The organism is Metabacillus idriensis (genome assembly GCF_050483325.1).
Classification (GTDB): Bacteria; Bacillota; Bacilli; order Bacillales; family Bacillaceae; genus Bacillus_P; species Bacillus_P idriensis_A.
Map to the genome: position 1 here is coordinate 112,463 of NZ_JBCMYF010000006.1, position 57,671 is coordinate 170,133.

At 39.9% G+C, this 57,671-nt stretch carries 52 protein-coding genes and 1 pseudogene (2 of these 53 running past the window's edge); 37 read left to right on the forward strand and 16 right to left on the reverse strand.

Features of this window, described 5'->3' with window-relative positions; all coding sequences use genetic code 11:
- On the reverse strand, window positions 1-1,147 hold the 5' portion of the coding sequence (locus ABEQ24_RS03785) for an NAD(P)/FAD-dependent oxidoreductase (RefSeq protein ID WP_430005527.1). The gene continues 131 nt to the left of window position 1, outside the view; only the first 1,147 of its 1,278 coding nucleotides appear in the window; it begins with the start codon at window positions 1,145-1,147; its stop codon lies beyond the left edge, outside the window.
- 172 nt (window positions 1,148-1,319) lie between these two features.
- Between ABEQ24_RS03785 and ABEQ24_RS03790 the strand changes: the two genes are divergently transcribed.
- Together ABEQ24_RS03790 and ABEQ24_RS03795 are read left to right on the forward strand one after the other, a co-directional pair.
- A complete protein-coding gene (locus ABEQ24_RS03790) occupies window positions 1,320-2,942 on the forward strand; it encodes a putative polysaccharide biosynthesis protein (RefSeq protein WP_430005528.1) in 1,623 nt (540 codons plus the stop codon).
- Window positions 2,943-3,380: 438 nt separating this feature from the next.
- Complete coding sequence (locus ABEQ24_RS03795) at window positions 3,381-4,106, forward strand: pseudouridine synthase (protein WP_430005529.1); 726 nt, start codon at window positions 3,381-3,383, stop codon at window positions 4,104-4,106.
- A 95-nt stretch (window positions 4,107-4,201) separates the two neighbouring features.
- On the opposite strand, the gene ABEQ24_RS03800 is transcribed toward ABEQ24_RS03795, so the two are convergent.
- Window positions 4,202-4,426, reverse strand: coding sequence for a DeoR family transcriptional regulator (locus ABEQ24_RS03800; RefSeq protein ID WP_430005530.1), 225 nt, complete (start codon window positions 4,424-4,426; stop codon window positions 4,202-4,204).
- A gap of 308 nt (window positions 4,427-4,734) precedes the next feature.
- Window positions 4,735-6,036 (reverse strand): NCS2 family permease, encoded by a 1,302-nt coding sequence (locus ABEQ24_RS03805; RefSeq protein WP_430005531.1) that lies wholly within the window; start codon window positions 6,034-6,036, stop codon window positions 4,735-4,737.
- Window positions 6,037-6,224: 188 nt separating this feature from the next.
- Here ABEQ24_RS03805 and pepV point away from each other — a divergent pair, with 188 nt between their 5' ends.
- Both pepV and ABEQ24_RS03815 read left to right on the forward strand, forming a co-directional pair.
- Window positions 6,225-7,619, forward strand: a complete 1,395-nt coding sequence (gene pepV, locus ABEQ24_RS03810; RefSeq protein WP_430005532.1) for a dipeptidase PepV — start codon at window positions 6,225-6,227, stop codon at window positions 7,617-7,619.
- Between the two features lie 201 nt (window positions 7,620-7,820).
- Window positions 7,821-8,999 carry an MFS transporter gene (locus ABEQ24_RS03815; protein ID WP_430005533.1) on the forward strand — a complete coding sequence of 393 codons (1,179 nt, stop codon included), beginning with the start codon at window positions 7,821-7,823 and terminating at the stop codon, window positions 8,997-8,999.
- 228 nt (window positions 9,000-9,227) lie between these two features.
- On the opposite strand, the gene cysK is transcribed toward ABEQ24_RS03815, so the two are convergent.
- Window positions 9,228-10,160 carry a cysteine synthase A gene (gene cysK, locus ABEQ24_RS03820; protein ID WP_430005534.1) on the reverse strand — a complete coding sequence of 311 codons (933 nt, stop codon included), beginning with the start codon at window positions 10,158-10,160 and terminating at the stop codon, window positions 9,228-9,230.
- A 162-nt stretch (window positions 10,161-10,322) separates the two neighbouring features.
- On the opposite strand from cysK, the gene thpR reads away from it, so the two are divergent.
- The 7 genes from thpR to ABEQ24_RS03855 all read left to right on the forward strand — a co-directional run bounded on the left by thpR (window position 10,323) and on the right by ABEQ24_RS03855 (window position 17,203).
- On the forward strand, window positions 10,323-10,874 hold the full coding sequence (gene thpR / locus ABEQ24_RS03825) for an RNA 2',3'-cyclic phosphodiesterase (protein WP_430005535.1): 552 nt from the start codon (window positions 10,323-10,325) through the stop codon (window positions 10,872-10,874).
- A 53-nt stretch (window positions 10,875-10,927) separates the two neighbouring features.
- Window positions 10,928-11,305, forward strand: a complete 378-nt coding sequence (locus ABEQ24_RS03830; protein WP_430005536.1) for a CidA/LrgA family holin-like protein — start codon at window positions 10,928-10,930, stop codon at window positions 11,303-11,305.
- Window positions 11,305-11,994 (forward strand): LrgB family protein, encoded by a 690-nt coding sequence (locus tag ABEQ24_RS03835; RefSeq protein WP_430005537.1) that lies wholly within the window; start codon window positions 11,305-11,307, stop codon window positions 11,992-11,994. Before ABEQ24_RS03830 ends, ABEQ24_RS03835 begins: the two co-directional genes overlap by 1 nt.
- A 14-nt stretch (window positions 11,995-12,008) precedes the next feature.
- Window positions 12,009-12,950: an NERD domain-containing protein gene (locus ABEQ24_RS03840; RefSeq protein ID WP_430005538.1), complete on the forward strand. Its 942-nt coding sequence runs from the start codon at window positions 12,009-12,011 to the stop codon at window positions 12,948-12,950.
- A 125-nt stretch (window positions 12,951-13,075) separates the two neighbouring features.
- Entirely contained in the window at window positions 13,076-13,996 is a 921-nt protein-coding gene (locus ABEQ24_RS03845; RefSeq protein ID WP_430005539.1) for a diacylglycerol/lipid kinase family protein, read from the forward strand.
- A 71-nt stretch (window positions 13,997-14,067) separates the two neighbouring features.
- On the forward strand, window positions 14,068-16,206 hold the full coding sequence (gene pulA, locus ABEQ24_RS03850) for a type I pullulanase (RefSeq protein ID WP_430005540.1): 2,139 nt from the start codon (window positions 14,068-14,070) through the stop codon (window positions 16,204-16,206).
- 202 nt (window positions 16,207-16,408) lie between these two features.
- Window positions 16,409-17,203 carry a phosphotransferase gene (locus ABEQ24_RS03855; RefSeq protein WP_430005541.1) on the forward strand — a complete coding sequence of 265 codons (795 nt, stop codon included), beginning with the start codon at window positions 16,409-16,411 and terminating at the stop codon, window positions 17,201-17,203.
- Here the strand turns inward: ABEQ24_RS03855 and ABEQ24_RS03860 are convergent.
- The gene (locus ABEQ24_RS03860; RefSeq protein WP_430005542.1) at window positions 17,200-17,478 is read right to left on the reverse strand and encodes a YtzH-like family protein; all 279 of its coding nucleotides are present in this window, start codon (window positions 17,476-17,478) and stop codon (window positions 17,200-17,202) included. The genes ABEQ24_RS03855 and ABEQ24_RS03860 overlap by 4 nt on opposite strands.
- Before the next feature lie 331 nt (window positions 17,479-17,809).
- On the opposite strand from ABEQ24_RS03860, the gene trmB reads away from it, so the two are divergent.
- Both trmB and ABEQ24_RS03870 read left to right on the forward strand, forming a co-directional pair.
- Window positions 17,810-18,454 carry a tRNA (guanosine(46)-N7)-methyltransferase TrmB gene (gene trmB, locus ABEQ24_RS03865; protein ID WP_430005543.1) on the forward strand — a complete coding sequence of 215 codons (645 nt, stop codon included), beginning with the start codon at window positions 17,810-17,812 and terminating at the stop codon, window positions 18,452-18,454.
- Window positions 18,455-18,507: 53 nt separating this feature from the next.
- The gene (locus ABEQ24_RS03870; protein ID WP_430005544.1) at window positions 18,508-19,356 is read left to right on the forward strand and encodes a YtnP family quorum-quenching lactonase; all 849 of its coding nucleotides are present in this window, start codon (window positions 18,508-18,510) and stop codon (window positions 19,354-19,356) included.
- Between the two features lie 66 nt (window positions 19,357-19,422).
- Here the strand turns inward: ABEQ24_RS03870 and ABEQ24_RS03875 are convergent, their stop codons facing one another.
- On the reverse strand, window positions 19,423-19,734 hold the full coding sequence (locus ABEQ24_RS03875; protein WP_430005545.1) for a PepSY domain-containing protein: 312 nt from the start codon (window positions 19,732-19,734) through the stop codon (window positions 19,423-19,425).
- 264 nt (window positions 19,735-19,998) lie between these two features.
- Between ABEQ24_RS03875 and ABEQ24_RS03880 the strand changes: the two genes are divergently transcribed.
- On the forward strand, window positions 19,999-21,072 hold the full coding sequence (locus ABEQ24_RS03880; RefSeq protein ID WP_430005546.1) for a M42 family metallopeptidase: 1,074 nt from the start codon (window positions 19,999-20,001) through the stop codon (window positions 21,070-21,072).
- Window positions 21,073-21,164: 92 nt separating this feature from the next.
- Window positions 21,165-21,692 (forward strand): DUF84 family protein, encoded by a 528-nt coding sequence (locus ABEQ24_RS03885; RefSeq protein WP_430005547.1) that lies wholly within the window; start codon window positions 21,165-21,167, stop codon window positions 21,690-21,692.
- 5 nt (window positions 21,693-21,697) lie between these two features.
- Here ABEQ24_RS03885 and ABEQ24_RS03890 read toward each other — a convergent pair whose 3' ends face one another.
- Window positions 21,698-22,138 (reverse strand): YtoQ family protein, encoded by a 441-nt coding sequence (locus ABEQ24_RS03890; RefSeq protein ID WP_430005548.1) that lies wholly within the window; start codon window positions 22,136-22,138, stop codon window positions 21,698-21,700.
- 138 nt (window positions 22,139-22,276) lie between these two features.
- Here ABEQ24_RS03890 and ABEQ24_RS03895 point away from each other — a divergent pair, with 138 nt between their 5' ends.
- The 6 genes from ABEQ24_RS03895 to murC all read left to right on the forward strand — a co-directional run bounded on the left by ABEQ24_RS03895 (window position 22,277) and on the right by murC (window position 29,330).
- Entirely contained in the window at window positions 22,277-22,777 is a 501-nt protein-coding gene (locus ABEQ24_RS03895; RefSeq protein WP_430005549.1) for a hypothetical protein, read from the forward strand.
- A 138-nt stretch (window positions 22,778-22,915) separates the two neighbouring features.
- Window positions 22,916-23,233: a thioredoxin family protein gene (locus ABEQ24_RS03900; RefSeq protein ID WP_430005550.1), complete on the forward strand. Its 318-nt coding sequence runs from the start codon at window positions 22,916-22,918 to the stop codon at window positions 23,231-23,233.
- A 29-nt stretch (window positions 23,234-23,262) separates the two neighbouring features.
- Window positions 23,263-24,084: a DUF1444 domain-containing protein gene (locus tag ABEQ24_RS03905; RefSeq protein WP_430005551.1), complete on the forward strand. Its 822-nt coding sequence runs from the start codon at window positions 23,263-23,265 to the stop codon at window positions 24,082-24,084.
- Entirely contained in the window at window positions 24,084-24,695 is a 612-nt protein-coding gene (ytpR, locus tag ABEQ24_RS03910; RefSeq protein ID WP_430005552.1) for a YtpR family tRNA-binding protein, read from the forward strand. The genes ABEQ24_RS03905 and ytpR overlap by 1 nt, the downstream gene beginning before the upstream one ends.
- A 152-nt stretch (window positions 24,696-24,847) precedes the next feature.
- Window positions 24,848-27,532, forward strand: a complete 2,685-nt coding sequence (locus ABEQ24_RS03915; RefSeq protein WP_430005553.1) for a DNA translocase FtsK — start codon at window positions 24,848-24,850, stop codon at window positions 27,530-27,532.
- A gap of 499 nt (window positions 27,533-28,031) precedes the next feature.
- Window positions 28,032-29,330: a UDP-N-acetylmuramate--L-alanine ligase gene (gene murC, locus ABEQ24_RS03920; protein ID WP_430005554.1), complete on the forward strand. Its 1,299-nt coding sequence runs from the start codon at window positions 28,032-28,034 to the stop codon at window positions 29,328-29,330.
- Between the two features lie 45 nt (window positions 29,331-29,375).
- Here the strand turns inward: murC and ABEQ24_RS03925 are convergent, their stop codons facing one another.
- Entirely contained in the window at window positions 29,376-30,491 is a 1,116-nt protein-coding gene (locus ABEQ24_RS03925) for an aminopeptidase (protein ID WP_430005555.1), read from the reverse strand.
- Window positions 30,492-30,704: 213 nt separating this feature from the next.
- Here ABEQ24_RS03925 and ABEQ24_RS03930 point away from each other — a divergent pair, with 213 nt between their 5' ends.
- The 4 genes from ABEQ24_RS03930 to ABEQ24_RS03945 all read left to right on the forward strand — a co-directional run bounded on the left by ABEQ24_RS03930 (window position 30,705) and on the right by ABEQ24_RS03945 (window position 32,831).
- Window positions 30,705-31,151: a DUF948 domain-containing protein gene (locus ABEQ24_RS03930; protein WP_430005556.1), complete on the forward strand. Its 447-nt coding sequence runs from the start codon at window positions 30,705-30,707 to the stop codon at window positions 31,149-31,151.
- 51 nt (window positions 31,152-31,202) lie between these two features.
- Window positions 31,203-31,721, forward strand: coding sequence for a YtxH domain-containing protein (locus ABEQ24_RS03935; protein ID WP_430005557.1), 519 nt, complete (start codon window positions 31,203-31,205; stop codon window positions 31,719-31,721).
- A gap of 105 nt (window positions 31,722-31,826) precedes the next feature.
- Complete coding sequence (gene ytxJ, locus ABEQ24_RS03940; RefSeq protein ID WP_430005558.1) at window positions 31,827-32,153, forward strand: bacillithiol system redox-active protein YtxJ; 327 nt, start codon at window positions 31,827-31,829, stop codon at window positions 32,151-32,153.
- Window positions 32,154-32,222: 69 nt separating this feature from the next.
- Entirely contained in the window at window positions 32,223-32,831 is a 609-nt protein-coding gene (locus ABEQ24_RS03945; protein WP_430005559.1) for an SAM-dependent methyltransferase, read from the forward strand.
- Between the two features lie 589 nt (window positions 32,832-33,420).
- Here ABEQ24_RS03945 and pilM read toward each other — a convergent pair.
- On the reverse strand, window positions 33,421-35,541 hold the full coding sequence (gene pilM, locus ABEQ24_RS03950; RefSeq protein WP_430005560.1) for a pilus assembly protein PilM: 2,121 nt from the start codon (window positions 35,539-35,541) through the stop codon (window positions 33,421-33,423).
- Window positions 35,542-35,849: 308 nt separating this feature from the next.
- Here pilM and ABEQ24_RS03955 point away from each other — a divergent pair, with 308 nt between their 5' ends.
- The 10 genes from ABEQ24_RS03955 to ABEQ24_RS04000 all read left to right on the forward strand — a co-directional run bounded on the left by ABEQ24_RS03955 (window position 35,850) and on the right by ABEQ24_RS04000 (window position 46,855).
- Window positions 35,850-36,926, forward strand: coding sequence for a bifunctional 3-deoxy-7-phosphoheptulonate synthase/chorismate mutase (locus ABEQ24_RS03955; protein WP_430005561.1), 1,077 nt, complete (start codon window positions 35,850-35,852; stop codon window positions 36,924-36,926).
- Between the two features lie 280 nt (window positions 36,927-37,206).
- Complete coding sequence (locus ABEQ24_RS03960) at window positions 37,207-37,809, forward strand: sugar transferase (protein WP_430005562.1); 603 nt, start codon at window positions 37,207-37,209, stop codon at window positions 37,807-37,809.
- Between the two features lie 119 nt (window positions 37,810-37,928).
- The gene (locus ABEQ24_RS03965) at window positions 37,929-38,555 is read left to right on the forward strand and encodes a YveK family protein (RefSeq protein WP_430005563.1); all 627 of its coding nucleotides are present in this window, start codon (window positions 37,929-37,931) and stop codon (window positions 38,553-38,555) included.
- 83 nt (window positions 38,556-38,638) lie between these two features.
- A complete protein-coding gene (locus ABEQ24_RS03970) occupies window positions 38,639-40,099 on the forward strand; it encodes an oligosaccharide flippase family protein (RefSeq protein ID WP_430005564.1) in 1,461 nt (486 codons plus the stop codon).
- Between the two features lie 156 nt (window positions 40,100-40,255).
- The gene (locus tag ABEQ24_RS03975; RefSeq protein ID WP_430005565.1) at window positions 40,256-41,551 is read left to right on the forward strand and encodes a hypothetical protein; all 1,296 of its coding nucleotides are present in this window, start codon (window positions 40,256-40,258) and stop codon (window positions 41,549-41,551) included.
- Window positions 41,544-42,680 (forward strand): glycosyltransferase family 4 protein, encoded by a 1,137-nt coding sequence (locus tag ABEQ24_RS03980; RefSeq protein ID WP_430005647.1) that lies wholly within the window; start codon window positions 41,544-41,546, stop codon window positions 42,678-42,680. Before ABEQ24_RS03975 ends, ABEQ24_RS03980 begins: the two co-directional genes overlap by 8 nt.
- Before the next feature lie 54 nt (window positions 42,681-42,734).
- Complete coding sequence (locus ABEQ24_RS03985; protein WP_430005566.1) at window positions 42,735-43,391, forward strand: acetyltransferase; 657 nt, start codon at window positions 42,735-42,737, stop codon at window positions 43,389-43,391.
- Window positions 43,392-43,570: 179 nt separating this feature from the next.
- Entirely contained in the window at window positions 43,571-44,488 is a 918-nt protein-coding gene (locus tag ABEQ24_RS03990; RefSeq protein ID WP_430005567.1) for a glycosyltransferase, read from the forward strand.
- Window positions 44,489-44,596: 108 nt separating this feature from the next.
- Window positions 44,597-45,745 carry a DegT/DnrJ/EryC1/StrS family aminotransferase gene (locus ABEQ24_RS03995; RefSeq protein WP_430005568.1) on the forward strand — a complete coding sequence of 383 codons (1,149 nt, stop codon included), beginning with the start codon at window positions 44,597-44,599 and terminating at the stop codon, window positions 45,743-45,745.
- A 93-nt stretch (window positions 45,746-45,838) separates the two neighbouring features.
- Window positions 45,839-46,855 carry a hypothetical protein gene (locus ABEQ24_RS04000; protein WP_430005569.1) on the forward strand — a complete coding sequence of 339 codons (1,017 nt, stop codon included), beginning with the start codon at window positions 45,839-45,841 and terminating at the stop codon, window positions 46,853-46,855.
- A 116-nt stretch (window positions 46,856-46,971) separates the two neighbouring features.
- Here the strand turns inward: ABEQ24_RS04000 and ABEQ24_RS04005 are convergent, their stop codons facing one another.
- The 3 genes and pseudogenes from ABEQ24_RS04005 to ABEQ24_RS04015 all read right to left on the reverse strand — a co-directional run.
- Entirely contained in the window at window positions 46,972-48,816 is a 1,845-nt protein-coding gene (locus ABEQ24_RS04005) for a polysaccharide biosynthesis protein (protein ID WP_430005570.1), read from the reverse strand.
- A gap of 102 nt (window positions 48,817-48,918) precedes the next feature.
- Complete coding sequence (locus ABEQ24_RS04010; protein WP_430005648.1) at window positions 48,919-50,196, reverse strand: nucleotide sugar dehydrogenase; 1,278 nt, start codon at window positions 50,194-50,196, stop codon at window positions 48,919-48,921.
- A gap of 12 nt (window positions 50,197-50,208) precedes the next feature.
- Window positions 50,209-51,195, reverse strand: a pseudogene (locus tag ABEQ24_RS04015) (NAD-dependent epimerase); the annotation flags it as partial.
- A 510-nt stretch (window positions 51,196-51,705) separates the two neighbouring features.
- Between ABEQ24_RS04015 and ccpA the strand changes: the two are divergent.
- Entirely contained in the window at window positions 51,706-52,710 is a 1,005-nt protein-coding gene (ccpA, locus tag ABEQ24_RS04020; protein WP_430005571.1) for a catabolite control protein A, read from the forward strand.
- Window positions 52,711-52,809: 99 nt separating this feature from the next.
- On the opposite strand, the gene ABEQ24_RS04025 is transcribed toward ccpA, so the two are convergent.
- From ABEQ24_RS04025 to ABEQ24_RS04035, 3 genes are read right to left on the reverse strand one after another with little or no spacing between them, the layout of a single operon-like run.
- Entirely contained in the window at window positions 52,810-53,988 is a 1,179-nt protein-coding gene (locus ABEQ24_RS04025; RefSeq protein ID WP_430005649.1) for an acetoin utilization protein AcuC, read from the reverse strand.
- A complete protein-coding gene (locus tag ABEQ24_RS04030) occupies window positions 53,982-54,626 on the reverse strand; it encodes an acetoin utilization AcuB family protein (RefSeq protein ID WP_430005572.1) in 645 nt (214 codons plus the stop codon). Before ABEQ24_RS04030 ends, ABEQ24_RS04025 begins: the two co-directional genes overlap by 7 nt.
- A 40-nt stretch (window positions 54,627-54,666) precedes the next feature.
- Window positions 54,667-55,299: a GNAT family N-acetyltransferase gene (locus ABEQ24_RS04035; protein WP_430005573.1), complete on the reverse strand. Its 633-nt coding sequence runs from the start codon at window positions 55,297-55,299 to the stop codon at window positions 54,667-54,669.
- A 163-nt stretch (window positions 55,300-55,462) separates the two neighbouring features.
- Here ABEQ24_RS04035 and acsA point away from each other — a divergent pair, with 163 nt between their 5' ends.
- Window positions 55,463-57,181: an acetate--CoA ligase gene (gene acsA / locus ABEQ24_RS04040; protein WP_430005574.1), complete on the forward strand. Its 1,719-nt coding sequence runs from the start codon at window positions 55,463-55,465 to the stop codon at window positions 57,179-57,181.
- A gap of 94 nt (window positions 57,182-57,275) precedes the next feature.
- Here acsA and ABEQ24_RS04045 read toward each other — a convergent pair whose 3' ends face one another.
- Window positions 57,276-57,671, reverse strand: the final stretch of a protein-coding gene (locus ABEQ24_RS04045; protein WP_430005650.1) for a transglycosylase domain-containing protein. Its footprint extends 2,493 nt past the window's final position; only the last 396 of its 2,889 coding nucleotides appear in the window; its start codon lies beyond the right edge, outside the window; the stop codon is at window positions 57,276-57,278.

Genomic DNA, 57,671 nt, shown 5'->3' on the forward strand with positions numbered 1-57,671 from the left:
GGCCATTCATCAATTTTGAAGCCATTTGTTTTGGGTGTATTTCTTTTACAGATACACCTCCGCCAGTCACGAAAGCTTTATCAATGGACAAGGTTCCATGTACGTTAAACTCGAACTGCTTGCAGTCTTGGGTAAAGCCGCGCAATTTCTCCATAGATAAGTTCGCAAACGTCACTTGCTGATCAATTCCGTTCCGCTCCAATAAAAAATGAAGATAACGTTCAGACAGAAAACCTTTTAATCCATTTTTAACGGCCTTTTTAGGTTCTGCTTTTAACAGCTTGACTGTTTGCTGGAACAATTCCTCTGCATGTACATCTGGAAAAGAATCAATGCTCATTGGAATGGAAGTTGTATTAAACTTTTTCATTGCTTTTACCACATACTGACTGCAGCGCAGGACAGCAGGGCCTGAGATGCCAAAGTGGGTGAAGATCATGTCCATTTGGTGGGTCTTGATAACTTTGCCTTTAGGGTTCTGAACACTTAATGCAACATTTCTGAGCGACAGACCCTGCAATGTTTTTTCCTGAATGAATGGTTCATTAGAAGTAATCGGCACTTCTGTAGGAAAAAGCTCTGTAATGGTATGACCGGCTTTTTCAGCCCATGCATAGCCATCCCCGGTGCTTCCTGTGTGGGGTACACTTTTGCCGCCAACTGCAATGACCACAGCGTTTGTGCTGATGTATTCTCCATTCTTTAAAAGAACTCCCGCAGTTTTTCCTTCTTTGTAATCCACTGTTTCAACAGGTTCATTTGTCCGGATCGTCACATGAAGTTTTTTCAGCTGATTAAGCAGCGCATCTACAACAGATTGGGCCTTATCTGTTACAGGAAACATCCTGCCGTGATCTTCTTCTTTAAGCTGTATGCCAAGCTTTTCAAAAAAACGAATGATATCTTCATTGCTGAATTCTGAAAAAGCACTATATAAAAAACGTCCATTTCCAGGGATATGCTTGACAATTTCATCGATTGGCAGCCGGTTCGTTACATTGCAGCGTCCGCCGCCTGAAATTGCGAGCTTTCTTCCAAGCTTATTTCCTTTATCCAGAAGGAGTACATCAGCACCTTGTTCTCCGGCAGCAATTGCCGCCATCAAACCAGAAGGTCCGCCTCCGATAATGACAACATCATATTTCATTTGCTCACAACCTTTTTCTTTCTATAAACCTTATTTCCTATCTTATTATAGCTGAATCAGGAAGAAATCAAAATACGGCCGGATGAGCCGTGCACAAACATTATTGTTATGGGAGTTTATTGTGTTAAAATAGAAAAGTTGAATCTTCAGAGAGAAATTGGTGATTTCATAAATGTCGAATAAATTATTAAGAGGGACGTTAGTTTTAACGCTCGGCACATATATTTCGAGAATATTAGGGATGATTTACATTATCCCGTTTTACGCGCTTGTCGGAAAAGACGGCGGTGCATTATATCAAATAGGATATGCACAGTATGCCGTATTCCTTGGAATTGCGACAATGGGTTTTCCCCAGGCGGTATCAAAATTTGTCTCCAAATATAATTCCATCGGAGATTACGCGACCAGCAGGAAAATGTTCAGAGTCGGCATTTCCGTTATGTTTGGAACGGGAGTTTTAGCTTTTGCCATTCTTTACTTTATGGCTCCTTTTTTAGCTGAAAGCTCGCTTGGTCAGAGAGAACTTGGAAATACCACGATAGATGATGCCGTTCTGGTTATTCGAATGGTCAGTCTTGCACTGATTGTTGTTCCAATCATGAGCTTAATCAGGGGATTCTTCCAAGGTCATCAGTCTATGGGACCGACTGCTGTATCTCAAGTCATTGAACAAATTGTAAGGATTGCTTTTTTGCTCGCATCAACCTACCTTGTGTTAAAAGTATTTAACGGAACACTTGTCACTGCTGTCGGGTATTCTACCTTTGCTGCATTTGTGGGAGCAATAGGCGGACTGCTGATTTTGTTTATTTATTGGCAAAAACGAAAACATACACTTGAGGCATTGAGGGAAAATGCTGTACCGTCTGCTGACATGCCGGCCGGCCGGATGTTTAAGGAGCTTTTCTCCTATGCAGGCCCATTTGTTTTTGTAGGACTTGCTATCCCTTTATATACGTACATCGATACAAATACCTTTAATAAGGCAATGGTTGCAGGCGGATTTGAAGAAATTTCAACGGACATTTTTTCAATTGTCACTTTATACTTGCCTAAACTTGTAATGATTCCTGTTTCACTTGCAACAGCTTTTGGGCTTACACTTGTTCCAACCATTACCAAGTCATTCACGAATAATAACATGACGCTTGTAAACCGGCAGATTGACCAGGCATTTCAGATTATCATTTTTCTGACACTGCCAGCGATTGTCGGCCTGATGATCCTTGCTGAGCCTGCATATATGGTGTTTTATGAAAATGACCCGGATGGGCCTGGTCTTCTCAGATGGTTTGCTCCCGTAGCCCTTCTTTTTTCATTTTTCACTGTTACTGCGGCTGTACTTCAAGGAATTAATAAGCAGAAGCTTGCAGTCATTTCACTTGCATTCGGTTTGATCATTAAGATTGCTGTAAATGCACCGATGATTGAAGCTTTTCAGGGCCTCGGTTCGATATTGGCGACTGCATTCGGATTTGGTGCATCTATCATATACAGCTTTGCCATGATTCACCGTCACGCTGGATATTCCTTTAAACTTCTATTTAAACGGACCGTTTTTATAGCGATACTCACAGCCTTTATGGCGCTTGTAGTTTCTGTATCTCAATCTATTTTGTCCATTTTTATAGATTATGCTGATGGCAAGCTGCAATCGGTTATGATTCTGCTGATTTCAATAGGTCTGGGAGCGGCAGCCTATTTGTATGCTGCCCACCGTTCACACTTGCTTGAAAAACTTCTTGGAAATCGTTTTTCATTTTTAAATCGAAAGAAGAAGGCTGCTGAATAAACAGCCTTCTTTTTTAAAGGCTCTTTTCTTAAGGATTGTTGCTTTGGCTAGAAGGTATAATCATAAGTGGTGCAGCGGAAGGAGCTTGACTTGCGGTTGATTCCACTTTTCAGTGCAAAAACTAAAATGGTGGAAACATAGCATGCGGTTGATTCCACTTTTCTGCGCAAAAACTAAAATGGTGGAAACATAGCATGCGGTTGATTCCACTTTTCTGCGCAAAAACTAAAATCGTGGAAACATAGCGTGCATTTGATTCTACTTTACTTCACAATAAACAAATTTATAAAGGGTAATCAATAATAACAATCTATACGAAATCAGTCTTTTTAAAAGATAACAAAGTATTAAATTTTGCGCTTCGATGGCGAGCGGAAACGCAGGCTTCTCGGCCAGAGCTAAACGGGCGCTTGCGCTTTTCTTAGTAGGAGGATCTTAATGAGAATAGATAAACTTTTATCAAATATCGGCTACGGCAGCCGAAAAGAAGTCAAACAGCTGTTAAAAACAGGTGCAGTAAAAGCTGATGGAGTCAGTATTAAAGATGCTAAGACGCATGTCGATCCTGCAGCGCAATTGATTACTGTACATGGAGAGACAGTAGAGTATAAGGAGCATGTTTATTTGATGCTGAATAAGCCGGGCGGCTATCTCTCGGCTACAGAGGATTCTGTTCAGGAAACCGTTATTGACCTGCTGGAAATGGAAGACGCGGTTTACAAGCCGTTTCCGGTAGGGCGCCTTGATAAAGATACGGAGGGGCTTCTGCTGCTTACGAATGATGGCCAGCTGTCACATCAGCTGCTGTCTCCCAAAAAACATGTACCCAAAACGTATTATGCAAAAATTCTCGGCAATGTGACTGAAGAGGATGCAGCAGCGTTTAAACAAGGTGTAGAGCTTGATGATGGATATGTAACAAAACCTGCATCCCTTGTCATTCTTTCAGCAGATGAGAAGTCGGAAATAAACATAACCATCACAGAGGGCAAATTTCATCAGGTAAAACGAATGTTTGAAGCTGTCGGAAAAAAAGTAACCTACTTAAAAAGAATCAGCATGGGACCGCTTTTGCTTGATGAAAATTTGGCATTAGGCGAGTACCGCGAGCTTACAGATGAAGAAGTGGAAGCCCTGCAAAATGCTAAAGCAGTTGAATTATAAACATAACCAGTTAAACAATCAGAAAAAAACCAGCCTTCTTGGCTGGTTTTTTATGTATACAAAACGTTTCGGTTTTCCATTGTTCAGTCTCTTCATTAAGAAGACATTTTTCTAACCTTCTTCTGTGTAATTGTCCATTTGCCTCGGCTTGGGCTCCGAACCAGGTCATTATACGCTAACACATTTAAATCTCTTTGAATGGTTCGTGGTGTAATACCAAATTCGTCGACAAGCTGCTGAGTTGTCACAGTACCTCTATCATGGATAAACATGTAGACAGATTTGATACGAGTTAGCATACGGTTTGTTGAAGGTTTCAAAAAACCACTCCTTATCATTTGATCGTACGGCATAGCCTACTACAACCTACGATGTCCCCTACTGCAGATGTTACTGTACTTATTTACATTATGAACGCTACAACAATATTTTACACGATTTCGACAGCTTCATACTAGTGAAATGCTCGAATTAACAAAATTTTTACATAGTTTTAATCTAATGACATAAAGTTAAAACGTATATATCATATTTTACTATATGTAGTTAATTCTGAATAGTATGACATTTTTATGTTTGGATAGAAAAAGCACCCATATTTTAGTATGGATGCTTTTTCTCAATATTATTAATGTCCCCCAAGGAAAACAAGCTGTATAAAGAATAAAACAGCAAAAATATAGACAAACAGATGAACTTCTTTCCATTTTCCCTTTGCTATTTTCATAAGGGGGTATGAAATGAATCCAAGTGCAATACCTGTTGCAATGCTTGATGTAAGCGGCATGCTGATGATAACGAGAAACGCCGGGAATGCTTCATCAATTTCATTCCAGTTAATCTTTGCAATATTGCCCATCATTAAGCTTCCAACAATAATTAAGGCTGGAGCGGTGATTGCGGCAATTCCGGATACGGCGCCGACAAGAGGGCTGAAGAACGCTGTTAATCCGAAGAGCACAGCAACTGTTAATGTAGTAAGCCCTGTTCGGCCGCCGGCTGCTACTCCTGCAGAGGATTCAATATAGGCTGTCGTAGGACTTGTTCCAAACATGGCTCCTACAGTAGTTGCTGCAGAATCGGCTAAAAGAGCTTTGCGAGCATTCGGCAGTTCATTGCCCTTCATTAACCCGGCCTGCTGTGCAACACCAATCATCGTGCCCGTTGTATCAAAGATTGTAACAAGCAGAAAAGAAAATACCACGGCATAAAGTCCATGCTGAATCACTTGTCCTATTGCTTCCGCAGGATTCAGGATAATAAATCCTTCCGGCAGGCTCGGCATAGAAACAAATCCTTCTTTAAAAGAAAGTTCACCAGTAAAGAAAGCGATAATGCCAGTAATGATCATCCCGAAAAAGAGGGCGCCATGTACATTCAAACTCATTAATACGAGTGTAACAGCAAGACCGGCAAGTGCCAGCATGACAGGCGGAGAAGTTAAATCTCCAAGCGTTACAAGGTTTTCCGGATGATCTGTTACAATTCCGGTTAAACGCAAACCGATAAAGGCGATAAAAAGACCGATTCCGGCGGTAATTCCATATTTTAAGTTAGCTGGAATAGCCTCAATCAATTTTTTCCGGAACGGAGTTAAAGATAAAATTAGAAATAGAATACCGGCTACAAATACGGAAGCAAATGCAATCTGGTAACTGACCTGGTGGCCACCGACAACGGAATAAGCAAAATATGCATTCAGTCCCATGCCTGGGGCGATGGCAATCGGATAATTCGCTGCAAGTGCCATCCATAACGTACCGACGACAGCAGCGATAATCGTTGCTGTAAACACCTGGTCAAAAGGGACACCAGCGTCTGCAAGGATAATAGGATTAACGACGACAATGTAAACCATAGTTAAAAACGTTGTAAGACCTGCCAACGTTTCTGTGCGCACTGTCGTTTGATTTTCTTTTAATTTAAACATGAGAGCCTCCAATTAACGAACGTTTTTACAAAACATTTATAATAATATTCGTTTTTAAGGTGAATTGCAAGAGTTATTCTTTTTATGCTTCTTTTAGTTTCTCCTATTGAAGCTTTCTTATGTCCGTATCCTTTGGTATCTTACTAGGTAAGGACCTATTGAAATAAATATGAAAAGGGGTTTTGAATATGGATTGGATGCAGGAAGTTTTAAGCAGAAAAGAAGATTTTATTAAAGACACACAAGAATTTTTGCGCATTAAAAGTTTGCTTGATAAAAAAACAGTCAAAGAAGGAGCTCCATTTGGAAAAGGAATTAATGAAGCTTTGACTCATATGCTTGAAAAAGGAGAAAAAGACGGATTTATTTCCAAGAATCTTGATGGCTATGCTGGGCACCTGGAAATGGGCCAAGGGGATGAGATCGTCGGCATTCTGTGTCACGTCGATGTTGTGCCAGAAGGTGACGGATGGAGCAGCGACCCTTTTGGTGCGGAGATAAGAGACGGGAAAATCTTTGCCCGCGGAGCTATTGATGATAAGGGACCGACGATGGCCGCTTATTATGCGATGAAGATTGTAAAAGACCTTGGACTGCCAATGAACAAAAGAGTCCGCATGATTCTTGGAACAGATGAAGAAAGTGACTGGGGATGTGTAGATCACTATTTTAAACATGAGGAAATGCCTGCACTAGGCTTTGCACCTGATGCAGATTTTCCGATTATTAATGCCGAAAAGGGAATTATCGATGCAAAGCTTACATACTACTTTGATAAAACACTAAGCGGCAAAGCCGGAACAAAACTTCTTTCTTTTCAATCAGGAAGGCGCTTTAATATGGTTCCGGATCATGCAGAAGCTCTGATTCAGTCTGAAGATGCAGAGGGGCTTAAAGAAAAATATAACAAGTACTTAAATCAATATGAAATTACAGGCAGCGCTTCTGAAGAAAATGGAGTGCTTACCCTTAAAGCTGAGGGTGTTTCAGCGCATGGGAGCTTGCCGCACACCGGCAAGAATGCGGGACTTCTGCTTTCCCTCTTCCTTGCAGATGAAGAATTGGATCATAACGGAAAAGGATTTATCAGACAAATTGTTGCCTTCTTCAGCAATGACACAAGCGGTGAGAAGCTTGGCATTCAATGTGAGGATGAAGTGAGCGGTCCGCTGACTGTTAATCTTGGCATCATTTCGTACGACAGTGAAAAATCAGGTGAGCTGGGTGTGAATATCCGCTATCCTGTAACAGGTGATCTTGAAAGGATTTCTGAAGGACTAAAATCAATCACCGAGTTTCAGCTGGCATCTTTTAGTGATTCAAAGCCTCATTATGTTGATGCTGAACATGAATTGATTCAAACTCTGAAAAAGGTATATGAGGATCAGACAGGTGACCGTGCTGAACTGATTGCAATTGGAGGCGGAACATATGCCCGTTCTCTGAAGGCTGGTGTGGCATTTGGACCGATGTTCCCGGGCAGACCTGATGTTGCTCATCAAAAAGATGAATATGTCATCATTGATGATTTGCTTAAAGCTACTGCCATATATGCACAAGCTATTTATGAATTGGCAAAATAATGTTAACGAATTCATCCTGTTGTGGTAGGATGGTTGAAGAAGCTTTTTGGCCGCTCTCTGTTACCAGAGGGCGGTTTTTCGGGGAGTTCTCTTTTAGGAACTCCTGCTTTATCAATAATTTGTTAGATAAGGTTATGTGTTCTAAATCCTGTTTTATAGTTGGACCTGAAGAAGGAACATGAAAGAAAGAAGGCTGCTGTTTTGGACTATTCATTGCAAAGAGAGCATCGTACAACGAGAGTTCATTTTTATTCATTTTATTTTTTAGTGTTTTTTGCTTTCGGTTCGCTGTTTCCGCTGCTTCCGGTTTATCTTAAAGACAGTGCAGGGCTTTCTGGAAGCCAGATTGGCATGATCATGAGCATCAGTCCTGTTGTCATGATTTTAATCCAGCCTTTATGGGGAATTTTAAGTGATATAACGCAAAAACCAACTGTTTTATTAACAATTTCACTTGCGATTGCAGGGATATTTGGACTTGTTTTTTCAATGATTGATACATATTTTTGGATGATTGCCATCGCTTTGCTCCTTGCGATTGTACAAAGTGCGCTGATTCCTTTATCAGACAGCATTTCAATGAATTACGTTCAAAAAACGAAAACGGAGTACGGTTCGATCCGGCTTTGGGGAGCGGTTGGATTTGCGGTTGCTGTTATGGCTGTCGGACAGCTTGCCGAGCTTTTTTCATTAAGCATGATCTTCTATGCGTTTGCCCTTATTTTATTTATTGCGGTGTTTTTCGCCTATCAGCTTCCTAATGAAAATAAAACAATGCAAATCAGCATCAGGGAAGGAATAAAAGAGCTTGCGAATGTGCCAAGGTATTTCATGTTTTTATTCGTTGCTTTTCTGGTGCTCGGACCAATCTTAGCGAACAATATATATTTTGGAATTTTTGTGGCGGAGCTTGGAGGGGGACTGACTGGAATTGGCATAGCCTTTCTTCTTGCTGCAGGCAGTGAAGCACCTTTTATGAAGTTCGCAAGCAGCTGGATCAATAGACTTGGGATGATGAACATTCTCATGATGGCAACTTTTATTTCTTGCATCAGATGGTTTTTGTACTTTTTTGAGCCACCGCTTGGAGTCGTTTATGTGACGACAATCGCTCAAGGATTTTCTGTCGGCTTGTTTATTCCGGCAGCCCTTCAGTATGTGAGAGATCTTGCGCCGATTTCTGTTGGGGCGACAGCCATTTCCCTTTATTCATCTGTTGGAAATGGTCTCGGAAACTGGTTTTGCACTTTTTTCGGAGGATTGATCTTAGAAGGTTTTTCGATTCTTTATGTGTATTTGTTTTTTGGAATCCTCTCATCCATCGCATTCCTTGTTTTAGCTATCATGAATATAAGAATGAGAAAAGCTGCTCCGGTTTAAGTGCCGGGCAGCTCTTTCTATTGCTTAGGAAATGATAAAAGTGAATTGGGCAGGATTGTGATTTCTTATCTGTCTGTCGGACTTAAACGGGCGATTCCGCTTTTCGGATTGTCTAGCTCCATCGCCCAGGTCCTCGGCCAGAACAAAATCCCCCAAAAAGTCAAACCCGGACTTTTCGGGTGATTTCTTATCTGTCTGTCGGACCTAACCGGGCGATTCCGCTTTTCGTTATTCCTGAAGAAATAAATCACTTGATAAGTAGCGCTCACCGGTGTCGCAGGCGATGCATATGACGACATCATCAGGAGTGAGGCGTTTTGCTACTTCGAGCGCAGCAAAACAGGCAGCGCCTGATGAAGGGCCGACCAATATGCCCTCTTCTGCGGCAAGGCGGCGAGTAATGTTGTATGCCTCGTCATCTTTAATTTTGAAAATTTCATCATAAACGCTTTGATTCAGAATTTCAGGGATGAATCCCGGACTGGTTCCTACAAGCTTATGCTTGCCGGGTTTCCCGCCCGACAGGACAGGAGATCCTGCTGGTTCAACAACGTGAACTGTAAGGTCAGGATAATGCTCTTTCAGCCTTTCGCCAGTTCCTGTAATGGTTCCGCCTGTACCGGCAGTCGCCACAAATGCGGACAGTTTTTTGCCAAGCTTGTCCATTGCACCAATGATTTCAGGCGCTGTGGATTTGCGGTGTGCATCTGAATTAGCTTCATTATCAAACTGCATTGGAACAAAGCTGTCCGGGATTTCTTTTGCCAGTTCGTTCGCTTTATTGATGGCACCCGGCATTTTCTCATCGCCTGGCGTCAATACGACTTTAGCGCCGTAGGCTTTTAATAGATTAATTCGTTCCTGTGTCATTGTATCGGGCATAACGAGAATGGCTTTATAGCCTCTCGCTGCGGCGTTCATTGCAAGCCCGATGCCGGTATTGCCTGAAGTCGGCTCAATAATCGTGGAGTTCTTATTTAAAAGACCTTGTTTTTCAGCCTCAATGATCATATTTAATGCGGCTCTGTCTTTTACACTTCCGCTCGGATTGAAAAACTCAAGCTTCAAATAGACGTCCGCTCCGTTTTCAGGGTTCAGCCGATTTAATTTTAATAAGGGAGTGCTGCCAATTAAATCTGCTATATTTTCAACTACACGCATTTCTCTCAGCTCCTTTATTTGATATGATAGCATATATTTTTTCAGCAGCCATCCAAAGCGCTTGATTATATTCTTGCCTGTATTTTTGATAAAATGAAAACTTAAGTAACTTTTGCGCTCTTGGCTAATTTCTGAAACCAATTAAGAACAGGAGTCTGAAAAATGACAATGACACATTTTTTTATAGGGATTTCACTTGAGGAAGCAATTGCGGAATCTATTTATAATCAAACGTCCCTTTTGAGGGAAGAAAAACAGTTTAAATCTTGGGTCCACCCCCTGGATTATCACCTTACACTGGCTTTTTTAGGGCATCCATCATCTGAAAATCAATTAAATCAGGTGAAGCAGGAGCTTGTGAATAACCTTGCAGGCTATCATTCCTTCAATCTGCAGATAACTGAATTTCAGACATTCGGGAGACCGCAGTCTCCAAGGATTTTATGGCTGGGAATAGAGGAATCAAAAAAACTTGCAGAGCTTCGCAGGGAGGTTTATCAGGTATGTCAGACTGCTGGTTTTAAACTGGACGAGCGTCCGTTTGCTCCTCATATTACAGTTGCAAGGAAATGGATCTCAGAAAAAGATTTCTTAAAACAGCTCATTCCTTCACCTGAAAAGCTGAGCTTTAAAGTGAGGGCTGTTGACCTTTTCGAGACAAAGCTTGCTGAAGTGCCTAAATATCATTCTATACACAACGTGACGCTGCGCTGAAATAAGGTTTGCCTGTCATCCTGTGTATCAACAAACGTAAAGCAGGGATAACGATGAAATGGATGAAAATAGTAATTCAAATTGCTTGTTTGTATTTTTTTTACCTGGCTGGAGTCTTTATACAGCAGAGTTTGCAGCTGTCTATGCCCGGGAGCATCATCGGCATGTTTCTTCTGTTTTTCTGCCTTTCTTTAAAGATCATCAGGCTGCCGCTTTTAAAAGCAGGAAGTTCTATGCTGTTAAGTCATTTATCACTGCTTTTTATACCGGCTACAGTCGGATTAATCGATCATTTTGATTTGTTCAGCGGGAAAGGAATCATCAGTGCGCTTGTCGCACTGTTCAGTACAGCGCTGGTTATGATTTCGTCCGCTGCCATCGGTCAGAGGCTTATGAATTCGGACGTGTCAGAAAAAAGAGGAGAAGTCTAATGTTTTTAGCAGTATTGTTCATAACTTTAACGATTGTTGTTTATGCAGCCATGAGGGAGCTCTATAAGAAGTATCCGCATCCTTTTCTTGTACCTATAGCTACGTGCACTTTTTTTATCATTCTTCTTTTGTTGGGTAGCGGAACGGATTACGCAGAATACATGAAAGGCGGCAAATGGATTGACGGGCTGCTTGGTCCTGCGGTTGTGGCTTTGGCTTATCCTTTATATGAAAGCCGGAGGATTCTGAAAAAATATGCTCTTGCGATTCTTGGAAGTGTTTTTGCAGGAAGCATCATTGGCATAGGCAGCGGAACGCTTCTTGCAGGAATTTTTCATGTGGATGAAGAGCTGATTTTATCTCTTGCGCCAAAATCAGTGACAAATCCGGTTGCAATGGATATTGCAGACATAATCGGAGGCATACCGGCGATTGCTGTCGTATATGTAGTCATCGCAGGGGTCTCAGGTGCCATGTTTGGGCCCTCTTTGCTGCAGCTTTTTGGCATTCATCATTCAGTAGCAAAAGGAATTGGACTTGGTGCGGCCTCACATGGAACCGGGACGGCCAGAGCACTGGAGCTTGGTGAGCTTGAAGGTGCCATCAGCTCGATTTCAATGACTTTATGCGCCATTTTTACAGCGATTATTTGCCCGCTGCTCGCACCATTTATATTAAATTTGCTTTGAGGAGTTGAAAAAAGTTGGCTCAATTAATCAAGATCCATTCCTGCATATCTCGTTATGAAATGGATATATACCGCTACCAAAGCCAATTTCTGCGCTTAAAAAAACAGCAATGGCAAATGATCAAGCTGGCATATGAAAATAACGAGTTTCAGCGCTTTATAAGCCGGCAAACGGAGACAATAGATGAGGCAGAAGGAATAGAGGAAAAAGAGAATTTCTTAAGTAAAGTGAGAAATAAATTCGGGAAGAAAGAAGAAACCGTGTCTTACGATTTGACCATCCCGGCTTCAGATCAGCCATCAGATACAATAGAATTGATTTTCAACTCTGTTCCCCGTTCAATGGAAGAGCTGAAAGTCAAATTTATGAATCACATCTTTATGTTCCAAATGAAATGGGCAACGTCTACTATCCGTGAAAAATCTTATGCAGATACATCATTCTACGAAGATGATAGGCTGCATGAACTTCTTCAGAAATTGCCTGATCAGCATCTTATCATGTATTATCCTGTCTTCAAAATGAAAAATACATCCATTTCGCTTGACCCACTATTAATTAGCCCGAGAGAAATCGTTTGTATACATTATCTGGAAGGGGAACAGCACGATGTTTTTGAAGGTTCATCTGAACGCTTCTGGATAGTGAATCCGGGAGATGATGAAAAAAAACAGCTATCTCCATTAATCAGTCTGAATCGGACTGGAACAATCGTAAAGCAATTACTCAAAGAAAGAAATATCAAACTTGATATAAAAAAGGTGCTGGTGTGCAAAAACGGATTCATTGAGTTCCCCCAGGCGCCATTCGACATAACAATTGCAGACAAGCGGAATTTCAGCCAATGGTTTCAAACTTACAGAGATTCTTCAACTCCGATTAAGCATGATCAGCTGAAAGCTGCTGAAATTCTTTTGTCACAATGCTTGATTGATTCTTTCCGCAGAAACGATTAATGCGCCTTTAGGCGTATTTTTTTGCGTTTCATACATACAGTCTCCTTAAAAAAAGCTATAATTTTACTTGACTGGGAATATCTCCAGAGATATTCAAGGAATTAAAGAAGATAATGGAGCTAAGAATGAAAAACAGCATATACTTTATCATTAACCCTCTTGCAGGGAATGGCAGATCATTACGTGTTTGGAAAAAGGTAAAAGCTGAACTTGAACGCAATCATGCAGACTATCGTTCTTTTTTAACTGAATATTCAGGTCATGCTGAAATACTGGCCAGGCAAATCGCGACGATACAGGATTATCACCTGAAGACAGTTATTGGAATAGGCGGGGACGGGACAATCCATGAAATTGTAAATGGGCTGAGTGACTTCCATTCTGTGCAAATCGGATTTATTCCAGCCGGATCCGGCAATGACTTTAAGAGAGGATACAACCTTTCGTCAAAAGACCACGCCTCGATTTTTCGCAGGCTTCAAAGGCAAGTAAACAGCTTTGATCTCGGCCAATATCATACGGGGCAGATGAACCGTTTCTTTGTAAACAGCATGGGCGCAGGATTTGATGCTTATGTTGCAAAGCTTTCAAATGAAATGGAATTAAAGAAATGGCTGAATAAATTCCGGGCAGGTTCTTTTATTTATATAGCTGCCCTGCTGAAAGGGCTTTTTAATTACAAGCCGGGCACCGTAGCTTTGACTGTTGATGACACGGAATATGTATTTGAAAATGTCTGGCTTGCAGCAGTCAGCAATCACCCTTTTTATGGGGGAGGAATGAAAATTTCACCAGCTGCAAAACCAGATGACGGTGTACTAGATCTCATCGTTGTGCATAATTTATCAAGATTAAAGCTGCTGTTGCTCTTTGGTCTCGTTTTTGCAGGACAGCACACACGTTTAAAAGAAGTTCATATGTTTACGGCAAGGAAAATAAAAATTGCCGGAGCTGCTCCGCTTATGATACATGCTGACGGAGAATACATAGGCGAAACACCGGTTACAGTCACATTGAGCCCTAAAAGCATAAAGTATTATACGTAACTCTAATATCAAGTTGTGTCACTATGGGTATACTGATGTGATGAAACAACTTTTGCAGGCAGGTGACTAAAATGTTATCGGTACAACGTTTATATCATGCATACCTTGATGAAATGAATTTAATTACAATCCTTATCCCAAAAGAGATGCAGGACACTGACAATAAGACATTTTTTCTTCTTGACGGCGAAACCAGGCTGAAGCTTCAATGCGAGCGAAAGCAGGATATAGAAAACAGAGTGAAATATCAATGCAGACTGGATTCTTCTATAAAACCTTTTGGAAAATTGTATGAAGTATGTGATGAACAGGGTACGAAAACAGATCTGCAAATAGGAGCAGTTATTCGGACAAAAGCTTTTGATGAACATTTTTATTATAACGGCGATGACCTGGGCGTGCGTTTCAGCAAAGATTCTGTCACATTGAAACTTTGGGCTCCTACAGCGACGGATGTTCAGGTGAAATTGCTGTTTCCAAGCGAACAGCGTGAGGAAACACTCCTGCTGAAGCGCGAGGACAGCGGGGTTTGGTCGATCACATTGAATGGTAATTTTGACAGCGTTTTCTACACTTATCTTGTGTGTGTGAATTTAATCTGGAATGAAGCAGTAGATCCCTATGCAAAAGCGGTATCTATGAATGGCGTTTACGGAGTCATTGCAGATTTTGACCGGACAGCGGTTGAGAAATATGCTCCTGCTCCCCTTGCGCAATTAACAGACGCAATTATTTATGAAGCGCATATACGTGATTTTACCATCCATCCAAACAGCGGAAACAGCCAAAAAGGAAAATATGCAGCATTCACAGAAGCTGATACAAAAACTCGAATGGGCATGTCTTCAGGCATTTCTTATTTGAAGGAACTTGGGATAACCCATTTGGAACTGCTCCCTTTCAATGATTTCGAAGGCGTTAATGAGCAGAATGTTTTGGAGCATTACAATTGGGGCTATAACCCCATCCATTTTAATGCGCCTGAAGGCAGCTACTCATCTGATCCGGAAGATCCTTACTCAAGAATAAGGGAGTTAAAGGCGGCCATTCAATCTATTCATGCACAAGGTATTAGAGTCATTATGGATGTGGTTTACAACCATGTTTACATCAGGGAAAACTCATCATTTGAGAAGATTGTTCCGGGATATTATTTTCGGCATGACCATAATGGACTTCCTTCAAATGGAACGGGAGTAGGCAATGATTTTGCATCAGAAATGAAAATGGCCGGAAAATTCATTGTGGATTCAATCATTTTTTGGCTGAAGGAATACGATATAGATGGTTTTCGCTTTGATTTAATGGGGATTTTGGATATTCATACTATGAACATGGTGAATGAAGTTTGTAAGCGGTTAAAGCCTGATATTCTTATTTTAGGTGAAGGATGGGATTTGCTTACCCCGCTTGCATTTGAAAAAAAAGCAATTATTGCTAATGCCGCAAAAATGCCGGGTATCGCATTTTTTAATGATCAGTTCAGAGACAACATTAAAGGAAGCACTTTTGAAGTACAGGACAGGGGATTCATTCTAGGTGATTCCGGAAATCCGGAAATGCTGGCAAAAATCATGAGCGGTTCAATTGCCCATTTTAAGAGTCCCGCACAATCAATCAATTATGTAGAATCACATGATAACCATACACTATGGGATAAAATGAATTTGTGTCTTCCGAATGATCCGATTGAAGATAGACGGCTGAGGCAGAAGCTTGCTTGCAGCATGGTCATTCTTGCACAGGGAATTCCATTTCTTCATAGCGGCCAAGAGTTCTACCGCACAAAGCAGGGTGTGGAGAACAGCTATAACTCGCCTGATGAGATCAATCAGCTGGACTGGGATGAAAGAGAACATCACTCAGAAGATATCAAATACATTCAGCACCTTATTTCTCTGCGGAAATCTCATGGTGCGTTCAGACTTAACACCACAGAGGAAATAAGCGGGCATTATCAGATTTTTATGAATGAGGGCGGCATTTACGCATACTGCTTAAACGATGTAGGTTCATATGGTCCATGGAGCAGAATAGCGGTTATTCATTGCTCCCATAAAAACGGAAAGAGGATTACGCTGCCGGGAGAAGGTCAATGGGTGCTTGCTTCAGGTCCATATATCAAAGAAATTGAAGGCAACCAAGCCAAGCTTATAAGTGAATCATTTGAGGTGAAAGAGATAGGGACTTTTGTCTTATTCCAAAAGTAGGTTTTCGGTTTTTCTTGACTAAAATTGCTAAGAAACGATAAAATTTAAAAGGATAGCTATCGGTACCTGATTTTTAATCTTTGAATAGCTGTCTTTTTTAATTGACTTAATGAAAAAATAAAGGGTGAAGCAAACAGGCTGAGACTGCCTTTTGCTTTCCCTATTCCAAACTTATAAATGAAATGTTGGGTTGAAATTGAAGGTGAACTGGTTGGAACAACTACTAGGAAGCGAGTGGGAGCTATCTCCTGCTGGCGGAGCAACAGGCGATGCATATTATGCACAGCGAGAAGGGCAAAAATTGTTCTTAAAACGAAATAGTTCTCCATTCTTGGCCGTTCTGTCTGCTGAAGGAATTGTTCCTAAGCTGGTATGGACAAAGAGGCTCGAAAATGGCGATGTGATAACAGCACAGCACTGGCTAAGCGGCCGTGAACTGAAGCCAAACGATATGAATGGCGAAAATGTTGCGGAACTGCTGCATAAAATCCATCATTCTAAAGAGCTGCTGGATATGCTGAAACGTCTGGGAAAGCAACCGCTTACTCCTTCAATTATTTTAGAGGATTTAAAGCAAACGGTTGAGTTTGAAAACTTTTATCTCCCAGAAGTGATCCAGGCGCTTCATTATCTGGAGTCCAATCTGCCTTATGTGGACTGCGAAGATAAAGTGGTCTGCCATTGTGATGTGAATCATAATAATTGGCTGCTGTCCAAGGATGAACAGCTATATTTGATTGACTGGGACGGAGCTTTGATTGCTGACCCTGCGATCGATATCGGGATGCTTTTATACTGGTATATAGACGAAAAAGACTGGGAAAGCTGGCTGTCCACGTATGGCCTGAAAATGACCGATCAGCTGCGTGCAAGAATGTACTGGTATGTGCTTGCGCAAACGATTACCTACACCCTTTGGTATCGGGCGAAACACAACGAAAAGGAAACGAATGAGTGGCATAACTACCTTCGGCAAATGATCTCGAAGTTAAATTAAGAAAATGTATCAATATCATCAATCCATTGTGTAAGAACATTTTGCTGAGATGTTATATAGGAATTCAGCTCTGGAGAATTTTTTCCGTCCTGACTGTATGAATAAATATTTTGCAGGACGTTTTTTAAATCCTGATGAATGTTTGAGTTTACCATCAGAGATTTGATGACGCGCTCCAGCTGTTCACATTCTGCAACTGTTCCGCAGCAGTCGCTTTGATGTTCAGTCAATATATCCTTTAATAATTCAACTTGATGCTGATATTCTAGCGGCACGGCAAACACTCCTTTACAGATTCTTGTCTTAATTTGTGCAGGAAGCAGCCATTTCATTCTGAATAAAAAATGACCAGTTCCCGCCGGGCCTGGTCATTTTTTCGCGAAGTGAAATCCGCTTAAATCAGCCGTTAGGAAAAGAGAGCCACAGCGATTTATACTTATATAAACTTCATTTTCTTCGGCAGAACTTTGATTTGTGCCGATAAACCCTTGATCTGCTATTATAGACCTGCATTAAAATACACATTTTTACATGGAATTCCTCTTGCACACCCTTCTATTTCATGATATCTTTTATGGCGACATTAAATCGATAGAGGTGTGCTTCATGCGATTGCGTAATAAGCCCTGGGCCAATGATTTCATTGCCGGGCATTCAAATATTGTGATACAAAATCCTAAAGAGTTTAAAGGAAAATGGAATGAAGTCTTTGGGAATACTAACCCGATTCATATTGAGGTCGGGACAGGGAAAGGGCAATTTGTGGTTGGAATGGCAGGCGCTAATCCTAACATAAATTACATTGGCATAGAATTATCTGAAAGTGTCATTGTCGGGGCTCTTCAAAGAGCGGTGGATGCAGAACGGACAAATATTCTTCTGCTCAATGAGAATGCAGAAGATCTGACTGACATTTTTGCCAAAGGCGAAATTGACAGAGTTTATTTGAATTTCTCTGATCCATGGCCGAAAACGAGACATGAAAAACGCAGATTAACCTTTAAAACATTTCTTAAAAGGTATGAAGATATCTTGGTTGATGAAGGTGAAATTCACTTTAAAACAGATAATCAGGGGCTGTTTGAGTATTCGCTTCAAAGTTTCTCATCTTATGGACTGCTTTTAACTTACGTAAGTCTGGACTTGCATAAAAGCGCCTATGAAGGCAACATCATGACTGAATATGAAGAGAAATTTTCACAAAAAGGGCAAAGAATCTATCGCTCTGAAGTGAAATTTTTAAAAAAGTAACCCATGTCCACGGACGCGGGTTTTTTTGTTATGATTGAATGGGAGGGGATAATATGGAAACTTTAAAAATAGGTCAAACAACGTTGACATGGCTTGACGGAGGGGTAACTTATCTTGATGGAGGCGCAATGTTTGGGGTCGTTCCCAAACCGCTATGGTCAAAAAAATATCCTGTTAATGAACTCAATCAGATTGAGCTTCGCACGGATCCAATCCTTGTTCAAAAAGAGGGCATCAATTTGATGATTGACAGCGGTATTGGTTCAGGAAGACTTACCGATAAGCAAAAGCGGAATTTTGGGGTGACGGCTGAATCAAATGTAACCGCTTCATTAAATGAGATGGGATTGAAAGCGGAAGATATCGATTATGTTCTTATGACCCATCTGCATTTCGATCACGTTTCCGGTCTGACCAAGCTTGTAAATGATGAACTTGTTTCAGTATTTCCGCATGCAAAAATTATCACGTCGTCTACCGAATGGAATGAAATGAGAGAACCTAATATCAGGTCCGCAAATACATACTGGAAGGAAAATTGGCTTTCTATCGAAAAACAGGTCGTTCCTTTTGAGGAGAAAACAGCGCCGGTGCCTGGCATAGAAATGATTCATACGGGCGGCCACAGTGATGGTCACAGCATAATCAAAATAGAAGATAATGGAGATATCCTTCTCCATATGGCAGACCTCATGCCTACACATGCCCACTCCAATCCTTTATGGGTGCTTGCATACGATGATTATCCTATGAATTCGATTTTGCAGAAGCAAAAATGGCTCGGGTATGCGGGCGAAAAACAGACTTGGCTGTCTTTTTATCATGACGCCTTTTACCGCGCAGTCAAATTTAATGAAAAAAGAGAAATGATCGATAAAGTTGAAAGAATTCGACCAGAATAAAAAAATGGCATGGAGAGCGGTGTCTCCATGCCATTTGCATTTTAAAACAGGCTTTTTCCTTTATCTTTAAGCAATTTGTTCTACGTGAAGGATATTCCCGCTTTTTGCATCCACAAAAGCTTCGTATTGTTCGAGCTCCGAGTCGGCCGTTCTGGTAATGCCTGCTTTATAAATACTGTACGTCTCACCAGAATCAGTATAGGTCTCGCGGACTGTATAGATCCATGATCCATTGATTGGACCCTTTTCCTTAAAGGCATTTTTCACAACTGAAAGAGCTTTTTCAGAAGAAATAAATGCGGGCTTTAATTGATCCTTGAAAATGTAGGCAGCAGCAAGGCCAATTCCAATACCAATGAATGCTTTTCTGCAATTCATTACGATCTCCTCCATCCTTAACACATTGATTTAAGTATACAGAAGATCTGCACGGTTGTTAAGTGAATTGAGCTGCAGGCAAAATCAAAAGATGCGGGTTGAATAAAGCTGCAATTCAGCTTGAAAAATAGAAAATTTTTAGAAAGATACAATTTTCCGCTATCTTCCTTCATTTTTTGATCCGCTGCTGTGTTTTTCTTTAGTAGCACGAAACGATAACTTTCTGTAAAATAAAAGAATACATACGTAAAGGGGATATGATGGATGAACCAAGAGACGTTAGAGCTTTTTAAAACATTGACGGAACTTCCGGGCGCACCGGGAAATGAGCATGCGGTTCGTAAATTCATGCGTTCTGAGCTCACCAAGTACTCAGATGAGATTGTTCAAGACCGTTTAGGAAGTATTTTCGGGGTGAAGCGCGGTCAATCGGAAGGTCCAAAAATTATGGTTGCAGGCCACATGGATGAAGTTGGGTTCATGGTAACGGGTGTAACGAAGAACGGAATGGTAAGATTCCAGACGCTCGGCGGCTGGTGGAGTCAAGTCCTGCTTGCACAGCGCGTTGAGGTCATAACAAGTCATGGATCAATTCCCGGCGTCATCGGATCGATTCCCCCCCATTTATTAAGTGAGGATCAGCGCAGCAAACCGATGCAGATAAAAAATATGCTGATTGATATTGGAGCAGATTCAGAAGAAAATGCAGCAGAGCTTGGAATTAGGCCTGGTCAGCAAATTCTTCCTGTTTGTCCGTTTACTCCAATGGCAAACCCAAAAAAGATTATGGCTAAGGCCTGGGATAACCGCTATGGCTGCGGATTGTCCATTGAGCTGTTAAAAGAGCTGAAGAATGAAACACTTCCAAACACTCTTTATTCCGGAGCAACTGTACAGGAAGAGGTAGGGCTTAGAGGAGCTCAAACTGCTGCCAATATGATTCAGCCTGACTTGTTCTTTGCTCTTGATGCGAGCCCTGCGAATGATATGAGCGGAGCAAAGCATGAATTTGGCCAGCTCGGAAAAGGCGCGCTGCTCCGCATTTTAGACCGGACAATGGTGACACACAGAGGAATGAGGGAATTTGTGTTAGACACAGCAGAATCGGGCAATATTCCGTATCAGTATTTCGTGTCGCAAGGCGGTACAGATGCAGGACGTGTTCATACTTCAAATGACGGTGTTCCTTCAGCAGTTATTGGCATCTGCTCTCGTTATATTCATACGGCAGCTTCAATTGTCCATATTGACGATTATGCTGCAGCAAAAGAATTAATCGTCACTCTTGTAAAAGCATGTGATCAAACGACATTAAATACAATTAAGCAAAATTCATAGAAGGAAGAAGAGGAAATCACTGTTGTGGTTTCCCTTTTTCAAAGATAAGCAGTATATAATTTATGTCTATAGATGTTTTAGGAGAGAAAAGAATGAAAATAGCCATTGGCACCTTAAACCCGGCAAAAGTGAATGCGGTAAAAGCATCTCTATTTAATTATGAGCAAATGACATTCCAAAGCTTAAAAGTTCCATCGGGAGTTTCAGACCAGCCGTTCTCAGATGAGGAAACGATACAGGGAGCCGTTAACAGGGCGGAAAACGCGAGAGAGATGGAGCTTGCTGCTCTTGGCATAGGCCTTGAAGGAGGCTTAATTGAAACCATCCAAGGTTTTTATTTATGCAACTGGGGTGCGTTAACAGGGACTGGATTTGTCCCAATAATTGCAGGCGGCGCCAGGATCTTACTCCCGGAGGATGTTGGCAGAAAGGTAAAATCAGGTGTAGAGCTAGGCATCGTTATGGATGAATATGCGAATCAGTTTCATGTAAGTCAGAATGAAGGAGCCATTGGCATTTTTACAAATGGGTTAGTGAACAGGACAGAAATGTTTACTCACATTTCAAAACTTTTATTCGGACAATATTTTTATATGCAAAATAAGAGCAGCGGCAAATAAAGCCGCTACTCTTGTGCAAACAGATAGGATAGGACTGCAATTGCCTGATCAACCGTCTCTACCGTGACATCAGCTTTAGAAGAAAGCTCTTTGAGCGGATGGTGCAGATTTTCAGGCCTGATGATAATTAATGGCTTGTTGTTCGACAATGCACTGCTTGCATCCATTGCAGTATTCCACTGCTTATATTTTTCTCCAAATAATGCAATCACAATATCTGATTTTGCCATTAAAACTTTTGATCTGAAATTATTAATTCTTGATGCAGCTTCGTCTCTGTATATAGCATTTGGCTGTGTGCCCAGTATTTCTTCTCCAATCAGATCAGATCTGTCATGGTTTTCCATTGGTCCTGTAAACAGGATTGGAAGATTCCCGGTCTTATCTTTAACTTCATTTCTCCAATTACTATGTATTTCTCCAGCTAAATAAACTTGCAGTTTCATTCCAAAAGTACACCTCTTTTTTAAACGTTTTATACCCTTTTTTTCTTTTCATAAAACCTAGCTCTCTTGTCAATTCTAAAATGAAAGGGTTATTATAGAAAAGGGTCCTATTTTCCTATTGAATAAGGAGGGTTTCTCTTGAAAAAAATTCTAGCAGGCATCATCTTTGCTTCTCTTTTTTCCTTATTAGCCTGTTCAATGAATGAAGAAGAAATGCAAACTGCAACGATCGATCAGACAAAAAAGACGTTTACAAGCAAACCGGCTGCTGACAATGAAGAAAGCGGCACTTTTAATTATCATTTGCCTGAAGGCTATAAAGTCGAATCTGCAAAAAATAATAACTTGATTTTCAAACGTGATGATGAACAATATATTTTATTTGTTAATGATAAAGAAAAAGAGGACAGCACCGTTTTTTATCAATCGCTGCTTGAGCAATACAAAGATCCAATAGTAGAAGAAACCTTTAAGGATAATGGAAGATTCGGATACGTTCTCGTCGATAAACTAGAAGACGATGAGTATGAGGTTTCTGCCGGAATAGGCGGAGTCAAAATGACAACGCAAACAAACGGACGCAATGTTGCAGATGCAGCTGAACAAATGATGGGAATTGTGTCTTCTGTTACCTATTAAAATAAGAGAATTCTCCTTTGGCCTCAAAGGGGTTTTTTCTTTTATGCAGGCTAAACTATTGGTAACAGAGTGCTTCTTTTGGTATGATGCGAATGGATGATTGCACGAATTGGAAACGATATTATTGGAGGGTTTAACATGGAAAAATTACAAACAATGGCACAATATAACGAAGTAATTCAAAAAGAAAATGTGATTCTTATGTTTTCAGCTGACTGGTGCCCGGATTGCCGTTTTATAGATCCGTTTTTGCCGGAACTTCAGGCTGAAAATGACAAATTCACTTTTTATTATGTAGACAGGGATCAATTTATTGATCTTTGCGCTGAATTAAATGTATTTGGCATTCCGAGTTTTGTAGGATTCAGCAAAGGACAGGAAACAGGACGTTATGTGAACAAGGACCGTAAAACGAAAGAGCAGATTCAGGAATTTATAGCGGGATTATCTTCATAAAACAGTTTCGGCAGGGAGCGGAATGAACCATGAAAATGACTTCAAGAAAAATGGCAGAGACAATCAAAGAGCGCTTAAAACATAAAGATTGGACAAGCCATTATGATAGAGAAAAGGATCAATTGCGTGTCGAAGATGATTCGACTAAAAAGGGAATGACAATATCTCTTCCCGGCATTATTGCTAAATGGGAAGAGAAAAAAGACGCGGCTGTTGATGAACTGATTTATTACATCGAAGAAGCATTGACAGTTATGAATGCTGAACAGGAGCTGACAGGTAAAGAAAAAGGAATTTTCCCTGTTATCAGATCAACATCGTTTCCTGTAGAATCCTCTGACGGGGTTTTGCTGATACATGAAGAACATACAGCTGAGACAAGAATCTATTATGCGCTTGATCTTGGAAATTCCTATCGTTTAATTGATGTGAAAATGATGGAAAGAGAGAACTGGACGTTCAGCAAAATCAAAGAAATGGCAAGGTTCAATCTCAGGTCGCTGCAGACAAGTGTAAAAGAAGATCATGCAGCAGGAAATGTCTTCTACTTTTTAAATGCAAATGATGGCTATGATGCAAGCCGTCTGCTTAATGACACCATCCTTGATTCGTTTCATGAAAAAATGGAGGGGACTATGGCCATTGCAGTGCCGCATCAGGATGTGCTGATTATTGCGGACATCAGAAATGATACAGGCTATGATATTTTAGGCCAGATGGCAATGAGCTTTTTTGCAAGCGGAAGGGTGCCCATTACTGCACTGTCTTTTCTGTATGAAAACCGCGAGCTGGAGCCGATTTTTATCCTTGCAAAGAACCGGGCAAAAAAGGAAGAGGAAGGTAAACAATAATGCGCGTATTTTATAACAAAGAAGGTGTAGGGGATACCCTGCTGATTTCAATCACGGAAGTTTCAGAAGAAAATAGAGCATTTGAAAAGAAGGGAGATGCAGTCCGGATATTCAACAATGTTTCAGGGGAAACAGCGGGATACAATCTCTTCAATGCATCTTCTTATTTTGAAACCGAAAGCAGCGGAGGAGCTGTTGAATTGACAGAAACGCTCCTAAATAATTTGAATGCCAGCATTCATCAAAATGGTTTTGAGGAACAGCTGCATGCTGATCTTTCCCCGAAATTTGTAGTTGGTTTGGTAGAATCAAAAGAAAAACATCCGAACGCCGATAAATTGAGCGTATGCCAAGTGAACACCGGCAGTGAAAAACTTCAAATTGTGTGCGGTGCACCTAATGTCGACAGCGGACAAATGGTTGTTGTGGCTAAAGTTGGAGCAATTATGCCAAGCGGCCTCGTGATAAAGGATGCTGAGCTCAGAGGCGTTCCTTCAAGCGGAATGATCTGCTCTGCAAAAGAATTAGATCTGCCGGATGCCCCGCAGGAAAAAGGGATTTTAGTTTTAGACGGTCATTATGAAATCGGAGCCGATTTTTTTAAAAAATAATGGACTCCCATAAACGTATTTTCTAAAGCGAATACTCTATTTAAAAGTTAAAAAGTCACTAGGGAATTTTCTAGTGGCTTTTTTCATCTTTAAAAGATAGGATTAACTGTTACAATAGTAAATAAGACGAAACCTTTGAAAGAGTGGTTTTTATGAGTTGGTTTTCAAAAATGATCAATTATTTTGCCGGTGATACAGAGACAGACAAACACCTAGAAAAAACATCAGCTGAAAAAAGGCAAATTCCAGAACAACAGCAGCCTGTACATAGAGCACCTGTACCGCCAAAAACGCAGCCTTCAAATGTGAGAAATGTAGAAACAAAAATAGCCTATCAATATCCTAAAGGCAATTTTAAATTTCCGATGATTCCTGATCATCAAAAGAACCGTCCAGAACCGAGAAGGAAAAGTCCGGAAAGTACAAAGACTGAAAGGACGAAGCCTCAGAAAGTAAGCAGCACAGGGCGTGTACCTGGTAAACCAGCCAGAATGAAGACAAATTCTGATTCAAAGAGGCCATTTCACCCAACTGAAATTCCTTCTCCAATTTACGGCTTCAGGCCAAGAGATAACCAAGAACCCCTGGAGTATCGGATCAGTCCAAGAAATGAAGCCAGTCAAAGCGGGGGCGAGCCGGTATCAAGTTTATTTAAAAGCTTTCAAGAAGCAGCGCAATCTACAGAATCCGTTATGTCAAAATTAAATGAACATAAACGGGCCGAGCTTTTGAAAAGAGAAGCTGCGAGAATGAGAGAACGTGAAGCAGCGGAAATTCCTGTATCACCCGTACGTGAAATTCCTAGAAAAGATGAGCAGGTGATTTTAAGGACAGAAGAAGCGGAACCGGTACGTGAAATGATTCCAGAAATCACCGTTCCAAATGAAGGATTGAATAAAAATTCAGAGCTTCTTTCCTTTGCATCTGATGACGAACAAGAAGAGGCAAGCATTCTTTCTTCCAGTCAAGCTTATAACAAAGAAGTACAGCCCATGCCATATGAAAATAGAGAAATAGCGGCAGCTTCAGATGAAACAGAATTGGTCCTGACAGAACAAGTACAGCCGCCTATTGAGGCAGAAGAGGAACCCTTCGACATTGATGTACACGAAGAAAAGCAAACGAAGTCCGAATGGATGACAGTGGAAGAGCCGGAAGATACTTCAGAATCTGCCGTTATAACGTCAATTAATTATGAGCCGGATGCACGTGAAGAGATTTCCCTTGATAAAGAAGAGGAAACAAGGTTAAAGGATGAATCAGAAAATACTGCACATGAAATAACGAATGAACAGCCTTCAGAAGAAAGAGAAGAAAATCGTTCTGGCAGATCAGCCGTTCCATTTAATGTCATGATGTTTGGAAGAGATAAACAAAAAATTCAAAAGTCCGGGGGATCTTCACCTTCTGGATCATCATCTTATCTTTTCCCCTCATTGCAGCTATTGAACATTCCGCCTAAGGAATATGTTGATGATGTGGATTGGCTGAGGGAACAAACAGAATTGCTGAATGTGACCCTTGAAAATTTCAATGTGAAAGCAAGAGTTGTTCATGTCACACAGGGTCCTGCGGTTACCCGTCTTGAAGTGCAGCCGGAACCTGGAGTGAAAGTAAATAAGATTACCAATTTAACAGATGATATCAAACTTAGCTTATCAGCTAAAGATATCCGCATTGAAGCCCCGATTCCGGGTAAAAACAGAATCGGAATAGAAGTGCCGAACAGGCACAGCAAGATGGTCTATTTGCGCGAAATTCTAAGAAGCGCGGAGTTCAGAAATAATCCGTCTCCGCTGACAGCTGCCCTTGGCCTTGATATTTCCGGACAGGCTGTTGTGACAGATCTGAAAAAAATGCCGCACGGATTAATTGCGGGAGCAACGGGTTCAGGAAAAAGCGTGTGTATTAATACCATCTTAGTAAGTTTGCTTTACAAAGCTTCGCCTCATGAAGTGAAGCTGCTTCTGATTGACCCTAAAATGGTCGAGCTTGCCCCGTATCACAATGTTCCCCATCTTGTCAGTCCGGTCATTACGGATGTAAAAGCGGCAACTGGAGCATTGAAATGGGCTGTAGAAGAAATGGAAAGACGGTACGAGCTATTTGCCCATGCAGGAGCAAGGGACATCTCCCGCTATAATGAACTTGCTGCCAAACATAACAGCGGTGAGCACATGCCGTATCTGGTCATTGTCATTGATGAGCTTGCTGATTTAATGATGGCAGCTCCTGCTGACGTTGAAGAAGCAATCTGCCGCATTGCTCAAAAGGCAAGAGCGTGCGGAATCCATTTAATTGTTGCTACTCAAAGACCATCTGTAGATGTTATTACTGGATTAATCAAGTCGAATATTCCGACTAGAATTGCTTTTTCTGTTTCATCTCAAGTTGACTCCCGGACAATTATCGATTCGGCCGGAGCAGAAAAATTGCTTGGTAAAGGGGATATGCTCTTTTTAGAAAATGGCACATCCAAAGCTGTCCGCATTCAGGGGAACTTTGTATCTGATGAAGAAATTGAGCGTGTCGTCAGCCATGCAAAAAAACAGATGAAGCCGGTCTTTTTATTTGAACAGGAAGAGCTGATGAAGAAGTCCAGCATTGGAAATGAAGAAGATGAACTGCTGCTTGAAGCATGTGAATATGTGGTAGATCAGGGAGGGGCCTCAACCTCCAGCCTGCAGAGAAGATTCAGAATCGGATACAACCGTGCTGCAAGGCTTATGGATATGATGGAAAAGCAGGGAATTATTTCAGAAGCGAGAGGAAGTAAACCCCGTGAAGTTCTGATTTCAGAGCAGGACCTCGAAACCATTCAAGAAAGCGGAATGTAACCCGAGAACAGGGTTTTCCATTATCATAGAAATAAAAAAGTGTTTTTTATGGTAAATCTTTATCGAAATAGAAATTTTTATCTGAAGAAGTAATTATCGCGGGGAATTGGGAAAACTGTTTTTTAAACAGTTCCCCTATTTTTCCGCGCAAATTAAGACATATTTTGAAGCAGTTGTCCGTAATGTTTAAATGAACAGGGAAACATTCCCTTTTTGTTCCGCACTTGCCAAGTTCATGGATATCGTTTAATATGCATTGGGCAGGATAAACCGGCCCGTTTCACTCACTTAAAAAATATAAAGACAAAATGCCTGGTTTGTTTGTCAGTTATGCTGGACGCTTTTCTTATAGTTATCTAAATAGCGTTCTGCTATAATGTAAAATCGTAAGCTATACTACATATCCGCTATCTTATGCATTCTAATTAAACCTGGGTTGCAATTTGGGATAAGAATCATATAATGTCAAACAGATAGACGTTTGTTGGAGGTTCTATTTATGACTGTTTACCATTTCGTTGGAATAAAAGGGACTGGAATGAGCGCCCTTGCACAGATTCTGCATGATATGAACTACGAAGTTCAGGGATCTGATATTGAAAAAACCATTTTTACTCAAAAAGCTTTAGAACAGCGCGGTATTCCGCTTTTTCCATTTTCAAAAGATAATATCAAAGAAGGATTAACCATCATAGCCGGAAATGCCTTTCCTGATTCCCATCCGGAAATTGAGGAAGCACACAGCCTTGGACTTAAGGTTATTCGCTATCATACGTTTTTGGGCGAGTTCATGGAGAAGTTTACAAGTGTCGGCATTACAGGCGCCCATGGCAAAACTTCAACCACAGGCTTGCTTGCTCACGTTATTCAGGGAGCGAAGCCAACTTCATTTTTAATTGGAGATGGAACTGGCAGAGGAATGGAGCAAAGCGAATACTTTGTTTTTGAAGCATGTGAATATCGCAGACACTTTTTGTCCTATTATCCTGATTATGCCATCATGACGAATATCGATTTTGATCATCCAGATTACTTCAGCAGCATTGATGATGTGTTTAAAGCCTTTCAAGAGATGGCTATGCAAGTCAAAAAAGGCATTATTGCCTGCGGTGATGATGAGCATCTTCAGCATATCCAGGCAAACGTGCCTGTTGTTTATTACGGTTTCAGTGAAGAAAATGACTTTCAGGCCCGCAATGTCGTCAAAGCAACTGATGGAACAAGTTTTGATGTATTTGTCAGAAACACTTTTTATGCATCCTTTAAAATTCCGACATTCGGCGATCACAGTGTACTGAACGCACTTTCTGTTATTGCACTTTGTCATTACGAAGAGATTGATGCAGAAGTGATTCAGGCGCAGCTTCAAACATTTGAAGGGGTAAAGCGCCGTTTTAATGAAAAGAAAATCGGCAGCCAAGTTCTAATTGATGACTATGCGCATCATCCTACTGAAATCACAGCAACGATTGACGCTGCTAGACAGAAATATCCGGACCGTGAAATCGTTGCGGTATTCCAGCCGCATACCTTTACACGCACACAATCGTTTTTAGAGGAATTTGCGGACAGTCTGAAGAAAGCTGATACGGTCTACCTTTGCGACATATTCGGTTCTGCACGTGAAAACATCGGAAAACTTTCGATTCAGGATCTGCAAAATAAAATCGAACGCGCTTCATTGATTGATGAAGAAGAAACCGCCGTCTTAAAGCAGCATGAAAATGGAGTTCTCGTTTTCATGGGAGCTGGAGACATTCAGAAATACCAGCAGGCTTACGAAAAGGCTCTGGCATAATATACAAAAAAGCATGGGCGAGAACGCCTCATGCTTTTTTTGTGCTTATTTCAGGTTTTCAGGATTCAGGCATTCTAGTGCATCGATGACAAAACGGCCGTCTTTTCGGATGAGCACACCGTCAAAATACATTTCTCCGCCTCCGTATTCAGGACGCTGAATGTTGACCATATCCCAATGAATGTTAGAGTGGTTATCATTGAATGCATCATCATAGCACTGACCTGGAGTGAAGTGGAAGCTGCCGTCGATTTTTTCATCAAATAGAATGTCCTGCATCGGATGCTGAATGTAAGGGTTAACACCAATTGCAAATTCGCCGATATATCTTGCTCCTTCATCCGTATCGAAAATGCTGTTGATGCGTTCTGTATCATTAGCAGAGGCTTCAATAATTTTTCCGTCTTTAAATGTAAGCTTCACATTTTCAAATGTAAAGCCGTTATATGGAGACGGAGTATTGTATGTAATCGTTCCATTAACAGAATCACGAACAGGGGCAGTATAAACCTCACCGTCAGGAATATTCATTTCCCCTGCACATTTAACAGCAGGAATGTCTTTAATAGAGAAAACCAAATCCGTTCCCGGTCCTGTAATTCTTACTTCATCTGTTTGATTCATTAAATCGGCTAGCGCGTCCATAGCTTTGTCCATTTTTCCGTAATCCAGGTTGCACACATCAAAATAAAAATCTTCAAATGCTTCGGTGCTCATCTTTGCGAGCTGAGCCATTGAAGAGTTCGGATAACGTAAAACAACCCATCTTGTTTTAGGAACACGGATATCGCGGTGAACTTTTTGCCCGATTGTTCTGCCATGCAGCTTCATCTGAGCGTCAGGCACGTCAGCCTGTTCGTTGATGTTGTCTCCTGAACGAAGGCCAATATAGGCATCCATTTTGCTCATGACATTTGCTTCAAACTCAGCCATCATTCCAAACTGTTCTTCCTGTCCTCCGAGCAAAAGAGCGCGGTCCACCTGCTGATCTTTAAGAGAAACAAACGGATATCCGCCTGCAGCATATGCTTCATGAACAAGCGCTGTAACTAATTCTCTTTGCAGGCCAAAGTTTTCAATCAGAACTTTTTCTCCTTTTTGAAGTTTGACTGAATAATTGATCAAGTTTTTTGCGAGCTTTTGAATTCTTGGGTCTTTCACTTTTTTTCCTCCCGGTATGCGACTAAGTAATACATGTCTATTGTAACCGATGTCAGAAAAAAATTTAAAATATTTATTGAAAATTTAAAAACACGGCCATAATAGGAAGGGAATCCAAATTTTTTTGTAGAATACTAGCAATAAGAAAATCTTTATGTTTATATTTGAATACTAGCGGGAAACAGTTACTATCGCTTATTGGAGGTGCTGAAGTTGGAAATTATTTTATACTTAGCTGTTGCACTAATTGCAATTGCATTCACTGTACTAGTCGTTTTCCTGTCTAAAACGTTAAAATCCCTCTCTTCTACATTAAATAATGTAGCTGGAACACTGGCAGGACTTGAGAATCAAATCCAGGGGATAACGCTTGAAACGACTCAGCTGCTACATAAGACCAATGCTTTGGCAGAGGACATTCAGGAAAAATCAGAAAAGCTGAACACGGTTGTTTACGCGGTTCAGGGTGTTGGTTCATCTCTTCAGAATTTTAATGATTCTGTTCAGAAAGTATCAGCATCAGTAAGTACAAATCTTGAGAAAAACCAGGATAAAATCAATCAGGTAGTACAATGGAGCAACGTTGCAATGGATGTTTGGGGAAAATGGAAGCTGAAGAAGCAGAAACATGAGCGTCAGCAGAAACAGCCAAGTATATGAATTCGTTTTAAAAAAATATAAAATAAGAATCGCAATAGGGAGGAATTTATCATGAGTAAAGATTCAATCAACAGTAAAGATTTTATTATCGGAACACTAATTGGAGGAATTGTAGGAGCAACTACTGCATTATTCCTTGCACCTAAATCTGGTAAAGAACTTCGTGATAATATTGGTGAGCAGGCAGTCCTTGTTAAAGAAAAAACAGGGAAAATCACAAATGATGCCCGTGAGAAAAGCACTGAATTTGCAGCTCTTGCAAAAGAAAAGTCAGCTAATCTATCTCAGGCAGTATCAGAGCAATCCAGTCAAATTATGAATAAAGTCCGTGATTTGAAAAACTCTAAAGACCAAAACGGAGAGCAATCTGAAAACAATCCTGAAGATGTAAAGCTTAACTTGGCGCCTGAAGCAGCAAGTGATGATCCTCAGCTGAATTCTTCCATTCAAAGCCCTGTTAGCGAAACGGTACAGCCGGCTTCTGGATCTACACAGCATGCTGAAGAATTAAAAAAGCAAGTGAACAAAGAAATTGAAGAATCTAAAGAAGCATTTTCAGAAAAAAAATAAGACAGTGAATCGGCAAAGTTAACCGCTTTGCCGATTGTTTTTATATTTGAAGGAAATCATGTACAATAAACGGACCAACCTGAATTTAGGAGTGAATGGAACAAGATGGCCAAAATAAAGATTGATACAGTTGATGAATTCCAGCAAATCGCTGACAGCGGAAAATCCTTTTTATTTTTCAAAAATAGCTTAACTTGTCCGATTGCTCAGGCAGCCTACGAGCAATTCGAAGTTTTTGCAGAGGAAAATGATTCGATTAATGCCTATTACTTGAATGTCCAGGAAGCAAGACCTCTTTCAAATTATATAGCAGAAACTTACGGTGTGAAGCACGAATCACCGCAGGCTCTGCTTTTCAAAGACAAACAGGTTGCATGGAATGAGTCACATTGGAAAATTACAAAAGACTCATTAACTAAAAACATATTATAAAGCAGAGGATGGGACAGAGGCTCTAAAGCTCTGTTCCTTTTTTATGTGCATGATAGGAGAAAGTGTAAAATGAACGAACGTTCTTTTGATCAGTTGTTAAATATAAAAACGGAAGGCGGCCAAAAAGAATTTGGCAAGTCAGTGCATTATCACAGATATGAACCGACTCCGTATGCGGCACTGGAGAAATTGTTTCATGAATATGAGCTGAACAGCAGTGATCAAGTAGTTGACTTTGGCTCTGGAAAAGGCAGAACAATTTTCTATATTCATTATTTAAGCAATGCTGCTGTCAAAGGTATCGAAATGAACGAGGAATTCCACCAGGAAGCCATCAAAAATCTTGATCTTTATGTGAAAAAACCTAAGAGCCGAAAAGGGCAAATCCAGTTTTACTGCTGCTTGGCCGAAGAGTACAAAATCGATCCTGCAGATAATCGTTTTTATTTCTTTAATCCTTTTTCAAAAGAAATTTTTATGAATGTCATAAACAATATCCTTCAGTCGGTTGAAGAAGCAAGGCGGGAAATCGAGCTGATTTTGTACTATTGTTCAGAAGAGTACATTTATTTCTTAGAAAACCAGACCGCTTTTGAATATAAAAAAGAAGTCATTCTGCCAGGATTTCATGACCGTAATCCGTTAGAACAATTTTTGATTTATAGGCTCGATTATTAAGGGTGGAATTGAGTATGAAATGGAACAATCATTTTTTACGATGATTCCAAAAATGCCTCGACCAGGCGGGGTTGAGGAATCAAAGGAGTGCTGTAATTCCACAATTGGGGATGTCAGGTGCGATGGAGGAATCAAAGAGTGCTGTGATTCCGCAATGGCCGAGGTCCGACGAGATAGTGGAATCAAAAGGGTGCTATGATTCCATAATTGGGGATATCAGGCGGGATGGAGGAATCAACGAGTGTTATGATTCCATAATTGGGGATGTCAGGTGCGATGGAGGAATCAAAGAGTGCTGTGATTCCGCAATGGCCGAGGTCCGACGAGATAGTGGAATCAAAAGGGTGCTATGATTCCATAATTGGGGATATCAGGCAGGATGGAGGAATCAACGAGTGTTATGCTTCCACAATAGCCGAGCCCCGACGAGATAGTGGAATCAAAGGTGTGCTATGCTTCCACAATAGCCGAGCTCCGCCAAAATAATGGAATCAAAGGGTAGCTAAAATACCACAATAGCCGAGCTCAACCAAGCAGATTTTTTAAAATCACTATGCCTATCAAAGCCGTACAGCCGGATCAGCTTTTCCTATAACCATTCAATACTTATCTTGTCTCCAGGCAGCAATTCTTCATGAAAGGCTGTTTCTTTTTCATTTTTCAACAGAAGAAATTTTCTGCTTCCCTCAGTAGGGATATTTATGTCGACAGCCGTGAAGACATCCTGAAAAATAAAGGAGACTGGAGGCTGCTTCTTAATGGTTAATTGGTCGCCATTGTTTATTTTATCCTCTAAGGATAGAAGCTTTTCGTCTCTATAGACTTCAGCCGTCATCTTCCTGAGTGTCAGGGGCTCTTTGTTATAGAAAACTTGCAGGGAATCATATGCTGTTAGATTAAGCTCAGACAGGACTTGGCTTAGAGATGGTGATTTTGCCCGAACAGCTGTTATTTGATCCCATTCCTCAAATGAGGAGGATGGCAAAGCAGGAACGTGATTAATCAGAATTTTTCCAGAGAATGCATCAAACTGCACACTGCTGCCGTCTACTAAAAGATGAAATGGAGCAAAAGAGGCTCCGCCCGGCAAAATCTCTTTTATCTGTTCAGGAAACGAATAAGTGATGGAATCCCTGTCAGCTACCAGATCCGTTAAAGAGGCAGGCTGCCCATTTAAGGAAAGTTTTGCCTCAACTTCTACCCGTACTCCATTTAACAGGATGTGTTTGGCTGGAACTGGATCAATTAAATCAGAAAGGGCGACACTGAGTGATTGGCCGTCTTTCCCTTTTTCAATGAAGATTTCATCCCCATTGTTAATTTCATCTTCAACTGAACACAGTTTCCCATTTTTATAAAGCAAAGGTGCTTCTCCATAAGTGCCGGGGATTGTTATTGATTGTCCGTTTAAAGCGGCAATAAATGCGAGTCCTGGTTTTCCGTAATATTTGCTCAGCTGAATTCCGGAAGAGAGAAGACTGTCTGAAACGGTCAGTTTTCTCATATGCAGCAGCCGGACTGAGCGGTCATTAACTTTAACGCTGACATACTGAATTGGATTCTGATTGGAGGAAATTGCGATTCCAATGGGGGTAACCAGTTCGGGCCCTTTTTTTAAATGAGCGGCAAACTTGAGCTGCTTGATGGCATCAATGCCTCTTATTGCAACCCTGTTTACTGGCAAGTTAAGTTTTTCGGCAATCAATTCAGGGAGCTTAGGTGTTAAGCTGCCGCCTCCAATCAGCATGACCGCCTTTGGAGAAGCATTCTTATTTAAAGAATAGATTTCTTCTTTTATCGCACTTGCGAGTTTGTCGATTGACTCGTGAATCAGCGCGACCGCATCTTCTTTTAAAACTTCATTTTCAAATCCTAAAATATCTTTCACAAGGATGCTCTCAGATGTATTCAGCTCTCTTTTTGCCTGTTCCGCATCATGGAAATCCAGCAAGAACTGATCAGAAATGGCTTCTGTTATTTCATCTCCTGCGATTGGAACCATCCCGTATGCAGTAACCGTTCCCTCATTTGTGATTGCGATATCGGACGTTCCGGCCCCTATATCTACCAGCGCTACATTCAATCTTCTCATCGATGGAGGAATTAACACGTTTATTGCCGCTATTGGCTCAAGTGTCAAAGCCTTCATTTCCAGATTTGCTCTATTTAAGGCAGCGATGAGTGATTCTACAACAACTTTCGGCAAAAAGGTTGCAATGATTTCAGCAGAGGCCATCTTGCCCTGCTGATCTACTAAACTGCCAATCTCTTGATGATCAAGGTTGTAATGGAGCACAGAATAGCCTACACAATCATACTCCTGCATAGCTTTTTCTTTTAAGGCGAGCTGCTTCTGAGCTTCTTGAACGGCCATAAGCTCGAGGTGAAAGATGGTTTCTGTCTCAATAATGGGTTTGCCTTCTATTTCGATATGAGCTTCTGCCCGTACCGTTTTTAAAGCTCTCCCTGCAGCAGCCACACAGACTTCGCGAAGAGTTCCATGTTTTTCTTCAAGCTTTCCTTTAACAGAAGCAATCACTTTCGAAACAGAGATCACATCATGAATCTGCCCATCGAGCATTGAGCGCTCACCATGTTCCTCTATGACCGTATCAATGATTTCATAGGCACCGTCTTTTTCCGATAACAGCAAACCAACGACTGACCGGGTGCCAATATCTAATGCAAATGTATAAGTTTCTTTTAACAAAATGAGCACCTCGTTTATTAATCTCCATAACTTGAAAAAACAAATAAAAAAGCAATGTTAGCGCTTAAAAACGCTTTATCACTTAAAAGCGTTTAAATGTTAAAGAAAAATGCGTGACAACGGGAAGGATTTTGTATATAATAATCACTAATTACTAAAGAAAATGTATCATATTTTCTTTCTTTAAGAAAGCTGATGCAGGCTGCATCACGCTTGAACACTAGTTTTGAAGGGATGCATGTACAAGCCGGATGACGGCTTTTCATAAGAGTTTCTTCAATATTAAAAAACGCGAAAGGATGAGTGAGATGAGTAACGCCGAGTTAGAAGCATTGCGAGAGAGAGCAGAAGAGATTAATCTGCAGATTTTACAGCTGATTAATGAGCGAGGAAAGTTAGTACAGGATATAGGTAAAGCCAAGGAAGCGCAGGGCGTTAATCGATATGATCCCGTCCGTGAGCGAAGAATGCTAAATAAAATTAAAGAGAACAATGATGGACCTTTTGAAGACTCCACATTGCAGCATATTTTTAAAGAAATCTTTAAAGCAAGTTTAGAGCTTCAGGAAGACGATCACCGCAAAGCGCTTCTTGTGTCACGCAAAAAGAAGCCTGAAGATACAATTGTTGATGTTAAAGGCGTCAAAATTGGCGACGGAAACCAAGTATTGATTGTTGGGCCATGTGCAGTTGAAAGCTATGAGCAGGTAGCTGCTGTTGCAGAAGAGGCTAAAAAACAGGGAATCCGCTTATTGCGCGGAGGAGCATTCAAGCCGCGCACAAGCCCTTATGATTTCCAGGGTCTTGGACTTGAAGGCTTAAAAATCTTAAAACGCGTTGCGGATGAATATGATATGGCTGTTATCAGTGAAATTGTAAATCCGGCTGATATTGAAACAGCGATTCAATACATTGATGTGATCCAAATCGGTGCCCGCAATATGCAGAATTTCGAATTACTTAAAGCTGCTGGTGCAGTTAAAAAGCCTGTATTATTAAAACGCGGCCTTGCAGCTACACTTGATGAGTTCGTAAATGCAGCTGAGTACATTATTTCTCAAGGAAACGATCAAATCATCCTTTGTGAACGCGGAATCCGCACATACGAAACAGCTACTCGAAATACACTTGATATTTCAGCAGTTCCGATTCTAAAACAAGAAACGCACTTGCCTGTCATGGTTGATGTTACACATTCAACTGGCCGCCGCGACTTGCTTATTCCTTGTGCTAAAGCAGCGCTAGCGATTGGTGCAGACGGTGTTATGGCTGAAGTTCATCCTGACCCTGCGGTCGCGCTGTCGGATTCAGCTCAGCAAATGGATTTCGATCAGTTCGCAGAGTTCATGAATGAGATTAGACCGTTGACTAGAGTAAAGGCATAACTAATTAATTTAAATAATTTCTATAAATCGTCATCGAAAACCTTAAATAATAGGTTTTTGATGACGATTTTTTTTTGATTAATACGCCTGAATTTCGGAAAACTGTTTGTTTTTGCCTATCTCAAATGCAGCCCAATCTTCTTCAATTTTCCGCAATAGCCTGTTCTCTATAAGACAACTTCCCATTTAATCTCGGTAGAATAAGGTATTAAAGGAATTTCATCATACAGTCTATTTGAATTTGTCTTTAGAAATGCCGAGGTCCTGGGAGGTGATCAAATTGAAGCGGTTATTTGACTTTTCGCTTTCTTTATTTCTTCTATTTATGCTTGCTCCACTCTTATTAGCGGTAGCGCTGATGACAAGGGTTAAACTGGGACCTCCAGTTATTTTTAAACAGCTGCGCCCAGGGCTGCATGGTAAAGCGTTTACTATTTATAAGTTTCGAACAATGACAAATTCAAAGACTCATAAGATAGGTGATGATGACTTAAGGCTGACCGCATTTGGGAGATTTCTTAGAAGATACAGCCTGGATGAACTTCCACAATTATTTAATGTTCTTAAAGGTGATATGAGTTTTGTAGGACCCAGACCACTTTTGATGGAATACTTGGATTTGTACAGTCCAGCACAATTTCGGCGTCATGAAGTGAAACCTGGAATGACAGGATGGTCTCAGGTTAATGGGAGAAATGCGATAAGCTGGGAAAAAAAATTTGAACTTGATGCATGGTATGTCGATCATCAATCTTTCTTTCTTGATATAAAAATAGTTTTCCTGACTATATTAAAGGTCTTTCAAGGCAGAGATATAAACCAGGAAGGTCAGGCTACAGCGGAAGTGTTTAAAGGTAATTATAAGAACAGTCAGGAAGATTGAGAATGATTTGCCTCATTATTTCGTTCATGCCCTGTATATAAGCACGGAACTTTGTATCACAGCATAAAGTATTTCAGAAATTGAATAAATACTAACGCAAGTAAGAGAGGAAGAAGAAAATGAAAGAGGAAACACTTGATTTTGGGAGTTTCTTTCAAATTATTTGGAAGCGGTTTTGGATTATTATTCTAATTACTTCTATGGCTGTATTAACAAGTGCATATGTTTCATTCCACTTGCTTCAGCCGGTGTATCAGGCAAAAGTAAATTTCCTGATCAGTAATCACCAAGATCCTAAAAATCCTGTTTTAACAAGCAGTATAGATGATTCATTAAAGCTTGTCACAACCTACCAGGATATTGTTCAAAGTCCGCTGATCTTAAAATCGGCACAATCAGCTTTGGCTGAAGAGGGTCATAACATCACAATAAAAGAAAAAAATATAAGTGTTAACAATAAAGAAGAATCTCAAATGTTTGAATTACTAGTAGATTATCCTGAGAGAGAAGAAGCATTGCTGATTGGAAATGCAATTGCTGATGCATTTGAGGAACGGGTTCAGGATCTTATGAATCTTAAAGTTAATAATGTGAAGGTTATGAATAAAGCGACAGTCAATCCTGATCCTGTCAGCCCTAAGCCTTTAATGATTATGGGGATAACTTTTGTCATATCGTTTATGGTTTCTATATGGATAGCTTTATTGATGAACAGTATAGCAAAACATCCGAATGCCCGAAAGTAAATAATCTGTAAATCTCATGAGACGATCATCTGGTTGATATAAAATTGAGATTTACATTGGCAAGGTAAGGGGTCATCAATCTTATGCGACTCATTAAAGATACCTATATTCTTTTTTCTGTCACAGCTATAGCTGCATTAGTCTCGTTTATTACAGGTATTTGGATAAGGAATATTCTGGGTCCTGAAGAGTATGGAATTTGGCTGGTCTTTTCTTTGATTTTGACATATGGGTACCGGATGCATCTTGGAATATTAGATGGCTTTAACCGTGATTTCCCGATAATGTTAGGGCAAAGAAATTACAAAAAGGCCAACAAGGTTCGGAATGCTGTATTTACCTGGATGATTGGTTCGTCTGTTTTGGCTTTTGCAGCGATTGTAGTTGTTTTAATATTGCCATTGTCAACTTTTGAAACAGTATTAAGTATTATTACTATTTTATTAATACCGCTTCAGAATCTGGCGCTGTTTTATAACACCATATTTTTAACCATACAGCAATTCAATACAGTCGCGATTATTCAATTAATCATTGGATCGCTGCAATATGTTCTTATGGGTGTTTTTGCATTAATGTTTGGAATTTATGGGCTGCTTATTGGGGTGTTGGCCGGCAATTCCCTGGCTATCTTTTTCGGTCATTCAAAACTGAGAATTAAACTGAAGATTGATTGGAATTGGGAAATTTTAAGAGGGATGTTTTTGTACGGAATACCTATCACATTAATAGGTATTTTGTTTAACTTGCTTATCACTTTAGATAGGCTCATCATTTTCTATTTCTTTGGTTCTGCTGCAGTCGGGCATTATGGCATCACCGCTTTTGTATATCAGGGAATCATGGTTCTGCCAGGTGTATTTCATCAGGTCATGTATCCTAAGATCAGTTATAAATATGGAGCATTCGGAAAGAAGAAAGCATTAAAAAATATTGTCTTTGAACCAGCTATTCTGCTTTCCTATTTAAGTCCCATTATCCTTGGAACGCTATATTTCATATTTCCAGCTTTTATATACCATGTTTTGCCACAGTATACGGATGGTATTGATTCTGCAAAATTTATGATAATTGGGATGTTTTCATTAATCTGGGTTACCTTATACGGACATTATCTTACAGTAGTAAATAAGCAATGGACCTATTTTAATATTCTTCTATTCTCCGTATTCCTTAATGCCATATTAAATGTTTCCTTCGTCAAATTCGGGTTAGATATTGAGGGAGTCGCATTAGGAACGGCTATAACCTATTTCATTTATCCGATTATTATGATGTGGTTTTGCTGTAAAGATATGGGAGACCGCACAATTGACTTCCTTAAACAAGCTGCTTTAGCAATAAATCCATTTATTGTGATGGTATTACTGATCATTGCTGCTGAATTTCTTAAGTTCCACTATATAATCAATTTCCTTTTCTTTATCGGATCCTATCTGCTGTTCATAATTATTTGTTCGAGCCGTATATCGATCCTTATCGCCTATCGGAAAAAAATGATCGAAATTATCAAATCCCGAATAAATACCAGGTCACTGAAATGAGATTGTTTTTTTAGAGCTTCATGGAGAAAAAGCAATGACTGACTAATAAGCCATTGCTTATTATGAAAAGTTTTTTTGAAAAAGTCTTTTATTGATGAAAGTATTTCTCAAATATTATTTATTTGAAGATACAATGTGTGAAAGTTAGGTGATTAAATGCTTTTTCAACACCATCTATTTCAAAAAATAAATTGGTTTATCCTGATGATATGTGCAGCTGTTCCTCTTGGTCTATTCATATCATTAAATAATTTTCATGTGAATATCTATTTAATTGTCGTGCTGTTAACCTTTTTTTTAGCAGTGTTTCTGTCCGTATTATTCAAGCAGCCAAGTTTTGTTATTCAAATCATTTTACTTGCTCTGTCTATCAGGATAGTCATTATGATTGTCTTAAAAATATATTCATTTCAGACAGGGCTTGAAGGATTTTTTCCAGGTGATGTTGATGCTTATGCCTATCATGGAGATGCTTTAGAGGCAATAAGATCCCACTCGTGGATCGAAGCTCTCGAAGGAAACCTTTCATACACTTATTTTGTCGCATTTTTTTATGATCTTTTTGGTCCGGATATGAACATACCCCAGCTTATTAATTTAGGAGCTTCCGTTTTAATTGTTCCACTGGTTTATGAGTTGGGAAACAGAGTTGGCGGTAAGAAATTTGCGATAACTTCCTCATTACTGTGGAGCTTATTTCCAAGTGCCATTTTTTGGTCAGTCTCTTTATTAAAAGATGCATTTGTAACACTTGGAATGGTCTTGTCAGGATTTTTAATCTTAGGCATTACGGAAAAGAAAATGAGAATAACAGATTTAACGCTTGGCATTTGCGGAATATTGCTAGTCAGCTCCATGCGTTCGCAGTTTTTGCTTGCAATCGCACTTCCAATCTTAATCATGATCTTCTTTCAATTTTTTAAAGGAAACACCAATTTTCTTAGAAACTCGGTATTCATGATAGTTGGCATCGCTCTCTTCAGCATGACATTGGCAGGAGAAAATGCATTTACTGCATTGACAAACTCCACCTCTCAAGAAGAAACGGAGCGGATCAATGAAATTGCTTTAGATGGAGGATCAGGAATAGCGCTTGTAACCATGTTCCCGCCGGAAATAAGGTGGCTGGTGCAACTTCCATTCTCAATTTTCGCCCCTTTTCCATGGCAATGGCTGACTGTTGGGCAGGGAATATACAGGGTCTCAGGTCTTGAGATGATCGTGTGGTATATATTGTATTATTTCATCTGGAGAAATCGCCGGATTATTATTGCACAAAATGCTGGAAAGGTTATTATGATTTACGCATTTTCTGTATTTATCGCTGTTTCGTTCAGTTTGCCGAATATTGGTTCGATTTATCGCTATCGTTTAGCTGCACTGGCATTGCTGCTTCCATTAGTATTTTACAAATTCGCAAGAAAAGATGGGAAAGGTTCACTTGATGAATAAAAGTGTATTATTTGTAACAACGATAAGCAGGACTGTTGAGGCATTTTTAATTCCTCACATCCTGTATTTTCTGGAAAAAGGCTACAAAGTAGGCGTTGCATCAAATACTCAGGATAACAAGCTTGAGGAATTAGCAGAATTAGGTGTATCTATCCATCACGTACCATTCAGCAGGGAAATAACAGATAAACGGAATGCGGGTTCCTATAGGATCATTAATAAAATTATCCAGCAATATCACATTCTCCATCTGCATACTCCCATTTCCTCATTTGTTACCCGGATGGCTGCCTCTAAAGAACATTCCATCATTTATACAGCACATGGATTTCATTTTAACGAAAATGGCACTTGGGTCACTAATTTTTTATTTTCAGCAGCTGAAAAATTAGCTGGTTTTAAAACGAATAAGCTTATTGTGACAAACCAGGATGATCTGACTGCTGCACATAAAGTCATTTCAAAACACAAAATTCAATTTGTAGGCGGAGTTGGTGTAGATACAAGTGTTTACAATATTGATAATTATTCTGATTCCGAGAAAAAGAATTTAAAAGATGAATTAAATCTGGACCCTAATAAAAGAGTCATTACTCATATAGCTGAATTTAATCAAAATAAAAGGCAAATCGATGTTGTAGAGGCATGTGAGATTTTAAAACAAAAAACGGATAATTTTATCATCTTGCTTGTTGGGGAAGGTGATGATTTCAGGGACATTCAAAAGCAGATCTATGACCGTAAATTAGATGAGTATATTAAATGTCTTGGTTTTAGGGGAGATATTCCAAGAATATTAAGTATAACGGACATTGGATTATTAGTTTCGATAAGAGAGGGTCTCTCACGTTCAGTCATGGAAATGATGGCAATGAATATACCGGTCATTGCCACCAATATTAGAGGAAATAGAGATCTGATCACAAATGAAGAAAACGGTTATTTAGTACCGATTAAAAATCCCTCTCTGCTTGCTTTGCGGTGCTGTCAGTTAATAAATAATAGAACTCTTTGTAAACAGTATGGCGAGGCAGGGAAGAGCAAAATAGAGCATCAGCATTCTATCAATCACGTTTTAGAACAAATGGAAATGGTTTATAGGGAACTTGGGCTTTTGGGAAATTCATAAATCAGCTGTCTGCTTTAGACTAAAGAGATTCAATATGAAGGACGTGCGTTTTTTTTGAAGAAAATTCTTATCTTTGGATCAGGCGGGCACGCGAAAGTTGTTATTGATATTGTTGAAAAATCGAATGAATATCAAATCTTAGGTTTAATTGACAGCTACCGTCCCCCTAATCAGTCTGCGTGCGGCTACCAAGTAATTGGTGATGAATCAATTCTTCTCAATATCCGGAACGAAATACACGGGGGGATTGTTGCAATTGGAGATAACTGGGTCAGGAAAAAAGTAGTTGAAAAGATCTTGGCCATTATGCCTGAATTTAAATTTGTTCATGCTGTACATCCATCAGCTATTATCGGAAGCAGCGTGACAATAGGTGATGGAACGGTTGTTATGGGAGGAACTGTGATTAATAGCAATACCTCTGTCAGCGAACACTGTGTCATTAATACTCATTCTTCAGTCGATCATGATTGCAGGATCGGACGGTTTGTTAGTATCGCCCCGGGTTCGACTCTTGGCGGAAATGTAACGGTGGGAGATTACACAGCTATATCTTTAGGATCAAAGGTAATTCATTCCTTAATGATTGGGAGTCATACTGTTATTGGGGCAGGTTCAACGGTTGTTCGGGATATCGGCTCTAATGCAGTGGCGTACGGCACACCTGCAAAGATCATCAGGTCAAGAACAATTGGCGAAAAATATTTGTAATTGTCCATGAAGTTGAAGGTGATTTTTTCCACATATAATCATTCTATTATGAATAGAGATAAGTGAAGTATTAACTAGCATTGAGTAAGGCTATAAATATGGTGATATTTATTTCCTTACTTCAATTGCAGTATACCTTGGCCTGTTAAATAAACTGTTTAGCTTTAAGGGGAAATACAATGAAAAAAATATTGTTAGAAAGATCTAATAAAGCATACTTGCCAGTAATTGACGCTTATATGAAATATTTTAATGGAAATGGTTATGACTTTCAAATGTATGATTCATCTAAACTAAGAGATTTTCATATAAATGATTTTGATGTTTTATGGAAGTTTATGGGTTTCGAAGCTTTTCCAAAAAATGATATCAAAATCATACATGAGTATCCTTCTCTCTCAACCGGATTGCTTCCAAAATGGAAAAATGAAGTAAAGAGCAGATTGAATACAAAACCGGATTTAAGAATATTTTTAAACGTATTTGTAAAAGAAGGCATGAATTTTAAAGATAATATTGAGTACATTTATCGTGATATGGGTGTAGATAATATATTTTTTAACTTTCAAAATTCCAGCAAGAATTATGATTGTGTCTATGTTGGATCCATTTCAAAAGAAAGAAGTATCCATATTTTACTTGATTATTTTAAATATCATTGCAAAAACAAAAATCTTCTATTAATTGGCGCAGTCCAGGATGATATTTATAAAAATTACTCGTCTTGTGAAAATATTATTTTTACTGGAAAACTCAGTTATGAAGATGTTCCTAAATATGCCTCTCAAGCGGTTTACGGAGTCAATTATATGCCGGATAAATATCCTTTTAATATTCAGACGTCCACTAAATTGCTTGAGTATTTATCAATGGGGCTGAAGGTAATTACTACAGACTATTTCTGGGTTAATAACTTTATGATAGAAAATGATGTTGAATTTATAAAAGTTGATGAAAAATTGGAAGGATTAGAGAATTTGCTTAAATATGATGAAAGGACTTCCGGCACATTCATAAATATGGAGAAATATAAATGGTCTAATATCATTAAACAGTCATTGCTTGAAGAGAAACTAAAAAACTCAATCCTTCATTGATCTAATTTTTTCTAGTATATAAACAAAAGGAGCTGGACTAAGACCATTTTTGGTTTTTGGATCAGCTCCATTTTTTAAATAATTTAAAAAGGAAGAGATGTGAAACAAATGAAGTTTCAATCAAAACGCATCTATCTTTCACCGCCTCATATGGGAGAGAAAGAACAGCTTTTTATAAAAGAAGCATTTGAAAAGAACTGGATTGCTCCGGTTGGACCGAATATTAATCTTTTTGAAAAAGAACTTGCTGATTATGTAGGCTCAAAAGGCGCTGTTGCTTTGAGTTCCGGGACAGCTGCGCTTCATTTAGCTTTGCGGTATCTTGGAGTTGGAAGAGGAGATACTGTTTTTTGCTCCACTTTTACATTTGTTGCCAGTGCGAATCCTATTATCTATCAGGGTGCAGAACCTATTTTTATAGACTCTGAACCAGACAGCTGGAATATCAGCCCTGCAGCCTTAAAAAATGCTCTGATTGAAGCGGAGAAAAACGGTAAACTTCCAAAGGCTGTAATCGTTGTAAACTTATATGGTCAAAGTGCCGATATGGATCAGCTTATAGAAGTATGCGATCAGTATGACGTTCCGATTATTGAAGATGCAGCTGAATCATTAGGTGCCACATATAAAGGAAAAGCAAGCGGAACAATTGGAGAGTTTGGGATTTATTCATTTAATGGAAATAAAATTATTACTACCTCAAATGGAGGCATGCTCGTTTCAGATAATCTTGAAGCGCTGGAAAAAGCCCGTTTTTGGTCTACCCAGGCAAAAGAAAACACAAAGCATTATCAGCATAATGAAATAGGATATAACTACCGGTTAAGCAACATCCTTGCCGGAATAGGCCGAGGCCAGTTAATGGTTTTAAATGAAAGAATAAATTCTCGCAGAAAAATATTCCAGAATTATGTATCAGAGCTTTCAAATATTGACGGGATTGCATTTATGAAAGAGGCTGAATTTGGCAGATCCACTCATTGGCTTACAGCTTTAACCATAGATCCTGGCATTACTGGCACAACGGGAGAAAATATTATTGATGCTCTCGAAGCCCATAATATTGAGGCTCGGCGTTTATGGAAGCCTATGCATTTACAGCCGCTCTACAAAATGAATAAATATTATCCTCATGAAGAAGAAAGAAGCATTTCTGATGAGTTATTTGATAAGGGTATTTGTCTTCCTTCTGGCTCAAATTTAACGGAAAATGAACAAAACAGAATTATTGAACTAATAAAAAGAGAAATAAATTAATGATTTTTTTTATAATCAATAACTTTAGAATCTAAGTCTACTTTTAGCAAAACGGCGTTTAAAACAATATGCTTGTAAAGTAGGAGTGATTAGATGGACATCAAAGAAAAAATACAAAAAGAAATGAACAGCTTCAGTTGTGATTTTCATTTTAGAGTAGCCACCATTGGCACGACCGTCAGAGAATCCCAGCCATTTGCCGTATTGCCCCGCCGAAAGTCATTAGGGTTTGAAGCAATCAATTTTTTAGTTATAGATCCAGCCTATGCAGAAGAATGCTTTAAATTGTTAGATGGAAACGTTCAATATATTCTTGTGGATATTGAATCAAAAAAAACGATTGATCTAATGGAGATTGCTGGTAAAACGGTAAAAAAAACAAAAATAGTATCTTATAAACCAAATGATACAACTTTAGAAGCTGCTGATATGTTTTTAAGAAATTATTTCAGTGATAATCTAAAGGATAAAAATGTTTTAATATACGGCGCAGGCAATTTAGGTTCGAAACTTTCCCTAAGGTTAGCCGAGAGAAAAGCAAGAGTCTACTTGGACTCACGGAATAAAGAAAAAACGGCAGAAATCGTGAATGCCTTAAATCATTTGATTCCTAAATATTCAAAAAATCATATAACAGCGATTAAAAATTATGATGATTTAATTAATAAAGTTGATATTCTAATTGCCTTTACATCAGCTTCCCATGTTATTTCTCCTGTCTATTTAAATTATTTGAAAAAACACGGTTTAGCATTAGATGGAGGAATTAATAATTTCATGTCCGATTTTATTATTGAAGCTAAAAAAAATTCAGTTGCTTGTTATAGATTGGATGTTAGAACGGCATTTCCCCATTCCGTGTTATATCTGAGCAGCTATACAAGAGATTTTTATCAAAATATACAAGGTGAGTCATCAATTGAAAATGTGAGATTAGTTGCAGGCGGTATAATTGGAGACGAGGGGGACATCGTAGTAGACCGCATCAAAGACCCAAAGCAGATCGTAGGAATTGCAAATGGAATAGGCGGATTAAAACTTGAGAGTGAATATTCAGATAAGGAATGGAGAAATATTGAACTAATAAAAAATAAAGTCTTGCAGAGCTGAAGAGAATGATGTTTCCGTGAAGAAATAGTAAGTATCCACCCAAAAAAACTGATTTCTCAAGATGACTTTTGAGAAATCAGTTTTATTGAGTGGAATGCCTCTTAATGAAGAAAGCATCATTCTTTCATTTGATAGGTTGGAACAATTTGTTTAAGACACGTTTTAATGTGATTCTCCATCTGATCTGTCTCATTTAAAAGAAGGAGTTGTCTTAGCTTATCAAGGGACAAAGATAAGTCCGTCTGAGAAATAGTACTGGGTTTTGCAACAAAGATTAGATGATGCTTTGAAGACATATTCCCTTCTTCGGATGTTAGTAATTCCTCGTATAATTTTTCCCCAGGCCGCATTCCAGTGTACTCGATTTTTATATCTTTATCTGGGATGAGCCCGGATAAGGTAATTAAATCTCTGGCCAGATCACTGATTTTTACTGGAGTACCCATATCAAGGATAAAGATTTCGCCGCCTTTAGCAAACGCACCAGCTTGAATCACAAGCTTTACAGCCTCAGGTATTGTCATAAAGTAGCGGGTCATATCAGGATGGGTAACAGTTACCCTGTGTTCTTCCTGAATCTGCTGTTTAAACAGCGGGATCACACTGCCTCTGCTCCCTAAGACATTTCCAAAACGAACGGCTGCAAATTTTGTATTGCTCTGTGTATCTAAGTTTTGAATAATCATTTCAGCTATTCGCTTGGTTACACCCATGATGCTGGTCGGATTAACTGCCTTATCGGTAGAAATCAGCACAAATTGTTCTGCGCCGTAAAGATGTGAACATTCAGCTGTATTTAACGTGCCAAATACATTATTTTTTATTGCCTCTGTTGGATTATATTCCATTAATGGAACATGCTTATGTGCTGCTGCATGAAATACTACATTAGGGTGATGAAATGCAAAGATATTTTCCATTCTTTTTCGATCTTGAATATCAGCAATGATTGCTTCACAATCGATAGTTGGATAAACGCGTTTTATTTCATGTTCAATTGTATAGATGCTGTTTTCTCCATGACCTAAAATCAGTAATTTCTGAGGGTGAAAATTTGAAACTTGCCGGCATATTTCAGATCCAATTGAGCCTCCTGCCCCTGTCACTAAAACAACTTTATCCGTTACGTATTCTGCAATGCCATCTAAATTTAATTCAATCGGAGGTCTGCCAAGCAGCTCTTCTACCTTAACATCTTTTATCATATTTAAAGTGATCTTCCCGTCTAGGATATCGCTGATTTTAGGGAATATCGTTACTTGTACAGCATTACGTTTACACATATTTACAATATCGGAAATTTGTGTCCTGGGAGCTGAAGGTATTGCGATGATAACAAGGTCTATGTCTAACTTTTTTACAATTGTCATTAAATCTTTGCTGGCTCCAACTACGGGAAGACCCATCAGCAAAAGATTTAATTTAGCAGGATCATCATCTAAAAAGGCAATTGGATTTAAAGAAGTGCTATTTCCATAGTTTAATTCCTTAACAACTAATGCTCCTGCACTGCCTGCTCCGACAATTAATACTTTCTTATCTTTTGATTTCGTATTCTGCTTTCGTTCTTTGAGGAGTCTATAAGAAAATCTTGAAATAAATAGAGCAAACATGATTATGATCCAGGTTATCAGCAAGATTGAATGATGGATTGTCATTTTAATCATGAATGCGTTTATTAGGTAATGAACGATATGAACCAGCAGCAGTGATTGGACCAGGCCTGCTGCTGTTACCGCAAGTTCCCGGACACTTACATACTTCCACATCAGATCGTAATAATTAAATAGATGAAATACACCTATGATTGATATCCAAAAGAGGATGGATATATATACGCTATTGGCAATATCTATTTCAGAATTTATTCCGTATAGTAGAATAGTAGAAGTTAACACCGATGCTAGAATGAGAAGGGCATCAAAAAAAATGAGTAATATATATCTTTTATTCTTGTGCACATCTAAACCTCCATTAAAACTTTTCATCTCTATTATTGTGATGTTTTAAAAGATACTTATTTATCAAAGACTTTGGAACGAGGTTATTTGTTAGCTGGACTATTACAATCTCCACAGCTTAACACCTTCAGGACAAGTTGATGGATCCAGTACACTCTTTATATCCAGAACAAATCCTTTTCCATTAACCAATAAGGACTGAATGCGTTCCCAGCCTATTTCTTGATATTGCTGATGCGGTACAGCGACAATTACTGCATTCCCCGGCAGCAAATCATTCAATGGATAGAGGGGTAATCCATATTCTTCCCTGACTTTCTCTGAATCTGCGAGAGGATCAGAAACCTGGACTTCAACTCCAGCCTGTTTCAGCTGATGGATCATATCTAAAACCTTCGAATTTCGAATGTCTGATATATTTTCTTTAAAAGTAAATCCTAATATGGTCACTCTGGAATTTTCCAAACTGATATCGGCTTGAGTCAAAAGCTTTAGAAGAGAGGAGGTAATAAATTGACTCAATCCTTCATTCACTTTTCTCCCCGTCAATATCATTTCAGGATGAAAACCTATATTCTCTGCTTTAGACGCAAGGTAATAGGGATCAACCCCAATGCAGTGACCGCCTACCAGACCAGGGGAAAATCGAAGGAAATTCCATTTTGTATTCGCTGTTTTTAATACTTCGGCTGTATCGATTTCAAGTTCATGAAAAAGCATGGCAAGCTCATTCATTAAGGCAATATTGACGTCACGCTGAATATTCTCAATGATTTTGGATGCCTCTGCTACTTTGATAGACGGAGCGATATGCACTTTATCAACAACAGTTCTGTAAATCTTTGCGATGGTATCAAGTGCTTCCTTGTTTTGTGCTGAAACCACTTTTGTGATGCTTTTAAACGTATGCTCCTTGTCTCCTGGATTGATTCGCTCAGGAGAATACCCTACAAAAAAGTCTTCTTCTGCCTTTAATCCTGAATATTTTTCTAAAATGGGAATACATACTTCTTCAGTAGCACCTGGATAAACCGTTGATTCATAAACAACGATGGTTCCTTTTTGCATCTGACTGCCGATCATTTCAGATGCGGAAATCAAACAGCTCAGGTCTGGAATCTTTAAATCGTCTATGGGGGTGGGAACCGTCACAATAATAAAGCTGCACGCTCTGAGCATGCCTGGGTCTTCAGTAAAAAGGATATTTGCGTTATTCAAATCTTGTTTAGAAACTTCACCTGTTGTATCTACCTGCTGTTTCAAGGAATTGATTCTCTTCGAATTAATATCAAAGCCAATAACAGGAAATTTTTTTGAAATAGCTAATGCTGCGGGAAGGCCGACGTATCCAAGCCCTACAACGCCAATCTTATTTGGCATATGATTGAATCCATAATACTCTTTATACCAATCAACAAACTTTCCAATGCCTTCTTCAACAGATGTTGCGGGTTTAAAGTCAACGTCACGCATTAACGCATCTACATTGGCGTAGGTTTCGGGAACATCACCCGGCTGAAGCGGAAGCAGCTGTTTTTCCGCTTTCCTTCCTAATTTATCTTCTAGTACTGAAATAAAATGCATAAGATCGACCGGCTGATTGTTTCCGATATTATATACCTTATACGGGATCTGTTCTGGATGATCTGTTTGAGCGGGTTTTCTTTCAATCAACCTGACAATGCCTTCAACAATGTCATCGATGTAGGTGAAGTCACGTTTCATTTCGCCATTATTAAATACACTGATGGGGTCTCCTGTTAAAATGGCTTTTGTGAATTTAAACAGGGCCATATCAGGTCTTCCCCATGGACCATAAACTGTAAAGAAGCGCAAACCTGTCGTTTTAAGCCCATATAAATGACTATAAGTATGAGCCATCAGTTCATTTGCCTTTTTAGTAGCCGCATACAGGCTAATGGGAGTATCCACAAAATCATTTACAGAAAAAGGCATTTTTTCATTCGATCCATAAACAGAGCTTGATGAAGCATAGAGGAGATGGTCAATTTTGTGATGACGGCAAGCTTCAAGAATATTCATATATCCTACAATATTCGATTGTATATATGCATGGGGATTTTCAATGCTGTAACGAACACCCGCCTGGGCTGCAAGATTGACAACGATAGAAGGAGAATGTTCGGAAAATGTGCTTTCTATCAAATCTTTGTCTTCGAGCGATCCATAAATAAATGTGAATTTTTCGTGATTTTTTAATAAATTCAGCCGTGAATATTTGAGTTCGATATCGTAATAATCGTTTAAATTATCAATTCCAACTATTGAATAGCCGTCCAGCAATAAACGATTCGATAGATGAAAACCTATGAAACCTGCGCATCCGGTAATGAGAATCTTATTAGAGTTTTTAGACATAAAACCGCTCAGATCCCTTCAAAGAAGTGTTAACACTACTTGTATATGAAGGAAATGGATTATGGTTCTTATATCTATAAAAATTGGGGTGTAACCTATAGAAGCTTGCAATACAGCGGTTTTTTCAGCAGGGAAAAGACATTTGCCTTAATAAATAGAAATAACAGGAATAGCAAGTAGAGGAAAAAGAATTCGGCACATAAAGGCTGAACATGATTATCCTTGCACTTTTCATCAATCTTCTTTAAGATAAAATACAGTCAATCTGTCTATGTATTGATTGCTCAGTTATGAACAAAAATGAAACAACTTATGAAAACATATGTAAATAGCCTGTAAATTGATTGCTTACGTTTTCATAGTATCGTATCATTATGTACATACAAGTTTAGTTTTTGTTATAGTTTGCTGCCCGTAATTACGGGATAAATTAAAAATTGGTGACATTTTACTTTGAAAATTGTAAATGCTAATTATACATAGATATGGAATTAGAAGGAGTGTAATAAAATGAATAATATTACCATTTATGATGTAGCCCGTGAAGCAAATGTTTCAATGGCTACTGTTTCCCGGGTTGTAAACGGCAATCCGAATGTAAAACCGACAACACGGAAAAAAGTATCAGAAGCGATTGACCGCCTCGGATATCGCCCGAATGCAGTTGCCCGCGGACTTGCAAGTAAAAAAACGACAACAGTAGGCGTTATTATCCCTGATATTTCAAGTACGTTTTATGCTGAGCTTGCACGGGGTATTGAAGACATTGCAACAATGTACAAGTACAACATTATTTTAAGCAACTCTGACCAGAACCGTGATAAAGAATTGCACTTGCTGAATACAATGCTCGGCAAACAAGTAGACGGCATTGTTTTCATGGGCGGAAATATTACTGATGAGCATGTAGAAGAATTTAAACGTTCTCCTGTACCGATTGTGCTTGCAGCTTCAGTTGATGTGAATGAGGTCACTCCATCTGTCAACATTAATTATGAACAGGCAACGTTTGATGCCGTTTCCATGCTGATTGAAAAAGGGCATAAACGGATCGGCTATGTGACTGGGCCAATGGAAGAGCCAATCAATAAAGAAATGAAGATGAACGGATACCGCCGTGCACTTACAGAAGCAGGCATTGCCGTTGATGAAGATTTAATTACTGAAGGTGACTACACCTATGATTCAGGGCTTGAAGCATTCGAAAAGATTAACGAGTTATCGGATAAGCCAACAGCTATTTTTGCAGGCACAGATGAAATGGCATTGGGAGTCGTTCACGCAGCGCAGGATAATGGCTATGTGATTCCGAATGATATTGAGATCATCGGCTTTGATAATACTAAATTAGCAACGATGGTACGTCCGCAATTAACAACTGTTGTTCAGCCGACTTACGATATCGGTGCTGTAGCCATGCGTCTTCTGACTAAGCTGATGAACAAAGAAGAAGTGGAAAATCATATCGTTGAGCTTCCGCATCGCATAGAAATCAGACAATCAACTAAAGCATAATACCAAAAAGAGCATTGGCCGGCCAATGCTCTTTTTATTATGTTTCAAATAACCCTGTATAAATAGTGATTGTTGGATGTTTTCGGTTCATCATACTCTTTATGATAGGGTTTTTCTGTCTTTTCCCTGATTTTGCCTGAGAGGAAAAAGTGCTTTCGCAACAGTTTGAGCGTTTTTTTCCTCGATTTCAAGTTTCCTTGGAATGGCTTTATATTGATCCTTGCTGTCTTCCCATACAGAGGGGAGGGTAACGGGTGCTTCCGGCTGCCAGCGTTTGATCCATTCCTCAGGAAGGGGGCCGTTTACAGCATGCTGTTTCATCTGCAGCCAGATCATCGCCCAGGCCCTCGGGACGACTCTCCAGATATCATAGCCTCCGCCTCCAACAGCAATCCATTTCCCGCCGCAGTACTGATCTGCAATTTCCTGAGCGATTTTAGGAATTTCCTTAAAAATCGCTGTCGTCGTTGCAAAATGGGTCAGTGGATCATAGAAATGCGCATCTGCTCCATTTTGAGTAATAATGACATCAGGCTTGAAAAACGCTGCAATTTCTCTAATAGACTGTCTGTAGGCATCAATCCATGATTCATCTTCTGTAAAAGCATCAAGCGGAATGTTAAAAGAGTAGCCGTATCCCTGGCCGGCACCCCGTTCAGTCACATTGCCTGTCCCAGGAAATAAATAGCGGCCCGTTTCATGTATCGACAGTGTACAGACACTTGGGTCATCATAAAACGTCCATTGCACGCCGTCCCCATGATGAGCGTCTGTATCAATGTACAAAACTTTTGCATGATATTTTTCCTGAATAAACTTGATGGCGACAGAGCTGTCATTGTAAATGCAAAAGCCTGAAGCTTTTCCGCGGAAGCCGTGGTGAAGACCTCCACCGAGATTAAGAGCCCGTTTAGCTTTGCCTTCCATTACTTGTTCGACTGCAGTAAGAGTGCCTCCAACTAGCAGGGCACTTGCTTCATGCATGTTTTTAAAAATAGGAGTATCCTCGGTGCCGATGCCGTAATTAAGCGCTTCTTTTGGATCCAGTTCTCCAGAGCCTGCTTTTTTGACAGCACTTATGTACTTTTTATCATGAACAAGAGCCAGTTCTTCATCGGTCGCCATTCTTGGTGCAGCCAGTTCTTCATCTGACAATGCGTCCATCTTTTTCAGAAGGTCATATGTTAATTCCACCCGCAGCTGATTGAACGGGTGATCCTGGCTGAATTTATATTGCTGAAAAAGAGGGGAATAGATGAAAATATTTTCTTTCATGATGAAATCCCCGGGATGTTTGGCCATAAAACCGTATATCCTTCTTTATTAAGCTCCTCGATCAGTGCCATAGGATTCATTGTCTGCACTCTGAATACAAGGACTTTGAACCGCTCGTCTTTGTCAGGATAAACGAGAACACTTGCAATGTTTACTTTGCATTTTCTGAAAACATCAGAAACCTCAGACAGCATGCCGGCAACATTCGGTACCTTGACCTCGATTTGTGAACCTGGCTGATTCGCTCCTGTCAATTGAACAAAGGTATGAAGCAAATCTGTTTCGGTGACGATCCCAACTAGTTTCCCGTGCTTAATAATAGGCAGGCAGCCAATTTTATGCTCATAAAAAATAGAGGAAATCTCTTCAACAAAATCAAGAGGATGACCAGTAATAGCATCTGTTTTCATGATTGATTTTAATGGTGTATTCAACGTTTCTTTATTTTCACTAAGCTGAAAGATCGAAGGACTTGCATCTTTAATGTCACGGTCGGTCACAATCCCGGCCAGCATGTCATTTTCAGCTACTATCAGGATATGGCGGATTCGGTGTTCAGCCATTTTTTTTATTGCTTCTGCAATAGTTGCATCAGGTGTCAGTGTCACAATATCTTTTTTCATGATTTGTTCAACTATCATACATAAAACCCCTTTGTTTTAAAACGTGAACGAAAGAAAATCAGTACATAAACCGGTTTTTAAATCTGAGCTGATCAAACTGCTGAATTGAATCCTGATCTACTCTTTTTCCGATTTTAGCCATAAGGCAATTTGCGGGGTGGGAGCTGATTTCGGGTTCATCTGTTGCATACCACTCCAAGCCGCCGGCATTCATCATTTTCTCCATCACTTTCCGGTATTCCCACACATTAAGGCCTGTGCCTTTTAAATCCCAGTGCCAATAATATTCTGTTGTGATCGTAATATAGTCTTCCATTGCGTCATCCATCATGGAGACTCTAAGAAGGCTTTTTCCGACAGAATAGCCCCTGTATTCAGGGATAACCTCGATTGCGCCAAGTTCAATCAGATTTTCCATCTTGCCTTCTGACCATCTCTCCAGTGGATCTGGATATAAATATGTAACATACCCGACAATGGTATGGCGATTTCTTGCTATAATAATCCGTCCTTCGGGAAGAGCAGCTATTTCAATCAAAGCTTTGTGCTGCTGCTCAGGCTGCCTGAAAGCTACGAGATCATGATGAAATTCAAGACCTGCCAGTTTCTCGGCTTTTATTGGACCTTCAATAATGAGCGAACCATACGGAGTTTTAATCTCTTTTGCGTTATAGGTTTTAAGATGTTCCATTCATTCACCGCCTTCTATTGATGCTGGACTTAAATCTATTATACTAGAAAATTAGATAAATGAAGCGGTTACATTAAAAAACTGCGATTTTTTTAAAAATTGAGAAAAGATAGAATCTGTTCTATAATAGAGAATGTATATACTGAATAAGGGGGAGTTAAGGATGAAGTTGGAAGCGCTGCCAGCAGCAAAGGGGAACCACAATCTTGAAGACTATGCAAAAGCCTATGAAAATTTTGACTGGGCAGAAGCAGAAAAGCATTTATCGTGGTCTGAAACAGGAAGAATTAATGCTGCATACGAAGCAATTGACAAACATGCAGAATCTTTTCGGAAAAACAAGGTTGCCTTGTATTACCGTGACCCTGAAAGAGAAGAAAAATATACGTTTAAAGAAATGAAAGATTTCTCAAATAAAGCAGGAAACATTCTTCGTCAATGTGCAGATGTAGAAAAAGGCGACCGTGTTTTCGTCTTTATGCCGAGAACTCCGGAATTGTACTTTACAGTGCTTGGTGCGATAAAGCTCGGGGCCATTGTCGGTCCTTTATTCGAAGCCTTTATGGAGGGAGCAGTGAGCGACCGCCTTCAGGACAGCGACGCTAAAGTTATTGTAACAACTCCGGAGCTTCTTGAAAGAGTTCCGTTTAATGATCTTCCGGCTCTAAAGCATGTTGTCCTTGTAGGAGAGAATGTTCATGAAGATGGTCCATACATAGATTTGTTGACAAGAATGAAGACAGCAAGCAATAAGCTTGAAATAGAATGGGTCGAAAAAACAGACGGCCTGCTGCTCCATTATACATCCGGTTCAACCGGCAAGCCGAAAGGGGTTCTGCATGTCCATCAGGCGATGATTCAGCATTATCAGACCGGCAGCTGGGTTCTTGATTTAAAAGAAGATGATGTTTATTGGTGCACAGCCGATCCAGGATGGGTCACAGGGACCGTTTACGGGATCTTTGGACCTTGGCTTCATGGAGCGTCAAACGTCATCGTAGGGGGCAGATTTAAGCCTGAACAGTGGTATGAAACAATCCAGAATTATGGTGTAACGGTCTGGTACAGTGCACCAACAGCTTTCAGGATGCTTATGGGTGCCGGCGATCAGCTTGTGAAACAGTTTGACTTAAGTTCACTAAGACACATCTTGAGCGTTGGGGAACCGTTAAATCCTGAAGTTGTCAGATGGGGCGTAAAAGTCTTTGACAACCGTATTCATGATACATGGTGGATGACAGAAACGGGTGCACAGGTAATCTGCAATTATCCGTCCATGGAAATTAAGCCAGGATCAATGGGTAAACCAATTCCGGGCGTCCAGGCCGCAATAGTTGATGACCAGGGCAATGAAGTTCCGCCATACCGCATGGGAAATCTGGCGATTAAAAAAGGCTGGCCATCCATGATGCATGCCATCTGGAACAACAAAGAAAAGTACGAGTCTTATTTTATGCCGGGAGATTGGTATGTTTCCGGAGACTCGGCCTATAAGGATGAGGACGGCTATTTTTGGTTCCAGGGCAGAATTGATGATGTCATCATGACATCAGGCGAGCGCGTCGGTCCATTTGAGGTTGAAAGCAAGCTTGTTGAGCATCCAGCCATTGCTGAAGCTGGAGTAATCGGAAAGCCGGATCCAGTGCGCGGTGAAATTATTAAAGCGTTTGTTGCGCTTCGTGACGGGTACGAAGCGACAGATGAACTTAAAGAGGAAATCCGCAATTTTGTTAAAAAGGGACTTGCTGCTCACGCAGCACCGCGTGAAATTGAATTCCGCGATAAACTGCCAAAAACACGAAGCGGAAAAATTATGCGCCGCGTCTTAAAAGCGTGGGAGCTCGATTTGCCGACTGGCGATTTGTCGACAATGGAAGATTAATAGAATCAGATGAAAAAAGCTTGCAGATATTCTGCAAGCTTTTTTTCGTATAGTCTACATTCGTTCTTAATCTGGTTCAGGATGCATTTGCAGGTCAGCCATTTGGTTTTTCCTCTTTTGGAGGCGGCTGTCCCTCATTGTCCGCCGGCTTCTCCGGAGGTTTAGGTTCCGGCTTAGGGTCCGCTGGTTTTGGATCAGCGGGCTTAGGGTCAGCGGGCTTCGGTTCTGCAGGTTTCGGATCTTTAGGTTTAGAATCAGCAGGACGCGCTTCCGGTTTTTGAGCTTGATAGGATCCGCTTGTTACGGTAGCAGAAGCAGGTGATTCTTTTCCTGCTACATCAACTGCGACTACATAATAGGCTGCAGGTGAACCTCCTATTGATGCAGATAGACTTTTTGAAGCAGGGATGCTCGCTACTTTTTTGAAGTTTTTAGAGAAGTTGCCGGCTGCATAAACGCGGTAGCCTACAACATCGGAATCAACGCTTGT

Excerpts from the sequence above, each read along its gene's own strand:
- cysK (WP_430005534.1), bottom strand. The coding sequence starts at position 10,160 with ATGCGTGTAGTTGAAAATATAGCAGATTTAATTGGCAGCACTCCCTTA.
- ABEQ24_RS03915 (WP_430005553.1), top strand. The coding sequence starts at position 24,848 with ATGAGTTGGTTTTCAAAAATGATCAATTATTTTGCCGGTGATACAGAG.
- ABEQ24_RS03995 (WP_430005568.1), top strand. The coding sequence starts at position 44,597 with ATGAAGTTTCAATCAAAACGCATCTATCTTTCACCGCCTCATATGGGA.
- ABEQ24_RS03900 (WP_430005550.1), top strand. The coding sequence starts at position 22,916 with ATGGAAAAATTACAAACAATGGCACAATATAACGAAGTAATTCAAAAA.
- ABEQ24_RS04035 (WP_430005573.1), bottom strand. The coding sequence starts at position 55,299 with ATGGAACATCTTAAAACCTATAACGCAAAAGAGATTAAAACTCCGTAT.
- ABEQ24_RS03965 (WP_430005563.1), top strand. The coding sequence starts at position 37,929 with ATGAAAGAGGAAACACTTGATTTTGGGAGTTTCTTTCAAATTATTTGG.
- murC (WP_430005554.1), top strand. The coding sequence starts at position 28,032 with ATGACTGTTTACCATTTCGTTGGAATAAAAGGGACTGGAATGAGCGCC.
- ABEQ24_RS03885 (WP_430005547.1), top strand. The coding sequence starts at position 21,165 with ATGAAAATAGCCATTGGCACCTTAAACCCGGCAAAAGTGAATGCGGTA.
- ABEQ24_RS03805 (WP_430005531.1), bottom strand. The coding sequence starts at position 6,036 with ATGTTTAAATTAAAAGAAAATCAAACGACAGTGCGCACAGAAACGTTG.
- ABEQ24_RS03970 (WP_430005564.1), top strand. The coding sequence starts at position 38,639 with ATGCGACTCATTAAAGATACCTATATTCTTTTTTCTGTCACAGCTATA.
- ABEQ24_RS03835 (WP_430005537.1), top strand. The coding sequence starts at position 11,305 with ATGTTTTTAGCAGTATTGTTCATAACTTTAACGATTGTTGTTTATGCA.
- thpR (WP_430005535.1), top strand. The coding sequence starts at position 10,323 with ATGACAATGACACATTTTTTTATAGGGATTTCACTTGAGGAAGCAATT.
- ABEQ24_RS03845 (WP_430005539.1), top strand. The coding sequence starts at position 13,076 with ATGAAAAACAGCATATACTTTATCATTAACCCTCTTGCAGGGAATGGC.
- pulA (WP_430005540.1), top strand. The coding sequence starts at position 14,068 with ATGTTATCGGTACAACGTTTATATCATGCATACCTTGATGAAATGAAT.
- ABEQ24_RS03905 (WP_430005551.1), top strand. The coding sequence starts at position 23,263 with ATGAAAATGACTTCAAGAAAAATGGCAGAGACAATCAAAGAGCGCTTA.
- ABEQ24_RS03870 (WP_430005544.1), top strand. The coding sequence starts at position 18,508 with ATGGAAACTTTAAAAATAGGTCAAACAACGTTGACATGGCTTGACGGA.
- ABEQ24_RS03890 (WP_430005548.1), bottom strand. The coding sequence starts at position 22,138 with ATGAAACTGCAAGTTTATTTAGCTGGAGAAATACATAGTAATTGGAGA.
- ABEQ24_RS03880 (WP_430005546.1), top strand. The coding sequence starts at position 19,999 with ATGAACCAAGAGACGTTAGAGCTTTTTAAAACATTGACGGAACTTCCG.
- ABEQ24_RS03790 (WP_430005528.1), top strand. The coding sequence starts at position 1,320 with ATGTCGAATAAATTATTAAGAGGGACGTTAGTTTTAACGCTCGGCACA.
- ABEQ24_RS04000 (WP_430005569.1), top strand. The coding sequence starts at position 45,839 with ATGGACATCAAAGAAAAAATACAAAAAGAAATGAACAGCTTCAGTTGT.
- ABEQ24_RS03935 (WP_430005557.1), top strand. The coding sequence starts at position 31,203 with ATGAGTAAAGATTCAATCAACAGTAAAGATTTTATTATCGGAACACTA.
- ABEQ24_RS03945 (WP_430005559.1), top strand. The coding sequence starts at position 32,223 with ATGAACGAACGTTCTTTTGATCAGTTGTTAAATATAAAAACGGAAGGC.
- ccpA (WP_430005571.1), top strand. The coding sequence starts at position 51,706 with ATGAATAATATTACCATTTATGATGTAGCCCGTGAAGCAAATGTTTCA.
- ABEQ24_RS03975 (WP_430005565.1), top strand. The coding sequence starts at position 40,256 with ATGCTTTTTCAACACCATCTATTTCAAAAAATAAATTGGTTTATCCTG.
- ABEQ24_RS04010 (WP_430005648.1), bottom strand. The coding sequence starts at position 50,196 with ATGCCAAATAAGATTGGCGTTGTAGGGCTTGGATACGTCGGCCTTCCC.
- ytpR (WP_430005552.1), top strand. The coding sequence starts at position 24,084 with ATGCGCGTATTTTATAACAAAGAAGGTGTAGGGGATACCCTGCTGATT.
- ABEQ24_RS03990 (WP_430005567.1), top strand. The coding sequence starts at position 43,571 with ATGAAAAAAATATTGTTAGAAAGATCTAATAAAGCATACTTGCCAGTA.
- ABEQ24_RS03795 (WP_430005529.1), top strand. The coding sequence starts at position 3,381 with ATGAGAATAGATAAACTTTTATCAAATATCGGCTACGGCAGCCGAAAA.
- trmB (WP_430005543.1), top strand. The coding sequence starts at position 17,810 with ATGCGATTGCGTAATAAGCCCTGGGCCAATGATTTCATTGCCGGGCAT.
- ytxJ (WP_430005558.1), top strand. The coding sequence starts at position 31,827 with ATGGCCAAAATAAAGATTGATACAGTTGATGAATTCCAGCAAATCGCT.
- ABEQ24_RS03955 (WP_430005561.1), top strand. The coding sequence starts at position 35,850 with ATGAGTAACGCCGAGTTAGAAGCATTGCGAGAGAGAGCAGAAGAGATT.
- ABEQ24_RS04030 (WP_430005572.1), bottom strand. The coding sequence starts at position 54,626 with ATGATAGTTGAACAAATCATGAAAAAAGATATTGTGACACTGACACCT.
- ABEQ24_RS03980 (WP_430005647.1), top strand. The coding sequence starts at position 41,544 with ATGAATAAAAGTGTATTATTTGTAACAACGATAAGCAGGACTGTTGAG.
- acsA (WP_430005574.1), top strand. The coding sequence starts at position 55,463 with ATGAAGTTGGAAGCGCTGCCAGCAGCAAAGGGGAACCACAATCTTGAA.
- ABEQ24_RS03875 (WP_430005545.1), bottom strand. The coding sequence starts at position 19,734 with ATGAATTGCAGAAAAGCATTCATTGGTATTGGAATTGGCCTTGCTGCT.
- pepV (WP_430005532.1), top strand. The coding sequence starts at position 6,225 with ATGGATTGGATGCAGGAAGTTTTAAGCAGAAAAGAAGATTTTATTAAA.
- ABEQ24_RS03830 (WP_430005536.1), top strand. The coding sequence starts at position 10,928 with ATGAAATGGATGAAAATAGTAATTCAAATTGCTTGTTTGTATTTTTTT.